Origin of the sequence: Corynebacterium sp. 045007 (genome assembly GCF_040743205.1) — a bacterium.
Taxonomy (GTDB): Bacteria; Actinomycetota; Actinomycetes; order Mycobacteriales; family Mycobacteriaceae; genus Corynebacterium; species Corynebacterium jeikeium_D.
Genome location: NZ_JBFLKW010000010.1, coordinates 1 through 57,671, shown reverse-complemented (window position 1 = coordinate 57,671; position 57,671 = coordinate 1). Strand labels below are relative to the sequence as shown.

Genomic DNA, 57,671 nt, shown 5'->3' with positions numbered 1-57,671 from the left:
GTCGCCACCATTCGGACTGCTTGCACTTTTTCGACCTGCATAAGCTCCGCATACTTCGTCAGCGCCTCCCGCACGCGCTCCAGCGCCTCTGGAGCCAGCATGCCAGTGGCGTCCACGCCCTGGCCAAGGCGGACGATTTCCATCAGTCGGTGCAGTTCTGTGATTTCGAGAACTCCATCGACGACCTCGACCCGGCTGATAAGCAGGCGAAGCGAGTTAGTGCCGCAGTCGACGGCAGCGAGGGTCGTCATTTATCCCTCCACCCCCGGATACGCAATACCGAGCTCGGCAATCGTGGGCCAATCTGCGGGAATCGCGGTGCCGCGCAGCTTCTCGTTCTCCGCCGCCAGCGCCACCGACTCAGTACCCAGTCGGAAGTGATTCGGCCCCTTGGCCAGGGCGTAGGCAATAAGAACGTGGAGGCACTTCACGCGCGTCGGCATGCCGCCACCGGAGAAGTCCGTGCCCAGGTCTTCCATCTCATTGCGCTCTGCCAGAAACGCCTCATGTGCACGCTGGTAATCGGCGGCGAGCTCTTCGTCGCTTTCCAGACGCGCGGTCATTTCCTTCATCACGCCAGTCGTCTCCAACCGGGAGGCCTCCGCGGTGAGTCGCGGATCAGTTAGGTAAAAGAGCGTGGGAAACGGAGTGCCATCGTCCAAGCGCGGCTTCGTCTTGACCACACCAGGAGTGCCGTCGGGGCTGCGGTAAGAGATGTCCACTACACCCCGCGGTTCACGTCCGAGCTGCTCCGCTATCACTTCCAAATCTGCGGTATCCACAGACATCGGTCACACTCCTTTTGCTTCCGTTTTACTGACACATAATCTCACAGTCGCCTTACAAGCGCGTTGTTTCGCTTTACGACGGCACACTCCGCCGCGCATGCAACCTCACCGAGAGGCTCAGGTAGCCGTATGGAGGTTTAGGACTCCGGTACCGTCGGCAAGCTCTCTGGCCTCGTTGCCTGATCGCGCCCCGGATTCGGGCGAGTCTCTTCGGGTTCGGGCGGGATGGAAATGGAATCCCACAGCGTCTCGTACCACTTCTTAGCCTGGTGCTGCGGAATTTCCTCCGGCTGCGTCACAGACTGTTCGCCCACGGCCGGATCGAGGATACGGAATGGGGTCTCCCCCGGCTCTACCAGCCCCAGGCGCAGACGTGCCTGCTCCTTAACGTAGGCGGGGTTGGAGTAAAGCTCCTTTTCATCCTCTAACTGCTTAATTCGCTGTTCCATGCGAGCAATATTGTCCTGCGTTGCGGCTACATCCGCCTGTTGTTGTGCAAAAGTCCGCAGCGGAATTGCGAGAACAGATACTAAGAAAAGCACCAGCAGACCAATGCCGATCTTCTGTGCTGTGCTCAGCGAGCGCATTCCCGATGCGATTGCCGCTGCCGAACGCTGCCCCGCCCCTGCAGGGCGCGACTGTGTTCCGCGGCGAGATCGGTCCGATGCACTCATGCCCCACACTCTACCCGACCGCCAGCCGATGAAATAACAAAAACCCGCCCACAACCACGTGCGTGGTGCGGACGGGCAGTGCTAGACGCAGCTTTCGCAGCGCCTCAGCTCTTTACTTGAAGCGCGGGAATGCGCTGCGGCCAGCGTAGACAGCAGCGTCACCCAGGTACTCCTCGATGCGCAGCAGCTGGTTGTACTTAGCAACGCGCTCGGAGCGAGCCGGAGCACCGGTCTTGATCTGACCACAGTTCAGGCCGACAGCCAGGTCAGCGATGGTGGTGTCCTCGGTCTCACCAGAGCGGTGGGACATCATGGACTTGTAGCCGGCGTTGTGAGCCATTGCGACGGCCTCGAAGGTCTCGGACAGGGTACCAATCTGGTTGACCTTGACCAGCAGAGCATTAGCGGCCTTCTTCTCAATGCCCTCTGCCAGACGCTTCGGGTTGGTGACGAAGAAGTCGTCGCCGACAATCTGGACCTTGTCACCAAGCTGAGCGGTCAGGGTGGTGTAACCCTCCCAGTCATCTTCCTGCAGCGGATCCTCGATGGAGACGATGGCGTAGTTCTCAACCAGGTCAGCGTAGACAGCTGCCATCTCCTCAGCGGTGTGCTCGCCGCCCTCGAAGTGGTACTTGCCGTCCTTGAAGAACTCGGAAGAAGCAACGTCGAGAGCCAGAGCGACATCGTCGCCCAGCTTGTAGCCTGCAGCCTCAATTGCCTCAACAATCAGGTCAAGAGCAGCCTTGGTGGAGTCAACCGACGGAGCAAAGCCACCCTCATCGCCGAGGCCAGTGGACAGGCCCTTATCCTTAATGACCTTCTTGAGTGCGTGGTAGACCTCAGCACCGACGCGCAGTGCTTCCTTGAAGGTCGGGGCGCCAATCGGAGCAATCATGAACTCCTGGACGTCAACGCCGGAGTCAGCGTGTGCGCCACCGTTGAGGATGTTCATCATCGGAACCGGCAGAACGTGACCGTTCGGGCCGCCGACGTAGCGGAACAGATCCAGGCCAGCGGACTCAGCAGCAGCCTTGGCAACAGCCATGGAAACACCCAGGATTGCGTTAGCACCCAGGCGGGACTTGTTGTCGGTGCCGTCCAGCTCAATCATGGTCTTGTCAACCAGACGCTGGTCCTCAGCCTCGAGGCCAATAATTGCGTCCTCAATCTCCTCGAGCACAGCGCGGACAGCCTTCTCGACACCCTTGCCCAGGTAACGGTCTCCGCCATCGCGGAGCTCGTGTGCCTCATGAACGCCGGTGGAGGCACCGGACGGAACCGCAGCGCGGCCCACAGCGCCGTCTTCCAACAGCACCTCAACCTCAACGGTCGGGTTACCACGGGAGTCCAGAATTTCGCGTGCGTTCAACTCGATGATTGCAGCCATAGGTCACCTTTCCGCCGGAACCGTTCCGGCACATGACTCCAATTGTGGCACGGTTTGCCAACCTTCGCCTTAAATCCTTTTCACCCTATGCGGGCTGATTCAGCGCATAGTTCGCCGCAGCATCCCGAACATCGCGAAGATACTGCTCAGACTGGTTATACGAGCGAATTGCAGATGCCCACCCTTCCGGGGTGGCGAGGTCGCGTTCCCCACTGCAGAGCATCCGTGCCGTGGTCGCAGTTGCGTCGTCGATGTTGTTGGGGTCGGCGACACCATCACCAGAGGCATCCATCGCAAAACGATGCCAGGTCTCGGGAATAAACTGCATCGGCCCCACAGCGCGGTCATACTCTGTGTCACCGTCGAGTTCGCCGTTGTCAGTATCGAGAACCTCAGCAAACCCACTCGTGCCGTCCAGCGGCGGACCGATAATCGTCGGACTGACTACCCCATCGGCGCCGATATGAGCCGGCTTGAGCCAATTGCCCGAGTACGTGCCGTGATTAGTCTCCACTTTGCCCAGTCCTGCAAGCGTGTTCCACTCCAGGTGGCAGTTCGGGAACTGTTCTGCCGCAATCACATATGCGTTGCCGTAGGCGCGGAGAGCGTCCTCAGAAATACCCGTCTTCGGGGAAATCTGCTGCGCCCACTGTCGGAGCTGTTCCGAGGTGCGCCCGGGCGCGTTGACATCAATCATCGGCGGTGGCTCAGCCGCAGCAGGCGGCACATTATCCGGAATCGGCTTCTTGGTCAACGACGGGATTACGGGTCCAGTGAACATAGCCAACGCCCCAACCGTGCCAATGATGATCAGCACCGCCAGGGAGGTTAGACCGAGGCAGCCACAGCCTCTCGAGGACTTCTTTTTCCCCTTACTGCGGCCACGCGGCTTCGCCCCGCGGGGTGCGGGGTGCGCGTATTCATCAAAGGGAGAATTAGAAGGCATGGGGAATTACTCTACGGGGTAGACCGTAAAAATCACTCAAACTCGAGGACAGAAATCACTTTTGCTGGAAACTAGCTGTCGCTTTCCGACGGGCCGAAGTCCTCAGCCTCTTCGTTATCTTCGCTGCCCGCTGCCCACTGCTCAGCACTGCCGGCCTGCTGATTCTCCATCTGGGCCAGCTCAGTCAGGAATGTGCGTGAAGCCTGTCGGGTCCGTTCTTCCGCACCGGACTCAGTCTCCAGCCCCGGGGTCGGGACCAGAATCTCCACTGGAATGTCTGCATCGGACAGTCCCAGTGCACGTGCGCGGCGGATGGCTTCCTCAGCCAAAGTCAGAGCTGGCAGCTGTGTGGCCGGGTTCGAGCGCGGACGTCCGCGGCCGTAAGCCCACAGTCGCTCCTGTTCTTCCTCCGACACCATCTCTCCCTCGGCCACAGTGCCGTCGAAGAGGTACGGCTGACGAGCGCGCATCTTCAAAATAAAGTCGGTCGCCACATCGTCGAAGTCGAAGTCCTCCGCGATTTCAGCGTGGAAGAGGATCTGCAGCAGCAGATCCGACAGCTCGCTACGAATGTCACCGCCCTCGTTGACTGCGTCGACAAACTCGTAGGCCTCTTCAATGAGATACGGCAGCAGGCTCTTGTGCGTCTGGCGAGCTTCCCACTGCCCCGTGCGCCGTGCTGCCGCCATGATGTCCACGGCCTCGACGACGTGGGGCAGACGAGCTGCGGCAAGCTGTTCCTGCGGAGTCAGCGGTTCTGCAACAGGCTCTGCCCCTGGCTCTGCAACCGGTTCTGGCTCAGGTTCTTTCACCGAGTCCTGCTGGGGAGCCGCCGCAACCTGAGCTGCCGGAGCTGCTGGGTCCGGCGCATCATCCAGCTCGACCGAGTAGACCTTCTCGCCCGCATCGAGGCGATCGAGTACCTCGTCGTTTTCCATATCGGTGGTGACCAGAATCTCCGCCTGGGACACCGAGTGCCCACCGGCGTCGGCGATTGCCCAGCGCACACGGATCGGGACTTCTTCGGTGTAGCTGACTTCACCGGTCAGCAGGCTAGCGGCTTCCAGCGGAATCGCTGTTGGAAAGCGGCTATCGAGCTTGATGATAGTCATACGGTTTCTAGTCCTTTCCCATGTGCGAGATATCCATACGTGGAATTCCCGCCATCGATGTCAAGAAGTCTGCTACCCACTGCACCAATGCAATATCGCGGACAGGTTTTGCCCGCAACCCTCGCCCTTCCTTCGGCATTCCGACGGAAACCGTGCGCGTTGCCGCACGATAGGTCGCCTGTGGATACAGGCGCTTGAGACGCACCTGCTTGGAGTCAGCAAGCTCCATAGGGGTTATTCTAATGTGCGCACCCATGGCTTGAACTTCATGCACGCCGAATTCCCGGCAAATAATTCGAAGTCGTGAAATAACCGCCAGTCTCTCCACCTCAATGGGTGGGGTTCCGTAACGGTCAACGAGCTCTTCGAGCACTACGTCGATATCGTCCAGCGCACTGGCAGCAGCAAATTTGCGGTACGCCTCTAGACGTAGGCGTTCCGACGACACATATTCGGCCGGAATATTCGCATCGACCGGCAAATCGATCCGAACTTCCTTCGGTTCGTTATCGGAAGCATCCGGAGTTTCACCATCGGCCACTGCCTTCAGTGCGGCCACGGCCTCGCCAACCAGTCGGACGTACATGTCGAAGCCGACGCCGGCAATGTGACCGGACTGCTCCGCACCGAGGATATTTCCGGCGCCACGCATTTCCAGGTCCTTCATGGCCACAGCCATGCCGGCACCCAAGTCATTGTTCTGCGCGATCGTGGACAGACGGTCGTAGGAAGTCTCCGTCAGCGTCTGATTTTCCGGGTAGAGGAAGTAGGCATAGGCGCGCTCGCGGGAACGGCCCACACGACCACGCAGCTGGTGCAGCTGGGAAAGACCCATATGGTGGGCGTTTTCCACAATCAACGTATTGGCGTTGGCAATATCCAGGCCGGTCTCCACGATGGTGGTACACACCAGCACGTCGTACTCGCGCTGCCAGAAGCCATCGACCGTGCGCTCCAGCTGCTCCTCCCCCATCTGACCGTGGGCCACTACCACGCGGGCCTCGGGCACCAAATTGCGGATATTCTGGGCGACCTTGTCAATGGTTTCCACCTTATTATGCAGGTAGAACACCTGGCCGTCGCGAAGCAGCTCTCGCCTGATAGCAGCGGCGACCTGCTTGTCGGACTGCGCACCGACGTATGTCAGCACCGGGTGACGATCCTGCGGCGGGGTGAGAATCTGGCTCATCTCGCGGATGCCAGCAATCGACATTTCGAGCGTGCGCGGAATTGGCGTTGCGGACATGGTGAGCACGTCGACGTGGTGCCGTAGCGCCTTGATGTGTTCCTTGTGTTCGACGCCGAAACGCTGCTCCTCGTCAACGATGACCAGGCCGAGTTCTTTCCACTGCACGCCGGTCTGCAGGAGACGATGCGTGCCGATAACAATGTCGACCGTCCCGTTCTTCAACCCTTCGAGGACCTCCTTGGAGTCCTTCGGCGAGGTGAAGCGGGACAGTCCACGGATGGTGACCGGGAAGCCCTCCATACGTTGGGTGAAAGTGGTCAAGTGCTGCTGCGCCAGAAGTGTGGTCGGCACCAACACTGCCACCTGACGGCCATCTTGAACAGCCTTGAAGGCAGCACGCAGTGCCACCTCGGTCTTGCCGTAGCCGACATCGCCGATGAGCACGCGATCCATCGGCACCGGCTTTTCCATGTCGGACTTAATTTCGTCGATGGCCTGCAGTTGATCTTCGGTCTCGGTGAAGGGGAAGTTATCCTCCATCTCCTGCTGCCATGGCGTATCCGGCGCGAACGCGTGGCCCGGCGCGGCTTGGCGCTCGGCGTAGAGCTTGACCAGCTCTTCCGCAATCTCGCGGACGGCACCACGGGCCTTGCGCTTGGTGGACTTCCAGTCCGACCCGCCCATCTTCGACAGGGTGGGCTTTTCGCCGCCGACATAGCGCGACAGCAAATCCAGGCTCTCCATCGGCACGTAGAGCTGGTCCGAGGGACCTCCGCGCTTGCTCGGTGCGTACTCGAGCACCACGTACTCGCGGCGTGCCTGATCCTCGCCCGTGCCGATGGTGCGCTCAGTGAGCTTCACAAACCGACCAATGCCATGCGTGTCGTGCACGACATAGTCACCGGCCTTCAGCGCCAGCGGGTCCACCCGACCACGGCGCTTCGCCGGCTTGCGGCGCCCACCAAGCGCGCCTTCCGCGATGCGGTTACCTGTGATGTCCTGCTCGGTAATCAGAGTCAGCGCGCCACCGGGGATTCGCGGGAACACCAGGCCACCGTGCAAAACACCCTGGTAAACCGTAATTCTTCCGGACTCGGGATACTCCGGGCCCGCCGCCATGCGCGTCGCAATTCCGGCTTCCCTAAACTTTTCCGCTTGCCGACGCGCCCCCGCGGGCGTCGCCGCCACGTACGCCACTCGCTCCCCCGCGACCGTGGCATCGCGCAGCTGCTTCATCAGGTGACCAATTTCCTTTAAGTCGCCGCGTGGCGCGGGCCCAGGCTCAAAGGTCAGCGGCAGCACATCATCTTCGGTGACTCCCGCCTCCAACATGCCGGGCGGGGAAATATGCCACGAAGTGGGCATCGGGATAGAGGCCAAGCTGCGGTACGCGCTGGGCTCCAACCCATCGGTGGCGATTGGCGCCGAGCCGCCCATCGCAGCAGTTTCCCACGCTGCGGCCATAAACTCCTCGCCTGCACTGATAAGGTCCTGTGCGCGAGAGCGAATGCGCTCCGGCCCGCACATGAGCACATGAGTTTTCTCCGGCATGACCTCGGTGAGCATCTTCATCGGATGCTGACTAATCAGTGGAATCAGCGATTCCATGCCCTCCGCCCACTGGCCGTCGCCGATGCGGGTGAGCATTTCTTGGACCTGGCCAGAGCGCGTGGTGGCGAGTTTCTCCGCGGCGGCCTTAACGTCGTCGTCGATAAGCAGTGCACGACACGGGAAGATATCCAGCTGGTCGACCTCTACCTCAGAGATCGTGCGCTGGTCAGCGACGGAAAAGGCGCGCAGGTCGGTGACCTCGTCACCCCAGAGCTCGATACGTACCGGCAGCTCTTCGGTCGCTGGGAAGACGTCGACGATGCCGCCACGCACGGCAAACTGGCCACGCCTGCCGACCATGTCCACATGCGAATAGCCGTGATGCACCAGCCGCTCAACCAGGTTCTCGCAGTCCCGGTCCAGTTGGACGTGAATGGGGGCGCTGGCTTCAGCCTCGAGGTCGTCCACAATCGGCTGCACCAACGAGCGCACCGCCGCAATCAGAACGTCGACTTTGCCCCGGCGAACGTCGTAAAGCGCCTTACGACGCTGCGCCACAGTATCCACGGCCGGCGAAAGCTTCTCATGCGGGAGCGTCTCCCACGAGGGGAACATAGCTACACGGTCGCCGATCATAGACTTGACCTCGGCAGTCAGGTCCTCCGCCTCACGGCCGGTAGCCGTGACGACCAGCACCGGCACCTTCGTGGACATGGCGTAAATAAGGTGCGAACGCACCGCGTCCGCACCCGTGAGCGCCAGCTCGTCTTCGCCGATGCGCCCGAGCACGCCGACAAATTGAGGATCCGTGACAACGAGGCTTTCCAGCCCCGACAGCGGGTTCGGCAGAATGCTGGGTGTGGCTTTCGCCGAGGAAGACGCAGAAGTTGGCATAGCCCCAATATAACCATGCACCCCGGATCCACCCTGCGTGCTGGTTAGCCGTTCTCCGCCACCTGCATCGGGTCTGCTGCGGCACCTGCGCCGAACTTCGCGCCCTCAGCGGCCGCTGGCACATCAGCGGAGCCATGCAGAGTCGGAGAACCCTCCATGCCGGCCAGCCCGTTCCAACACAGGTTCACGATGTGCGCCGCCACTGTCTCCTTATCCGGACTGCGCTTCTCCATCCACCAGCGAGCGGTCTGCGAAACCATACCGACCATGCAGTTTCCGTAGAGCACCGACATGGCCGGGTCGAAGCCGGCGCGTTTGAAAGCCTCGGCAAGGATAGGCGTAATCGACTCAGTGGCATTATTCAGCAGCGTCTCATAGCCACCCGCCACGCCGGGGTCGCGAGAAATAATGGAGAATCCCTCCGGGTTTTCCTCCACATAAGTCAGCAGTGCCAACACCGCCTGTTCGATGCGGTAACGCGAGCGTCCCAGGGACAACGCTTCCCTAATCGTGGCCTCCAGGGTCTTCATCTCCTGGTCGACAACTGCCTGGTAGAGCCGCTCTTTGGTACCGAAATGCTCGTAGACAACCGGCTTTGATACCCCAGCTGCGGCAGCGATCTCCTCCATTGAGGCGGCATCAAGCCCCTTGGCGGCAAAGATTCCACGGCTGACTTCTGTCAGCTGAGCTTTGCGCTGTGGACCGGTCATACGTCGTCTCGGAGAATTGGAGGCCATGCTTTTAGATTAGTGGCTAAAGTCTTGCTATCGTATATCGCAGGCGCAAGCGAGTTGGCTGAGTCGAATCAGCCATGCAATTTTTCGCGTTTGCCCCATTCTCCCATGGTGTAATGGCAACACTCCGGTTTTTGGTACCGGCATTCTAGGTTCGAGTCCTGGTGGGAGAGCAAGCGGGGGGCCGGCCCCTTAATTAAGAAGTGACTTTTCGCCCCGCCGTGACCGTGATGCACCCTGACCGAGGAGTAGCAAGTTTCATGTCGAACGGTTCGGCCACCGCTGTGGTCATTCTCGCCGCGGGTCAAGGCACCCGAATGAAATCCGATACGCCGAAAATGCTGCACGCTATCGGCGGTCGTACCATGTTGGAGCACGCGCTCTATGCCGCCAAGGGCATTAATCCGGATGAGATTGCTGTTGTCGTTGGCCACCAGCGCGAAAAGGTAATCGACGCCATCGGGACTTGGGCTTCGGATACCGAGCACTCCAACGGTGTCGCCATTGCCCACCAGGACGAGCAAAACGGTACCGGCCACGCTGTTCAGTGCGCGCTGGAACACCCCGAGCTGCAGAACTTCGATGGCACCATCCTGGTGACCACTTCCGATGTTCCGCTGCTGGATTCCGAAGCGCTCCAGGCGCTGCTCGAAGAGCACAACCGCAAGCCACGCGCAGCTGTGACTGTGCTGACCTCCACTGCTGACAACCCGCACGGCTACGGCCGCATCGTTCGCAACGCCGACGGCGAAGTTCTGCGCATCGTGGAGGAAAAGGACGCCTCCGACGAGGAACGCGAGATCACCGAGGTCAACTCCGGTGTCTACGCATTCGATGCCGAGACCCTGGCAAACGCTCTCAAGCAGCTGGACACCAACAATGCCCAGGGCGAACTCTACCTCACCGATGTCATTGGCATCGCCCGTGAGGCCGACCGCTCAGTGCGCGGTCACCGCCTCGCCGACGCCACCGTCGTCGCCGGTGTCAATGACCGCGTCCAGCTGGCTACCCTTGGCCGTGAGCTCAACCGTCGCACCTGCGAGGCAGCTATGCGCGGGGGCGCCACTATCGTCGATCCGGACACCACGTGGATTGACGTTGAGGTGGAAATCGGCCGCGACGTCACGATTCTGCCGGGCACGCAGCTGCACGGCAAGACCGTGATTGGCGACGGGGCCACCGTGGGACCGGACACGACGCTGACCAACATGGTCGTCGGCAAGCGCGCCAGCGTCGTACGTACACACGGTTCCGATTCGGAGATCGGCGAGGATGCGACGGTCGGACCGTTCACCTACATTCGCCCGAACACCAAACTCGGTGTCGGCGCGAAGCTCGGCGGCTTCGTAGAAGCGAAGAACGCGCAGATTGGAAACGGTTCGAAGGTTCCGCACCTGACCTACGTCGGCGATGCGGAGATTGGCGAGCACTCCAACATTGGTGCCTCCAGCGTGTTCGTGAACTACGACGGCGTCAACAAGCACCGCACCGTTATCGGCTCGCATGTTCGCACCGGCTCCGACACCATGTTCATCGCTCCGGTGACCGTGGGTGATGGTGCGTACTCAGGTGCAGGTACTGTTATTAAGGACGACGTTCCTCCGGGAGCATTGGCGGTCAGTGGTGGCCGTCAGCGCAACATCGAGGGATGGGTCGAGCGGAAGCGTCCAGGTACCGCTGCTGCTGAGGCAGCGCAGGCGGCGCAGGTAGCTGACAACGCTGACAACAACAAGGAAGACCAGGAAGGCTAGACGGCAGATGACCGGCCAGTGGATCGATAACCAAAAGAACCTCATGCTCTTCTCCGGAAGGGCACACCCGGAATTGGGCGAGGCAGTTGCCAAGGAGCTCGGCACAGAGCTGACTCCGATGACCGCTCGTGATTTTGCCAACGGTGAAATCTTCGTGCGCTACGAGGAATCCGTCCGCGGTTCCGATGCCTTCGTACTGCAGGCGCACCCGGCACCGCTGAACAAGTGGCTCATCGAGCAGCTGATTATGATTGACGCGCTCAAGCGCGGTTCGGCCAAGCGCATCACCGCTATCCTGCCGTTCTTCCCATACGCCCGCCAAGACAAGAAGCACCGTGGCCGTGAGCCGATTTCCGCTCGCCTGGTCGCAGACCTGCTCAAGACCGCCGGCGCTGACCGCATCGTCTCCGTGGACCTCCACACCGACCAGATCCAGGGCTTCTTCGACGGCCCGGTCGATCACATGCACGCCATGCCGATTCTGTCGGAGTACATCAAGAAGAACTACTCCCTGGACAACCTGGTCGTGGTCTCCCCTGACGCCGGCCGTGTGAAGGTTTCCGAGAAGTGGGCCAACACCCTGGGCGACGCCCCGCTGGCCTTCATTCACAAGACCCGTTCCGTCGATGTCGCGAACCAGGTTGTCGCCAACCGCGTGGTCGGCGAGGTCTCCGGTAAGACCTGTCTGCTCATCGACGACATGATTGACACCGGCGGCACCATCGCCGGCGCTGTCAAGGTGCTGCGTGAGGCTGGCGCTGAGGATGTCATCATCGCTACCACGCACGGCGTCTTCTCCGACCCAGCTCGCGAGCGCCTGTCGAAGTGCGGTGCCCGCGAGGTCATCACCACCGATACCTTGCCGCAGTCCACCGAGGGCTGGGACAACCTGACCGTCCTGCCAATCGCACCGCTGCTGGCTAAGACGATCCACGAGATCTTCGAAAACGGTTCCGTCACCACCCTCTTCGAGGGTCAGGCATAAGTTCTTTCCGCTTGCCGACGGGCACCCCGCCGCGACCAGCAACCTAGTTTTGCTGGTGGTGGCGGGGTTTGCTGTTTGACCTGTTAGTCCACTACAATTTCTCCGGTAAGTCTCGGCGAGGGCGGCCACAGTAGGTGGTTGCCGTTATCGACGCGACGCTCGCAGCCCAACTTTTGCGCCCACGGTGGCATGGATGCGGCACGTGCTCGACTCGACGACTCAGTATCGAATCGTTTAGGAGTCCATTTTCATGGCAAAGCCCAACATCATCAAGATTGATGCTCGTAACCGCACCGAGTTCGGCAAGGGTGCCGCTCGCCGTGCCCGCGTTGCTGGCGACATCCCGGTTGTCATCTACGGCGCTGACCTGGATGCCCCGAAGCACATCCTCGTTGACACTCTGGATTTCCACGCTGTCATCCGTAACCACGGTGTCAACGCTGTTCTGGACGTCAACATCGAGGGCGAGTCCCAGCTGTCCATGGTCAAGGCTGTTGACCAGAACCCGCTGACCCTCGACATCGACCACGCTGACCTGCTCGCCATTCACCGTGACGAGAAGGTTGAGGTTGAGGTTCCGGTCGTTCCGACTGGCGAGCTCGCTCCGGGCGCCCTGCTCATGCAGGATGCCGAAACCATTCTGGTCAACGCACCGGTTCTGGCTATTCCGGAAGAGATCGAGGTCTCCGTCGAGGGTGCAGAGGTCGGCACCATGGTTCACGCCGGCGACGTTACCCTGCCGGAGGGCCTGGTCCTCACCGACGACGCTGACCTGCTCATCTTCAACATTGTCGAGCCGGAGGAAGAGCCGGCTGGTGACGTCGATGCCGATATCGAGGGCATGGGCGAGGCTGAGACCCCGGATGAGCCGGCTGAGGAAGAGGCTGAGTAATTCAAACGCTGAATGGCTCTATCTGACTGAACCAGTACAGGCTTTCACGTTTAGCTAAAAAGGGACGGACACTCTGGTCCGTCCCTTTTTTGTTCTTGAAACTCCCCGAAGCCAACAGACCGCGCACCGTGTGCCAAGATTGAATTCATGAACGCCTCCACCACACCTCTGCTTGTCGTGGGGCTCGGCAACCCTGGGCCCAAATATGAACTCACCCGCCATAACGTCGGGCATCTGGTGCTAGATGAACTAGCCAGCCGCACTTCTCCGATGCCTTCGTCGTTTAGCGTGCATAAGAAGTCCAACGCTGAGATTGTGCAGACTCGGTTTAAGACCTCCGATGGCGGCGAGCGACAGGTGATTCTGGCTAAGCCCCGGACCTACATGAATCTGTCGGGTGGTCCGATTGCGGCGCTGGCCAAGTTCTTCAACGTCGCGCCTACCGACGTCGTGGTAGTCCACGATGAGCTGGACCTGGACCCGGGCGTGGTACGGCTTAAGCGCGGCGGGGGCGAGAATGGCCACAATGGCCTGCGCTCGACCACGAAGTCGTTGGGCACGAAGGACTACATGCGGGTGCGCATTGGTATTGGCCGTCCTCCGGGCCGCCAGGATCCCGCTGACTACGTTCTGCGTAACTTCAATGCCAACGAGCGTGAGGAGCTCGCTTTCACTCTGCCCACCGCGGCGGAGGCAGTGGAGCTAATTGCCAGCCACGGGCTGGAGATTGCGCAGAACCAGATTCACGGGCGGTAGCAGAAGCGGCAAGGCAGCAATTAGCCCCCTTCCCCTCAGTTTTCACTGAGGGGAAGGGGGGGCTAATTTCACGTTCCCGGGAGCTTCAGTCTTTAGAGCTCGTCGGTGTTCGTGCTGCTCGGCGTTTTCGTCGGCGTTTTCGCTCTGTCCACCGAGCGCCTGGCGGTGGGATTCGGGAAGCTGCGGCAGGGCGCCCGTGAGGGCATCGACCAGGTGATGAGGATCAGGCGCCCGAGGAGCTCCCCGTCCGGCACGCCCACGACTCGGCGTAGCGGCCGCCCTTCGCCAGCAATTCATCGTGCGTGCCCCGTTCTGCGACCGTCCCGTCCTCCGAAAGCACGACGATGAGGTCGGCATCGCGAACGGTGTGCAGGCGATGGGCGACGACAATCACGGTGCGATCGCCGCGCAACGCCTCCATCGTGCCGACGATCGCCCGCTCAGTGGCCGCATCCAGCGAGGACGTCGGCTCGTCGAGAAGCACCACCGGGGAATCCTTCAGAAGCGCCCGGGCAATGGCGAGGCGCTGCCGCTCGCCTCCCGACAGCAGCGTCCCCTCCTCCCCCACCGGGGTATCCCACCCGGAAGGCAGCAGCTCCACGATGCGGTCCACCCCGGAACGCCGGGCGGCCTCGCGCAAGCGGTCCCCGTCACCGGGCTCGGAACCGAATCCGGGATCGGCGAAGACCACGTTGTCCCGCACGGACGCGTCGAAAAGGAACGTCTCTTGGAACACCGGGGTCACCAGCGAGTTCACGCCGTCGGTGCCAATCCGAGGCAAGGGTACCCCGCCGATGAGGACCTCCCCCGAGTCCGGATCATGAAAACGCGACAGCAGCCGCATGACCGTCGTCTTGCCCGCCCCCGACGGTCCCACTACGGCAACCAGCGCTCCCTGAGGGGCACGGAAGCTGACGCCGTCGAGAACCTTCTTATCCCCGTACCCGAAGCTCACGTCGCGGAACTCCACGTCATGCCCGTCGGGCAGCTCCGGTGCGGCAGGTTCGGGAAGGGCGGGGATTGCCCGCAGGTCACGCAACGCAGCCAACGTGTTGCGGCCCGCACCGAAACCGCCGGACAACGCTCCCGCCGTGGTGATCGGTCCGGTGAACTGGACGACCACGATGAGCATCGGCGCCAAATGCGCCGGCGCCATCCCGCCCGTCGCGGCGACTGCCACGGCGACTATCACCGCCGCCGTGAACACCGCATGGACGACCGAACCCAGTCGTCCGATGGCCGCCCCCTGCGTCGACGTCGCCTTCGCGAACGCATCGTGTTGGGCCCGGATTGCCTCATCCACCATCGCGTCCGCCGCCGAACCGTCGCCCGCGGCGCGAATCGCCTGCTGGCAGCGGGTGAACTCGATCAGCCTGCCGGAGACGGCAGCGACGGCGTCAGCATGCGCTTCGTCCGACTCCCCGCCGACCCGACCAATGGCCCGGTAGGCGAAGAAGATCACCGGCGCCGACGCGACGAGAACCAAACCGACGCGCCAATCCACCGCCAGAATTCCGAAGGCGATGACGGTCGGCGCAACCGCCGCGGCGATGACAGGCCGCAGGATCACGTGCGGCACGGACGCCGCGAACGCGATACCCGACGATGCCATCTCCGAAAAGCGGCCGGCCGTGGACTTGGTGACGTACCCGAGTGGCAACGTCAGCACGCGTTCGCCCAGGGAACGCAGCAGGGACGACAGCACCGCTGCGGAATTCGCCCTGCCGACCGTCCCCGCGGCGAGAGACAGCACCGCATGGGCGGCCGCGAGGCCGGCGATGACGCCGGTGAAACGCCACGCCGTCGCATCATCTCCCTCGGCCAGAGCCGACAGCAGCGGCAGCAGCGCGACGAACGCCGCTCCCTGAGCCAGCGCGGCAAGCGCGGCCAACGCAATGAGCCACGCCAGCGTCATTCTCGAGCGCCGATCCGTCATCGACCACAAGTCCCGAATCATCGGTTCCCCGCCTTTTCATCGTCTAATTCAGTGCCCCGCGGGGCGGATGGTTCGTCGTCGAGTGCGAACGCGCGCCACAAATCCCGGTAGCGGCCACCGCGCGCAAGCAACTCGTCGTGGGTACCCGCCTCCGCGACCGCTCCCCCATCGAGAACGAGGATGCGGTCGGCGTTTCGGATCGTGCTCAACCTGTGCGCGATCACAATCACCGTCCGTGAACGGGCCAAACGCTCGATTGCGGACTGGATGAGGGCCTCGGAAGCCGGATCCGCGTAAGCGGTTGCCTCGTCGAAGATGAGCACCGGCGCGTCCGTGACGATCGACCTCGCGATGGCCACGCGCTGCGCCTCACCACCGGAAAAGGTCACGTCGACGTTGACCACCGAATCCAGGCCCTTCGGCAGCGCCGCGATGACCGCATCGAGGTTCGCGAGCTTCGCGGCCGCCATGATTTCGCCGTCGGTGGCGTCTCTCCTGGCCAGCCGGATGTTCTCCCGCAACGGCAGCGTGAGCAACTGCGGATCTTGGAACACCACCGACACCGAGCGGTGCACGTCGCGCACGGCGATGTCGCGAAGATCGGCGCCGCCCAGCAGCACCGAGCCTTCAACGGGGTCGTAGAAACGCGCCAACAGCCGGGCGACGGTGGACTTTCCGGAACCGGAGGACCCCACCAGCGCAGTGAGGGTCCCCGGTTCGAACGTCGCGGACATCCCGTCGAGGACCCGCGGCCCATCGCCGTAGGCGAAGACCAGGTTCCGGGCCTCGAGCGCGCCTCCGCGCACGGGCACCGGATCGGCGGGCTCGACGATCGGCGGCGTGCCCAGCACCTCCGCGATGGACTTCAGGGCAGCGATCCCCGCGATGATGGGTTCGGAGTTCATGGCCACCCGCACGATCGCCGCGGAGAGTCCAAGGCCGAGAACCAGCCCGGCGACGAGCCCCTCCGGTAGGCCGCCCGCGGCGTCCCTCAGAGCGAGGCCGGCCCCGCACACCACTGCGAGGACTGTAATCGGGGACGTCACCACGTCGATGACCCCGAGATAGATGTTCGACTGCCGGGACCAGGCAGACCACGCACGGACGAACGACAGCGCCGCGGCATCGTAGCGACCCGCGCCCTGGTTGGCGCGTCCGAAGGACTTCATCACTGAGATACCTCGCACCAACTCGATGACCGCGGCCGTCACTCCTTCGGAGGCTCGCTCGTAGTCGCGCTGAAGACCGGCTCCGCGCGAAATCATCACACCCATCAGGGCGAAGGTGACCAGCACCGGGACGACCGCCACCGCCGCGATCCGCCAATCCACCGCGACGAGCGCGATGAGGGAAAGCAGGGGAACCAGCACCGCCACCACGGTCTCACCGACGGTGTGGCCCATGAGCTGGTGGACAGCCGCGACGTCCTTCTCAACCGACCCGATGATTCCCGACGAGCGCCGGGCGTCCAGCCAGCCCAGCGGCAACTTCCGGATTTGGGCGACCAGCCGGCGCCGAAGGTGGAGCTGCAGGTCGTTATCCGCCCGGTGCGAGAGCATGCCGGCGGCGCCGTCCGCGGCCATGCGCACCGTTGCGGCGACGACAATGACAGCCACGGCCAACCACGTCCGATGCTCCGGGGCCTCCGGGTACGTCATCGCGATGTCGATGATGCCGACCAGCGAAGCGACGGTAGCCACCGACGACAGGACGGATAACGCGACCACCGCACGCATCCGGGTCCGGATCGGGGCGAGCAGCGACCACGGGCCTACAGTCCCGTCCACGGCGCTCACTTGCCCGCCTCCCCGATTGCGCTTTTCTTCGTGAGAGTACAGAAGTACACCATGCCGGCGTGTGAGGCTCCGCCCAGCTTCAGCCCGTTGGCTTCGGCGAGGTCCTCGAGCTCGCTGTCCCGGAACACCCGGTGGCCCATCTTCGCCATGATGGCCATGTCGACCCGCTCGTTCACGTCGGGATCCTCGGCGAACGTCTGCACGTAAGCGATGCCGTCGTCGGCGAGCAGCCCGGCGACCCTGCCGAGCGCGGCACCCGCATCCTTCATTTGGTGGAGCGCGCCGCACACCCAGATTTCATCGGCCCCGCCGGTCTCTCCCGCGAGCGGCGCGAGGACGTCGGCGACGTGGAATTCCGTCCGGGCCCCGAGCCCTTCGACGGCGGCGCGTTCGCGGGCGATGCGGATCGCATTGGGCGACAGGTCGTAGCCGACGATGTTCGCCCTGCGATAGCGAGGCTCGGCGGCAAGCATGCGGGCGAGCCACCCGGTTCCGCAACCGAGGTCGAGAACCCGGGCTGGCGCATCCGGCCCGGGATCCAGCGCACGGAGCTTCCGATACACGGCGGCGACGTCCATCGGTTCACGCGCATAGCGGCTGAGGAACCTCGGCTGGACCTTGTCCTCGTAGGCCGCGAGGAGTCTGCGGTTGTTCTGGACGATCTGGGCAATCGACTTCATCTGGTTCTGTCTCCGGGTGTGTGGGCCGCGTCCACGCGGCGGTTTCGGGTTAGGTGCTCGGGTTCGCGGGCCGTCGTCGGCGGCGCCGCCCCCGTGGACGTGCCCGTCATGCAGCCTCCCCCGGCCTCGTTTTCACGGCGATGCCCCACGCCGCGAGCACGGCGATGCCTAAGAACCAGGCCGCGCAGACCACCAGACCCGCAGCCCCGGTGCCGTTGACGGCCTCGCCGGCCGCGGATACGGGGGTGTGCCCGGCGATTCCGCGCAGGAGAGGACGGAAGTGGTCGGCGGGCATGAGCACCGTGTTGACGAACATCGCAACGATGATTAACGGGATGAGGGCCACGGAACCCTGGGGGCTGGTGATGGAGAACGCGATGTACGTGCCGGTGCATGCGGCCGCCGCGGCAACCATCGCGCCGGTCACCGCGATCCTCCACCACCAGGACACCTCCGGGAGGCCGTCGGACAGCAAGGCGGCCACCGCCGCGACGACGACCGTCATCGCCATGATCCGGATGAACTCGGCAATAATCCGTGCGGCCGGCACGGCCGCGTACGGTGACGGCATGGTGATTAACCGCTCGTGGAAGCCATTGCTGCGTTCAACGAACACGGTGGACGATCCCGTGATGGCCAGGATGAACGCCCACGCCGTCACGACCAGGATGACCGCGTTCCGGAGTTCGAACTCTCCGGTGAGCTGCCTGACCAGGCCACCGAACATGCGGTTGACGATGAACAGGTACACGAGCGGAGCAATGAACGTCATGAACCAGAAGTCGGGGCGCCGCAGCCAAATGTGGGCGATGCGCCGCAAATGCACGAAGATGGCGTCGATCATGATTCGCTCCTCGAGGTGAACCGGCGGATGAACAGGACGATTCCGGCGACCACCGCGACGCCGAGCCACAGGGCTGCCTCTTCCCCGGCGCTATCCGGGAAGGCGTCCGGGGACGCCGCCCTGATCACCTCGATCATCGGCGAAAACGGCATGTGACGTACGACGTCGCGCAGGGAGCCGTCCAAAGCGGTCGCCGGAATGAACGCGGTGGAGAACATAAGCAGCAGCATTTCCAGCGCCTGGATCGATGAGGCCGTCGACACCGGGGCGGGCACCATCAGGATCACCCCGTCCGTGACCAGGGACAGGACCGCCGCGGCGAGCAGCGACCACAGGACAGTCCACGCGACGTCACCGACAGCCATGTCGAGTCCACAGGCCCACGCGACGACCAGCAGCGCCGCGATCGACGCGGACATCCGCAGCAAATCGGTGGCGAGCCTGCCGGCGACATAGCCGCCTGTGGCCCCGGGCAACACGCGCACGCGGTCAACAAGCCCGGATTCGACGTCCTGTCCCACCGCCATCGCCGACGCCGCGGCGGTGAACATCGCCGCCTGGAACAGGCAGCCGCCGAGCACGAAACGCAGGTACCCGAAGCCGGATTGCCCCGCCGAGTACCCAAACACCGCGTACAGGCACAGCAGGAAGAGGGGCGGAACTACGAACATGGAGATCAGCGACGCGGTGTTGCGTCGCAACAGCAGCAGATCCCGACGGAGAAACGCCGCGACCGACGTCGCACTCATCGTGCCGCACCCCCTGCGTTCATCGATATGAACACCTCGTTGAGGGTGGGCGGCGACACGCTCAGCGAATCCGGCAACGCTTCCGAGGCCTCCATCGCCCGCGCCACCGCCTCGAGGATCCGTGGCCCGGGGTCGACGTCGAGGGACACCGACTTCCCCGCGACGCGGGCGCGGTCCAGGCACGTTCCCCCGAGGCAGCGGGCGAACGCCTCCGCCCCGGCGGCGGTGGCGAAGGACACGCGGAGCACGTGCGACCCGAAGTCGCGGCGCAATTCCTCCGGCGTTCCGCTGGCGACGATGCGTCGGTCCTTGAGCAGATGGACGTGGTCTGCCAGCGCCTCCGCCTCTTCCAGGTACTGGGTGGTCAGCACCAGGGTCATTCCGTCGTCCCGCAGCTGCCGGATGAAGCCCCACAGCTCTTCGCGGCTGACCGGGTCCAACCCCGTCGTGGGTTCGTCGAGGAACAGCAGCCTGGGCACGACGCACAGCGACGCGGCGATGTCGAGGCGCCGCCGCATGCCACCCGAATAGGCCGACACCAACGTCGAGGCACTGTCTGCGAGCGAGAATTGCGCGAGTAGTTCCGTCGCGCGGGCGGCCGCGTCGGCGCGGTCGAGTCCGCGCAGCCGCCCGAAGAACTCCAGGTTCTCCCGGCCGGTGAGGTTCTCGTCGATCGCCGCGAATTGGCCGGTGGTGGCAATGTCGGCGCGCACGCCCGCCGGATCCTCTTTCACATCGCGCGAGAAGATGCTCACCTCGCCGGAGTCTGCGGTGATGAGCGTCGACAGGATTCGGATGAGAGTGGTCTTGCCTGCGCCGTTGTGGCCGAGGAACGACACGATCGCCCCGGCGGGCACGGTGAAACTCACGCCGTCGAGCACATGCTTGCGCATCCGGGCACCGCGCTTTCCCTTACGCCCGCCGTCCGGCGGGGCACCTGCACCGCCTTCGGGCGCGGTGCCCGCTTTGCCCGCAATCGGGTAGCTCTTCGTGAGGTTGCGGACGACGATCGCCGCACCTCGTTCAGCTTTCTCCGTCATCGTTTCCCCTTTTCTTTGGTATCGCAGTGGGCCGCTGTCGGCAGCGGCCCCGTGGTCGGGTTGTCATGCGGCACCTCGATATGGATGCCCGCATCGCGGGCGAAGGCGAGGACCGGTTCGAGGAGCCGGGGGTGGCCGACGAGATCCCGGCACCCCGGCGTGACCGGCTTCCCCGCCACCGCCACAACGGTGGCGGCAGCAATCGCCGCGGTCATTTTGTAGGAACCTGGGCCGGTCGCCCGGACGACGGTCGTCTCGGCCGACGGCCCCGCATCGCCCGCGCCGGCGGACGACAGTACGACGACCAGCTCGGCGGGTTGCGGAGTGCCCTTCGCCCGCGCCTTCCGCGATGTCACGGCCGCCCCGAGACGGGCGAGCAGACCGGAGACAACGGGCATCGCGTACAGTCTCGACGTGCAGATCTTCTCCACCAACGCATCGGGGAGGGCATCGAAGGCGACGTGGTAGGAATATCCACGGATCGAGGGGCACACCTCGCGTACGACGTCGACGTCCGGGCATTCGTAGCCGATTCCGCTTTGCGACGACACCGGGTTGCGCCGCACTTCGACAATGGCGCCGCCGAGCATCGCGCGGTATCCGCCGCGAATGGTCCGGAACATCGACTCGACCGACGCGGCCCCGGATTCCTGGTCGGCGCCGATTCGCAGATCGACCCGCACATCGCGGACCTCTTCGGCCCCCGCAGCGCGGGCCCCGAGAATCAACAGTGCCGTCGACAAGCCCGGGCACAGGCCGAACCCGGTGAGCACGGTAACCCCCTCCCGCCGGGCATCCCCGTCGAGGGCCATGATTGCGCGGCGGGCGTCGATCGAATCGTTGACGTCGATGTATCCGGTGCCTGAGTCAATGCAAGCACGGGCGAGTGAGTCTGCGTGCACCTCGAACGGGCCGGTGCAGTTGACCACCCAATCGTGTTTGCGGAATACCCTGCAGATCTCGTTGTGGCCGGCGGCGATCCTCAGCGGGAAGTGCCGCCCCGGGCCATCGTCCGGTTTCTTTCGGGAAGTGTAGGCCAGCTCGATCCCGTCGACGGCGCCGAGCATCCCCCGGACGAGCCGTCCGGTGACGCCGGTACCTCCGGCCACCAGCACTTTCACAGGTTCGCCCGCGTCGCGGTCCCGTGCTTCCCCGCCGTTTCGTCGATCAGTCACTTTCCATCTCGTTTCCCCGGTCCCGCGACCGGTCGATTCCATCGGACGACGGGTCCACTGCCCTGTCGTCCGTTTCCGGCGCCCGGCGCCGGTGTTCGATGTACTCCCCGATGAGAGCCCCAGTCAGCGCGGCATCCTCTCCGAGGACGAACGAATAGTGGTTTCCCGCGACGCCGGCGACGCAGAGGTCATCGACGAGGTGGTCCCGCCACTGGTCGTGGTTGTGAGCCTCGCCGTCATCGGGGAAAACGAACAGCGCCTCCCTCACCCGCCCCTCGGGCCGGTACCGGGTGCGGGCATCGATGAGCGAGCGCAGCGAGTTGAACTCCGTCGCTGTCACCCGGTCGCCGGAAAGCCCAAGGTCCTCCAGGAGCGTCGGTGCGACCGCTGCGGCCAGGGCACGCAGGCGGGCCCCTCGTTCCTCATCGGTCTCGTCGACCCCGCCGAACTCCGCCCAGAGGCGGGCAACCGGCGTTCCGTGCGGGAGATCGGCGATCGAGGGCATCACCCGGGACAGCAGCCCCTTTTCGGATTCCGCGTCGAAATCCCCGACGTCGACCGCGATCCCCGGAGCCAGGCTGTCGAGAAACACCAGCGCAGGATCGAGATCGGCCAAACGGAGCGCCATCTCGGCCGCGATGGTGCCGCCGAGGCTCCATCCAACGATCGCAGGGGCGGCACCGTCGACGAGCACCTCGCGGACCCGGCCCGAATAGTGGGCCGCGATATCGCCGATGCCGATAGCGTGGGGGAATGGTCTCTCGAACTCCGCGAAGCCGACGCCCCACACCTGCCCGCCACCGGGGATCGCGAGTGCCAGGTCTCGGTAGATGTCGACGGTGCCGAATCCGCCGTGGACGAGGAAGATCGGGCGCGCCTCATCACCGCTGCGCAATAGGACCAGCGAACGGTCCGCGGCCGACGCGCCGGGATCATCCGCGTCCCGCCGGTCGGTCGGCGTGGTCGTCGACTGGCCGACGAGCTCTGCCACGCCACGTGGCGTCGGCTTGGCCAGCGCTTCCGCGAGCGGCACCGACGCCCCGGTGATGTCCTGGATCCGCTGCATCAGTTTCACGAATCCCAGGGAGTCGTAGCCGAGGAGGAACAGGTCGTCGTCCGCGCCGGCTTCGGCGCCGCCGAGGTCGGCCCGGACTATCCCAGTGATGACCGTCAGGTATCCGCGAACTCGGCCCATCAGGTCCCCGGATGCGATCCTCGAGATCGCGCCCGCCCTGTCGCGCTCTGCCGATAACACGCCCGCGACGCCGTCGTCGATCACCCCACCGCCGGAAGAAGTGCCCCCGACCGCCAGGCGCAGGTGCCGAACCTGGCCGACGCTCAGCGGCGCCGCTTCGGGGCAGCCCCCGGCGAAGCCCGACACCGACCTGATGTAATGGTCGAAGATGTCCTCCACCAGTTCCGGTTTCAGGATCTGCTCGACGAAATCCCAGGCGACGTTGATACGCCCGTCGACCTCCATCACCTGGTTGTCCAACAGCACCTGCGGAGTCTGGGAGATGGCGTAATCGACGTCTCCCAGGACGTGGGCATCCTTGCCCGAGCCATCGCCTGCCGCGGCCCCCTCGCCGAACAGCAACGAGGTGTACACGAACGGCGCTATGGCCTGTCCGACGGGCAGACCCCGGTGGCGCGCGATGGTGCCGAGCAACGACACCCCGGAGTACCCGGCCGCCATGTGCCCGAGCAGCCGGTTGCGCAGTTCCGCCGTCCACCAACGGAGATCATGGTCGGCGGCCGCTTTTACAGGCATCAGAATGACGCCGGTGAAATCACCGAAGACGCCGGCGACGTCGGCGATTTCGGAATCACGGTTGTACGTGGTGATGTTGATGCCGACCGAATCCCCCTTCGACCACAGCGACAGGCTCGTCGCATAGCAGGCGAGAAGCAGTGCGGACACGCTGCCGTCGGCGGCGCTGGCCCTTTCCCGCAACAGTGCGGTTTCCTCAGCGGTGAACGTGTACGACAGGCGACGCATCCGCGGCACATCCACGTCCGCGGCCGCACCGCTTGATGGAAGGGTGTTGCCGGGCGGGAATTCCTCGACCACCGTCCGAGTCAACGTCTCTTCGCCCCGCCCGACCGCCGAAGCTTCCCGACGCTTCATCTCCAAGACGTACGTGCGGTAGTCGCCAGTGACGGGCGGAAGCTCCGTTCCTCGGTACAGCTTGTCCAGGTCGTCGATGAAAATCCGCTGGCTCGCCCCGTCTCCGATGATCATGTCCACGCTGAAGAACAGGCGGTGCCGCCCGTCCGGGAGCGCGAACGCCGACAGATGGAACAAGGGCCAGCTGCCCAGATCGAATACCTGGTGGCTCAGCTCATCGCGCTTGCGCCGCACCGCCTCGACCACGGTCGCCTCATCGGCGGTCCGGTAGTCGGCGACATCAATACGGTAGCGCGGAACCTCCGGCAGGATCCGCTGCGTGGCTTGTGCGGTGAACACGACGCGCAGCATCGGATGCCTGCGGATTAGCTTGTCGAGGGCGTCTTCCAGGCGATCGATGTCGGTGCCGGGTTCGGTGACGGATTCGATGTAGTAGTGCTCGGTGACGCCGCCCAGCTCGAACCCAGAGTTCCGGCCAACGTAGTAGGCCTTCTGCATGTCAGTCAAGGGGAACGGCGCGTGGGGGTCATCCCCGAATTGTTCCACCGGATCCTTTCCGTGGGCACTCGCGGAGCATTCTCGGGCGCCTCCTGCGGCTGAACCGGCACCGACGGCACAATCGGGGGAAGGCACTGCCTCGGCGACGGCTTCAGACTCGGCCCCGGATTCCCGCATGGCCTCCGATACAAGGCCGGCGATGTGCGCGATGGTCGGGTCGACGATGACGTCGCGGAAACGGAGCCGGACTCCCGTCTTCTGCCGGATTGCGCGAATCATAACCTGGAATTGCAGGGAATCGCCGCCGCGGCGGAAGAAGGACTCTCCCGCGCCGCACGCCGAATCCGCGGCACCCGTCGACGGGGCTTCCCCGAGAATCTCGTCGAAGACTCCGGACACCAACTCGATCGCCCCGGGGTCGGCGACGGAACCAGCCGAGCCCACGGCTCCGGCCCCCGCCCCGGCGACCTCGCCATCGGCCGTTGCCCCGCCGCCCGCGGCGCCGACGTGCCTACGAATTTCCTCCTGGTCCAGTTTCCCGTTGACGGTAACGGGCAGGTGCGCCACCGGCAGCAGGACCGTCGGTACCATGTACGCTGGCAAGCATCGGGCAAGCTCGGCCCGGACGGCATCCCGCGAGCCGGTCATATCGTCCACCGGAACGTAGAGGCACGCCAGTAGTCCCCGATCGCCCGATTCGACGACCGCCGCCATCGACGCGGTCACCAGGCCGGACCGCTCGAGGACCGATTCGATTTCTCCGAGTTCGACGCGGAAGCCCGCGATTTTCACCTGACGATCGCGGCGGCCGAGAAATTCCACAAAACCCTCCGCGTTGAACATGCCCACGTCTCCGGTCCGGTAGCAGCGACCGATGCCTGGGACATACCCGAAGGCGGCAGCGGTCCGCTCCGGATCGGCCGCATACCCCTGCGCGACGCCGAGGCCGCTGATGTGGATTTCCCCCGGCACCCCGACGGGGCAATGCACCCCGTCGGGAGCGAGCACGTGGATGCCCTGGTTCGCCAGCGGGTACCCGTAGGGAATGCGGTTTTCCAGGCTGTCGCGTTGCAGCGGGTACTGGATGGACCAAATGCTTCCTTCGGTCGCACCGCCCAGGCTATTGATCGACGCGTTCGGGAACATGTCCATGGCGCGCGCCGGAAGCCCCGCTGCGATGCGATCGCCGCTGAGCAATACGGTGCGCACATCCGGGAACACGTCGTCGTCCGTCGCCCGGACCAGGGCGAGCTCCAACAGGGCGGGCGCGGAGTTCCACAGCGTGACCCGCTCTTCCCGCAAGACGTCGAGGATTTCATCGGCGTTGCGTTCGTCTCCGACCATCGTCACCGTCGCTCCTGCCGCGAACGCACCGAACACGTCGTAGACCGACAGGTCGAATCCCAGCGACGACAATCCGATAATGCAATCAGCGGAGGTGACCCCATACCGCCGGTTCACGTCGAGGATGGTGTTGATACAGTTGCGATGACTGATCCGCACACCCTTTGGCCGGCCCGTGGTCCCCGAGGTGAAGATGACGTAGGCAAGGTCGTCAGGGGCAGTGCCGGGCGAAGAGTGCGCACCCGCGCTGCCCGCGCGGTCGCAGACTTCCGCGGCTGCGGGCTTGCCGACGCCCTCTACTCCGCTTTGGTCCAGTTCATCGATCACGCCGGTGTCCAGAATCGGGCCCGCCGCACCTGAGGCTTCCACTACGTATTCTTGTCGCTGGGCCGGCATGCCCGCGTCGACAGGCACGAATGCGGCTCCCGCACGCAATGCGCCGACCATGTTGACGATGTCGTCGGGATGCTTGGTGTAGCGCACGATCACCGCATCCCCCGCCCCGACGCCGGAATCCGAGAGTTGGCGGGCGATGCGTCCGGCCCTGGCCCAGACCTCGGCGTAGGTGTACGAGATGCCCCGGGCGGCGAGGCGCACGGCCGGCGCATCCGGAGTCGCCGCGCATGCGGCTTCGACAAGCGAAACCAGGGTGTCATCGTGGATCGGGCCCGCAGCGTCGTTGTAGCGGGCGACGGCCCCCTCCGTCTCCGCATGACGGATGGGCAGAGCCTCTCCCCCGTCCGCCACCACGTCCAGGGCCTCCGCAACGGCTCCGAACATCGCATCTACCGCAGGGAAGTAATCGTCGACCACGTCCCACGACAACGCCATCCCGCCCGATGCCGGCATCACCTGGATGTCGAGGCACACCTGCGCGGTTTGCGTGTAGATGCATTCGATGACCGGGCTGCGCCCGCTTCCCCGCTCGCCGCCGAGGTAGCTGGTGAACACCACCGGAGCGGTGGCCTGGGACTGATTGGCCGCGTCCCGGAGGAATCGCTGTAGCACCTCCACACCGGAAACGCAGCGGTGGGACAGCCCTTCGCGGATGTCCAGGTCGATCGCCTCCGCCAACCCGTCGATGGTCGCGGCTCTCCCGGCGTCGACGCCGACAAGCATCGATGAAGTGAAATCTCCCATCACCCTCGTGCCCGCGGCGAGGCCGCTGCGTTCGCTGACAGTCACGTTGACCGTCAACGCGGATTCAGGCAGCCACCTGCAGACGACGGCGGCGTTGACGGCCATCACCAGCGACGACAGGGTAACTCCAATGCGGTGGGCACGTTCGCTGAGCTTGGCGGTGACCTCCGCGTCAAGCACCGTGCCCAAGCGCCGGGTCGACCAATCGTCGCCACCCCCCACGGCCGCCGGGAACTCCGGACGCCGCGGCAGATCTGCGGCCTTCTTCTCCCAGTAGGCGAGGTCCTCGGCCCGTTTCCCGTCGCGCCGGCGCGCAGAGATTGCCGCCAGGGCATCCCCATATCTGGAAGCCGGAGCCGGCGGCTCCCCGGCCAGCAGGGATTCGAGCTCGTCGAAGAATAGGTACACCGAACCCGCATCCATGACGATCATGTTGAAGTAGATGAACATCCTGCACCCGCCCGCATCTGCGAGCAGCCTCGCGGCGACCATGGGACCGTCCTCGTTCGACGATCGCGCCGCGGTTCGCATGTCCCGACGGATCTCCCCCACCGCCGCGTCGATATCGTCGCCGGACCCGACTACCTCGACGGTGGCGAGGCACGCGCCGGTCGGGCTCAAGACCCCGGCATCGACGTCGAGCCGATGGAACAGCACGTCGTGACGCCCGAAGACCGCCCGCACGGCCTCCTCCACCTGCGGCAACGAATAGTCGTGCCGGGATTCCGCGTAGATGTACGTCGCTTGGCCGCCAAGCTCGATGTCCTCGTCCGCGCCGAGCAGGTAGGCGGTCTGGATTGGATTGAGCGGGACCGCATCCGCGGAACCAGCCCCATTTTTGCCGGCACAGCCGTCATCCGACTCACCCGTCGCTACAGCGGGATCGGCCCCGGCAGCGGCGCCTGCGGCAGATCCGGCATCAGCGCCACCCCGGGCGGCGTCGATGACGGCCGCCAAATCAGCGACCGTGACCCCGGGGTCCATCGCCGCGTAATCGATGGTGACCCCGTACTCGTCCTCCAGCGCCAGCAGCATCTGGAGGAAAGTCAGGGAGTTCGGGATGTGGTCGCGGAGTTTCACGTCCGCCGAATCCAGGTGCACGCCGATGGCGTCGGCGATGGACTCCGACAGCCGTTCGGGGGCGACTCGGGCCCCGGTGCGGGCTCTTCCCACGGCGGTAGATGCGACGGCCGGCGCGATCGTTTCATTGGTCATCGTCATCGCCTCAGAGCAGAGCCTCGAGCTTGCGGCGGAGCTTCTTGCCGTTCGACGCGACGGGCAGCTCGTCGACCCACAGAACCCTGGAGACGGGCACCCCGGCGACGCGCATCAGCTCCGTCGTCGCGGACCGGGCCACCGCCTGTTCATCGATCGGAGGTTCATCCCCGTCCGATTGCCCGGCACCGGTCGCATCGTCGGCCTTACGATCGGTCGGGGTCCGCCTGGCCAAGAACACGGCGATCTCCTCTTCGCCCGTGGCTGGGTTGCTCCGGCCGAGAACGGCAACATCGCGGTCAAGCACATTCTCCAGCACGGCTTCCAAATCAGCCGAATAGTAATTCCGGCCGTTGACGAAGATGATGTCCTTCTTCCGGCCGAGGACGAACAACTCGCCGTCGCGGAGAATGCCCATGTCCCCCGTTGCGAACGCCCCATCATCGGTGAGCTCGTGCTCCACGATCCCCTCTGCTGTGATCGCGGCGCGGGTCATCGGAGCGCCGGCGATGTGGATTTCACCGACGGTGCCGTCGCCGAGGACCCCGCCCCCGTCATCGCGGATGGTCAAGGAAATCCCCGGGACGGCCTTGCCCAAGGCGACGAACTCAGCTCCGGACTCGCTCTCGATGTCCTCGAAACGCTGCCCCGTGGCGATGCCCGTCCGGTCAAGTCGCACCGTGGACAGACCCGAGTAGATATCCCGGGTCGTGACCAGCAGGCAAGCTTCGGACATTCCGTAGGCGGAGGTCAGGGCATCCTCCCGGAGGCCCATGGCGGACATCGCCGCGAGGAACTTCCGGGCCAATGGAGCGTCGATGGGCTCAGAACCGCTCATCAGCTTCTGGACGTTGGAGAAGTCGTAACCGTGGTCATCCCCGAGGGGCCGGCGCTCGAGATGGCGCAGGAAATGCTTGAACGCGAAGTTCGGGCACACTGTCACCGTCGGCCGGTGCCTGGTCACGGCCTCGAACCACCTCGGGGGATCGGCGACCACCTCGGAAACCGGCAGCAACACCTGGTCGTACCCACGAAAAAGGGCGTAGACGTGGAAGCCGATCAGCGAAAGGTTGTGGGTCAAAGGCAGCCACGTGAGCATCTTGTTCTCGTACCGGTGCGCGTGGCGTGGGATCGTCGCGCGCAGACCGTTCAGCACGGACTCGTTGGTTACGATGACGCCCTTTGGCGATCCCGTGGAGCCGGACGAAAACTGGATGAGGGCTTCGCCTGCCGTCCCACCTCGCACCGGGAACGCGGGGACCGCCCCGGCGCCATCCCCGGAATCCACGTCACCCGCCTGAGAGAAGTCCGATTCAGCATCACCCGGCATCGCCGCAACCGGTTCCGCGGCAGCGTCATTGACGATGGACACGTCGAGCAGCCGGTCCTCGCCCACGACCACGGCACCGTTTGCGCCGGTGAGCAGCGTGTAACTGCGTTCGTCGACCAGGATCGGGGCCCCGGGCATCATGTCCGAGAGCGTCCGCACCCTGTCGACGTCAACCGGGCCCGACACCGGCGGCGCAAGCGCCGGAACCGCGCCGGCGTAGACGCAGCCCCAGAACGCCCGGATGAGCCCGCGGTTCTCCGAAACCTGGAAGATCACGCGATCGCCGGGGCCGATGCCGGCTTCGGCCAACCGAGTCGCAGCCGCCACCGCCTCCGCATGGACCCGGCCATACGGGACGAAGACGTCCCGCCGATTCTCGACGAAGGTGATCCCCTTTTTCGTCTCATCGGCCTTGTCCCGAAGCACGTCGCTGATGGTCCGGATCGTGTTCATTGGTACCTCTTTCGGTTGTCGGCGCCATGCCGGTGCCGGGCGGACCGGGCCCGCATGGCGTGACCCGGAGGATGTGTCTGAAGGGTTGAAAGGGTGAAGCAACTGGGTGGGGCGCGTCTCCGCACAAGCTCAGAAACGCTCGCGGGCCCGGGACCCGCCGGTTCCAGGCGCCCGTCAAGTCACTGCGGACACCAGGGCGGCGACGAAGACCGCGGCGGACGCTGCGGCCGCGAACCCGTCACGCACTCGCCAGGGGTGATCGGTGCGGAAGGTACGCCGCGGATAGAGGCCGAAGTTGCGCATCGCCAGGGTCAGGGACAGCTTTTCGGCGCAGCGCACGGCGCTGACGAACAACGGGAAAGCGATGCGCGCGGGCGTCGTCGCGCGAATGAAACCGGAGCGGAAAGACTGCTCCGGTCGCATCGAGCGCAATCTAATCGCCCATGTCAGCTGGGGGATTTCACTGCGCAGGAACGCTGCGATGCTCACCCCGGAAATCGCTATGGTGCACCATGTGTAGGGCACCCGGAGGCGTTGCACCATGGCGTCGAAAAGCTCCTCGACGCGCATGCACGCGGAGACCAGGACCGTCCCCGCGAACACGGCCATCAACAGCAGTCCGTGATGGATGCCGTGGCGGACGGCTTCCGACGCATCCCCATCTCCGTAGAACTCGGAGCGCCACCCGAGCAGGCCGAAGAACACCCCGATTAACAGGACAAGAAGGACCTTCCCCGCCGTCGCCCGAACGTCGCGTTCCGCGATCGCAGCGAGTGCGAGGAACGCGACCACCGTCAGGGCGAGAACGGCGTCTCCGCCGGAGAGCAGCGCGGCGACGAGGACGAACATCACCGCCGCGACAATCGTGATGGCGTTCAACCCCGCGCGCCTTCGAGCGGCGGATTCACTGGTCCAGGGGCTTTCGTCCAAGGACGTCCGTGCGCCGGCCGCGGGCAGTGGGCGATCCCGCCGGGACGACTCCGGGGAAGTCGGCAGGTCGGCTGCGGGACCGGACCAGGCGACCTTCCCTTCGGCGACGATGCTCGCCCTATCTGCCCACGTTCGCGCGACACGGCGGTCGTGGCACGTGAACACAACGGTTCCGCCGGCCCCGGCGTATTCCGCTAGCGCATCCAGTACGATGCGCGAGCTCGGCGAATCCAGGTGCGCCAACGGCTCGTCGAGAAGCAGCAAACGGCGATTGGCCGCCACCGCCAGGAAGATGCCCAACCGTCTTTTCTGTCCGCCCGACAGGACGAACGGCGAGACGGGGTCAAGTGCCCTGGGGCACAGGGCTTCCCGCAGTTTCCGCAGCTCATCGGCGCCGAGTGGTCCGTGCGGGTCCGTGCCGGCCAGCGCGGAGTCGATTTCCGCGGCGACGGTCGCGCGGGTGAACTGGTGCTCGGGGTTCTGGAACGCCCACGACGCGAAGGCGTCGGGGACGCGCCGGGCGGACGCGCCGTCGATCCGGAAGTTCGCTCCCGCCTTCATCTGGCCTGACAGCACCGCCAGCAAGGTGGACTTACCGGCTCCGTTGGCGCCGACTAGGGCATGAATCTCGCCCCGTTCCAGTGTCAGATCGGCCCCGTCCAGAATCCTCTCCCCGCCTCGGGCCACGTGGGTTCCGGTCAAGGCCAGCAGTGGAACGGCATCCGCCTCCGATTCCAAATCGGGACGGTCCGGCGCCCCCGTGCCCGGCGTACTGGCGTCCGGCGCTCCGGCGGGCGCGGCCGACGTCGCAATGCCCTTCACCGCGATGCCCTCCGGTGCTCCGTGCGCGGCGACGCTCCCGTCCGCATCGAGGATTGTCACCGTGTCGACCCACCCGTCGAACGGGCGGAGGTCGTGCTCGATGAGCAGGATAACGCGCCCCGGGGCCCGCAAATCACGGATGGCGGCGAACAGCGACCGACGACCGTCCTCGTCAACGTGGGCCGCGGGCTCGTCAAAGATCATGACCTCCGGCGCCCTGGCCACAGCACCGGCGATGGCCATCCGCTGGCGTTGCCCACCCGACAAAGCCCACGGATCCTTCTCCGCGAGCTCTGACAGCCCGAGCTCCGATAGGGCCTCGGCTGATTGCTTGGCGACGATGCCGGCTTCCACGAGGGAAAACTCGAGGGCCATCGACACGTCATCGACGACTCGGAGCGTGAGCACCTGCGTCGACGGGTCTTGCCCGACGAAGGTGACCCGGTCCCCGTCCACGGGGCGTTCGGTGCCGTCGGCATCGACGATGTGCACGAATCCGGCATGGTCGATGGGGATGTGCGAGGGGATCAGTCCAGCGATGAGGTGGGCCAGGCTCGTCTTTCCGCATCCCACGGGTCCCGTGATGGCGTTAATCGTGCCGAAATCGAAGGAGAGATCCACCATGTCGGGTGCCCATCGCCCATCGGCGTGCCGGACGCCCGCGCCACTAACCCGTAACCGGGCCGGGGCCGTCCCGCGTGTCGCACCGGCGCACGCGGGTGCTCCGCCGGTCACCGGGTGACTCCGCGGCTGCGAAGCCCCTTTGCGACGGCAAAGCCCAGGACCAAAAACACCAGGCTCGATGCCAAGGCTACGGCGAAGCTAATCAGGGTCATGGGCGTGGTCGGCGAGTCGACGCCGACTGCGCGCGGGGCCATCGTTCCCATCAGCGCGGAGAACAACATCGCCGACGCCACGAACTGGGGACGCGTCCACCGCCGGTACAGGGTGACCATGAACGGAAGCTCGATGAGCAATCCTTCCATAGTCAGCGCCCCGATTGCGGCGACGCCGAACGGGGTGGTCGCCGCGGACACGACGCCCATGGCAAGGCACGCGATAAGGCTCGCGCCAGGCTTGCGGACGACGATGAGGGGAACAACGCACTGCAGGAACCACAGCCCGAGCGTCGCCGCGACGAGATAAACGTGGGCGATGCCGGCGAACACCTGCAGGTAGGTCAGGGGCACGATGATGAGAGACCCCGCGACGCCGATCGCGGCGGCGACGAGCATGTCGCGGGTGGATGGTCGGCCACCAGCTGCGACCGGTGCGACGTGCACCAACCGCCCGTCATCCGTCTGCGACGCCACCGCGTCCCCGGCTCCCCCTCCGGAGAGGGGTTCTCCGGTCGATCCACGTTTTCCGTTCATCGTCGCCGCCTCGCTTCCGTTGCCGATTCCCGATCGCGAACACCACCTGAAACAGTATTAGGTTAGGCAATGCTTATCGGATTACGCCAGGCTCAATTTACTGAAGTTACCCCCGCCCCCCCCCCGAACGAAAAACCGCCTTCCCAGCGTGCTCACAGAGATTCGCCCCGTACTCGAGCGCGTCTTTGCAGGCGAGATTCTCTCCCGCACGCTGGTGCTGGACGCGCTCATCCACTACGAAGGTCCGACAAAACTGGCCGCCGCAGGTCGAGGCCGGGTCCTGAAGTGGATGCGCAACCGCGCCAAGAAGGACCCTGCTGCCCTGGTTGACGCAATTTTCGCCGCCCTTGCCGAGCGAACTGTCACGGTACCCGGCACTGCGGCAGCAGAATTGGTCATTCCCCAGCTGGCGGCGAACATCAAAGCGCTTCAAGCACAGCGCGACACGATTGCCGGACAAGTCGAGGAGATGCTCGAATCGTTCCCTATTGCCCAGGTCTTGATGTCGATGCCCGGCGTAGGCATCAAGACCGCCTCTAACATCGTGTTGTCCATCGGCGATTGCCAGGACTTCGCCGACGCCGCACACTTAGCCGCTTACGCCGACCACCCGGCAGTCGGGTACGTCGGTCCGCGGCGAGTTTCCCACCAGGGCCGGCAAAAAACAGTTGAAAAACGCGATGTTTCGATCGGCGTGGATCGCGTCGCACTGCCATCCCGCATCGCGCGACTACTACCTGCGTAAACGGGCTGAAGGACAGAAGCACAATGCCGCGGTGATGTGGCTTGCCCGAAGCCGCTGCAACGTCATCTATGCCCTGTTGACTCGGCGTGAGTTCTTCCGAGAAATCCCTGCTAGAACCATCGCCACGGCTGCGTAGGCCGCTGCGCTGATCACCGCCGGCCCGCACGATGCGGCCCGGCGATCAGTCATGGCTACACCCCTCCCATACGATGTACGTGAAAGTCTCGCCTGACTATTGACAATCCACATAGGGCCCCACGCGGATTGGAACCGAGTGGCGGCCGGACACCGCCACCTAGGCGCCGAACAGGGCCACTTCCGCCGAGCCGTATTCGACGATCCCGAAATCACTTTCCCGAATCTTCATCCCCCGCCCGTGCTCGATGTCGCCGGAGGCCCGGAATTGGAGGCCGAAAACCAGATCCTCGTCGCTCAGTTCCGGCAGGATCACAATCCTCACCAACTCGAACGGCTCATACGCGGAATCCAGGTCGTCGTCGATGGACAGGAAAATCTTCCCGTCCCCCTCCCCTGCCCTCCCCATCGCCGCAACCCCCGTGGCTTAGGAGGGGGAAGAGGGCCTTCGAGGGCTCAGCAGCTCGAGCCCAGGACCGCCGACTTACAGCTCGTCGATGTGCTTGCGCTTCGGGTAGACCCGCGGACGAGCGCCTGCGATCTCCTCAGCAATGCGGATGACCTGGTTGGAGTAACCGAACTCGTTGTCGTACCAGACGTAGAGCACCAGGTGCTTACCGTTGGCGATGGTAGCCAGACCATCGACGATGCCAGCATGGGTGGAGCCGACGAAGTCGGTGGAAACCACTTCTGGGGAGTGGATGTAGTCAATCTGCTGGCGCAGGACGGACTTGAGGGAAACCTCACGCAGGTAGTTGTTGACTTCGTCGCGGTCGACCTCAGTGTCCAGGGTCAGGTTCAGCACCGCCATGGAAACGTCCGGGGTGGGAACGCGGATGGCGTTACCGGTCAGCTTGCCCTCGAACTCCGGCAGAGCCTTGGCGACGGCCTTTGCGGCACCGGTCTCAGTGAGAACCATGTTCAGGGTGGCTGCGCGGCCACGGCGAGAACCCTTGTGGAAGTTGTCGATCAAGTTCTGGTCGTTGGTGAAGGAGTGAACAGTCTCGACGTGACCGAACTCGACACCCCACTTGTCATTGACGACCTTCAGCACCGGGGTGATGCCGTTGGTAGTACAGGAAGCTGCCGACAAAATGTTGTCAGATTCCTCGATGATGTTGTGGTTGATTCCGTAGACGATGTTCTTCACATCGCCCTTGCCCGGCGCGGTAAGCAGAACCTTGGAAACACCCTTGGACTGAAGGTGCTGTGACAGTCCCTCGCGGTCACGCCAACGACCGGTGTTGTCGATGACAATCGCATCGTTAATGTCGTAGGCGGTGTAGTCAACAGTTGCCGGGTCATTGGAGTAAATGACCTGAATCGGGGTGCCATTTGCCCAAATAATGTTGTTTTCGCGGTCAACCGAGATGGTGCCGTCGAATGCACCGTGGACGGAGTCACGGCGCAGCAGCGAAGCACGCTTGACAATGTCGTCCTCACCATTCTGGCGAACCACAATAGCGCGCAGGCGCGGGCCGTTGAACAGTGCCTCACGAGCCAGCAGAATGCGAGCCAGCAGACGGCCGATGCGGCCGAAACCGTAGAGGACAATGTCGGTCTTCGGGGTCTGTGTCCCGGCACCGATGACGTCGGCAAGCTCACGCTCGAGGAATGCGCGCAGCTCGCCGCCTTCCTCTTCGAAGCTGGTAGCCAGGGCACCCAGGTCGATGGAGGCGGTGCCGAGATCCATCTTCACCAGTTCCTGCAGAATCGGCAGGGTCTGACTCAGCGGCAGCTCCTGCGAGGTGATGCGACGGGCGTAGCGGTGCGACTTAATGATGCCGGTCTCGGTAACGTTTTCCAGTCGGCGGCCGAAGATTGAAGTCACGACATCGTTGTTGCGACGCAGTTGTCCCAGGAGGGGGATCATCTGCTCTGCAAGGCTGATGCGCTCATTCCAGTCATTGCGCTTGATGGGGGCCGAATCCGACATAAATCCTCCTGGCTTAAATGAGTATGAGTTCCCCCTCAAAATACCCCGCACACGCTATTCAACGGCTATCGTCCTCAACTGGGTACCCCGTATTGTGGCCCAGCTTTCACCCAATCGGGGGAGCCCCTGGGAGACACCCCAAGGAAGAAAAATGAACCCTACTTACCCGTTAGAATAAGAGCCATGACGGAACCCCTGGATATCCAGCAGCAATCTCCCGGCCAGCCGCCATACCGCCTTGTAGTCACGGATATGGACGGGACTCTATTAAATGAAGACAAGGAAATCCCGGAGTCCTTTTGGCCGGTAGTCACCGAGCTGCTCGACCGCGGTGTCCACTTCACTCCCGCGTCGGGCCGCCAGTACGCAACTCTGGCCGACCAGTTCGCCCCCATTGCACACCGCATCCCAATCATTGCGGAAAACGGCAACTACGTCGCGGATGCGGGCGAGGTGGTCTCGGTTACCAGTATCGACCACGACATCGTCACCCAGTTGGTGCACGCGATCCGCCAGTTCAACGACAACCGTGTGGCCGCGGGTCGCACTCCTCTGTCGGTTATTATCTGCGGCGCTGCCAGCGCATACGTGGAGTTTTTCCCGCCGCATTTCAATATTCCGGAGGAAGTTCAGCAGCTGCAGTTCGACGAGGCCGCCAAGTACTACTTGAAGCTGCAGAAGGTCGATGATGTCATCGCCGCTGCCGCCGAGGACGGCATCGTCAAAATTGCCGCCTTTGATCCTTACTCCGTCGAAGAGGAATCGGCCGATTACCTGCGTTCCCAAAGCTCGCACTTGCGCGCGGTAGTCTCCGGTGCCCACTGGGTCGACCTCATCGATGCCAACACCAACAAGGGCACGGCACTCGCCGCCCTGCAGGAGGCCCTAGGTGTCTCTCCTGCCGAAACTGTCTGCTTCGTTGACTACCTGAATGATCTCGAGCTCATCGACCACGCAGGCCGTTCGTTTGCCATGTCCAACGGTCACCCGGAAATCAAACGCCGCGCCACCGACATCGCACCGTCGAACGCGGAGGAAGGCGTCATCACGACGCTGCGCGAGCTGTTCAACCTCTAACTGCAATTGACCCCTTACCCCACTGGAGCGGTAAGTTAGAAAGGTTGAACCCGATTCCCTTATTCCGATTTTCTTTTTAAGGAAAGCGTAGTTTCCCTGTGACCACTCTCGCCGAAGAAGCCGCACGCCGCCGCACATTCGCCGTCATCGCACACCCGGATGCCGGTAAGTCCACGCTCACCGAGGCGCTGGCGCTGCATGCTCATGTCATTAACGAAGCCGGTGCTGTCCACGGCAAGGCCGGCCGCAAGTCGACTGTGTCCGACTGGATGGACATGGAGAAGGATCGCGGCATCTCGATTGCCTCTTCCGCGCTGCAGTTCGAGTACCAGCCAGAGGGGCACGACGGCGAGCCGTACATGATCAATCTCGTCGATACGCCTGGTCACGCTGATTTCTCCGAGGACACCTACCGTGTGCTCACCGCTGTCGACGCCGCTGTCATGCTTGTCGACGGTGCCAAGGGTCTCGAGCCTCAGACGTTGAAGCTGTTCCGGGTTTGTAAGTCCAACGGAATTCCCATCGTCACCGTCATCAACAAGTGGGACCGCCCGGGTAAGGCTCCCCTGGAGTTGATGGATGAGATTGTCGCGGAGATTGGACTGCAACCGACTCCGCTGTACTGGCCAGTTGGTGAGGCCGGCGACTTCCGCGGTCTGCTGGAGCGTGGTGAGGACGGCGAAGCCAAGCAGTTCATCGGCTTCGAGCGCACTGCCGGTGGCGCCACTATTGCCGCTGAGCGTCACCTCACCCCAGATGAGGCCGCCGCAGAGCAGGGCGACGCCTGGGAGACGGCAGCCGAGGAGTCCGAGCTGCTCTCCGCCGATAGCGCTGACCACGACCAGGAGATGTACCTCGCTGGCGACACCTCTCCGGTGATTTTCGCCTCCGCCATGCTGAACTGGGGTGTCCACCAGATCCTGGACACTCTCTGCGAGCTGGCTCCGGCACCTGGTGCCCGCGAGTCCGACCCGGCTGCCGTTGCCGCTGCAGCGGCTGGCGGCCAGGGGGCTATCGTCGAAAAGCGCGAACCGACGGATGATTTTTCGGGCGTCGTGTTCAAGGTGCAGGCGGGTATGGATACGCACCACCGCGACAAGCTGGCCTTCATGCGCGTTGTCTCTGGCGAGTTTGACCGCGGCATGCAGGTCACGCATGCGCAGTCGGGACGTACTTTCTCCACAAAGTATGCTTTGACCGTTTTCGGCCGGACACGTTCGACCGTGGAGACGGCTTACCCGGGCGACATTGTCGGCCTGGTCAATGCGGGTTCACTGGCGCCGGGTGACACGATCTACGAGGGCCGCAAGGTTCAATTCAAGCCGATGCCGCAGTTCGCGCCCGAGCACTTCCGCACTCTGCGCGCCAAGAGCCTGGGCAAGTACAAGCAGTTCCGCAAAGCTGTCGATCAGCTCGATGCCGAGGGCGTGGTGCAGATTCTGCGCAACGATGCCCGCGGCGATGCCGCCCCGGTGATGGCCGCGGTCGGCCCGATGCAGTTCGAGGTCATGATGGCACGCATGGAAAACGAGTACAACGTCGAGACCATCGCCGAGCCCATCCCCTACTCCGTCGCCCGCCGCACGGACGAAGAGACCGCGCCTGAGCTGGCAAAGCAGCGCGGCGTTGAGATCTTCACGCGTTCCGACGGCGCCCTCATCGCCCTCTTCGGCGACAAGTGGAAGCTGTCCTTCATTGAGAAGGAGCACCCGGAGTTCACGCTCGAGACGCTGGTCGCGGACTAGAGTTTTAAGGAGATTTCACCAACATTGAGCCAAACGGTTGAGCTTCCTCCACAACCAAGTGCATGGCAACTTTTTACTGCCTTCCACTCCCGTGCACAGAGATGGCCAGGCGCCCTCCGCGCAGCACTCGCGCTATTCCTGCCGGGTGCCGTGGCACTTCTCACCGGACATGGCTCGGAAATGCTCCTTATCGCCGCTGGTGGTTGCGTGGTCATCTATGGCGAGGGCCACCCCTACCGCAGTCGTCTGCGCGTGATGGCCACCGCCGGGTTCATTTTTTATTGTGATGGTCTCCGGCGGCACAACAATGGTCGCCCGCCTTGGCTTCAACCCGGTGGAAACCGCCATGTGGGCTACCGTTGGCGTGCTTTCCGCGATAGTCATCGGCATGGCACCGCGGTTGTGGAATCCGCATGGCCCCGAGATGGCGGCTGTCGAATCCCTTGAATCAGCCATCGACGCGATGGAAAAGTCAGACTCGACATCGTTCGCCGTTCATCACCAGGCGCAAACTGCACTGACCGACGCATGGGAATCGCTTGCCGACGCAGGCATCATCCGTGGCAGCAAAATCGTCAAGCCCTCCCACACGGAACTGGTCAACCGTGTCATTGCTGCTCATCAGCGTCTGATTGCTATCCGCACACGCTTGGGCGTGCACGGCAGCGCTGTGGACATCGTGGACACGCCTAACCTCTTCGACGAGACGCAGACAACCATTCCACTCGCGCGACCAAGCGTGAGTTACCGGATCTTCCGCTCTTTCGATCGCTATTCCCATGCGTCGATGACTGCGGCAAAGGTTGCTATTACCGGTGGCTTAGCTGGTCTCATTAGCGTGCTTGTCGGTCTCGACCGGCCTGACTGGGCGGTGGTCAGCGCATTGATGACTCTGCAGTGGGGTCCCGACCGCACCGCTGGTTCGATCCGAGGGATTCACCGCATGGTCGGCTCGATTATCGGCATTTTCCTTTATGCGCTGCTCTTTTCCTTTGGCCTGGACAGCTGGACGCTACTTATCGCGCTTGCAGCCTGCCAATTCGGCGCGGAGGTTCTCGTGGTGAAAAACTATGCGCTGACGACAATCGTCACCACTCCATTGGCGCTGCTGCTGGGCGGAAACGTCGCTGGCGAACTCGCACCGATTGTGACCGATCGTGTCTTGGAAGTCGGTATCGCCTGCGCGCTGGCTCTCGCTGTCCTGCACTTCTGGCCAACCGAGAGCATTGAAAAGCACTACCTGCGTCATATTCCGCGCTGCTATCGACAGATGGGCGCTCTTCTCGGCGCGCTGCTAACCGGTACTCCGAATCAGGCGCTCGATATTCGTCGGGATCTCCAGTACGAGCTGCTCAGTGAGCGCCAGGCCATCTCGTCTTTGGCCACCAACGACCCCGAAATCGCCACTCCACACTGGGATGGGCATCGTCGCATTCGCACAGCTGGCTATTTGTTGCTGGACTACTGTCGCACGCATCCGGATATCCGCCCCTCTCACGAGGAGATTTCCAAGCTCGCTGAGGTAGTCCAGGCAGCTAAAGCTGAGGAGCGCTAGTCCTCCGGCAGCGGGGGCTCCTTGCGCAGGTCGCGGGCTGTTGCCCGCCGTACCTCGCGCGGTTCCTCCTCCGAGCCCCGCGAACGGAACTTAGCCGCGATGTCCTTCAGCGAAGACGACAGCGGCGGCAGCTTCTCCAGCGCGTCACGGCCCGCGTCCCACGCGTCGGTAGCAATATTTTCCGCTTTCCGACGGAACTTGCGGACCTTCTCCTCACGCTGCCGCTTAGTCTCTGCCGCGTCATTTTGCCGCTCGCGCTCGCGTTCAAAGGCTGCGACATCGCGGGCCTCCGCGTCGGAAAGCCTCTTCGAGGCGTGTGCCGCGGCGTCCCACGACTCCTCCAGCGATTCCGCGAGGTGCAACATGGCATCGATGCGCTTTTCAACTTCGCGCAACTTCTCGCGGTAGCCCCGCTGAATGTCATAGCGGCGCATGATGCGGCGGGCACGAGTGGCCTCATTGCGCCAGGTGATGATTGCGCCCTCAGAAATCGACTCATCGACGACGAAGCGCATCGTCCACGGGTCGACATCAGCGCTGGCCAGATTGTTGCGTACCCGCTCCTCGCGGTCGAGGACGTCCTGCACGAGACTGCGGGCACGCTCTTCGGCTTGATGGGCGCGGTTGGTACGGGAGTTATCTGGTCGGAAGCTCACCTGGACTATCCTACCGCTCGGCTGCTGCCAAAGCCGGTACTTGGTCGGTCTCGGAGCTCTTCTGCTGGTCACTGTCGCTCTGGTGCTCGAGGCGAACCCAGGAGACAAAGCCCCAAATAACGAAGCATCCGTAGAAGAGGTACAGCGCCGCCGACGGGTAGTAGCCACCCTTGAGCAGCAACGGCACTCCCACGGCGTCAACGGCAATCCAAATTAGCCAGAATTCGTTCCACCCGCGGGCCATACCCCAGGTCGCCAACATCGAACCGACGAAAATCCAGGCATCGGCCCATGTCCCCCACGAGCCCAGCATCTCAAAGATATTGGCACAAATCACAGTGGCGAAGATAGCCACGGTAATCATCCCAATGCGTTCCGATGCCGTCGCCCACCGCGGCTCAATTGCGACCTCGTCACCGCTCTGATTGCGGCTCTTGACCCAGCTGAACCACCCGTAGAGACTGACGACGATAAACATGACCTGACGCCCAGCCTGGCCATAGAGATCAAGATTTTGTGGCGTGTGGAAAACTCCGCCGAGGAAGACGGTAAACAGCAAGGCATTTCCGATAATGCCGACCGGCCAAGCCCATACCTTCCGTTTCATACCTAGGAAGGCACACGCCAGGCCAAAGAGGTTACCGACAATTTCACGAATCAAGATTGGTGCTCCCGCCACACTGAGCTGTGCAGTGAGGAAACCCACCAAAAAATCCGACACGTATTCCACGAATTATTCAACTCCTTCTCTTTCATCCGGACTATGACCGTCGGTTTCGGATTCCAACCGAAATCTGCTTGTCCCCTACCTGACGACCCTTCTGGCCACAGGTAGGGCGCTCGTGGACTTGTCTGCGTCAGCCGCAGCATCACCACCGGTGAGGAATTTCACCTCGCCCTGAGAATGCGAGTTCAACGTTAGCACTGTCGCCTTGCGCGCATGTGCATTTTATTCAATGAGGTTTCAATATGAGGTTCTAATACAGCCCCGACATAATTACGCATCTACAATGCGTAGTATGAGCCAAAAGCCCCGCCAACCACGTCCTCCCCGCCCCGCCCGCCGCTCCCATCACAAGCGCTCCGCTGGCTGGGTTCCGGACCAGCACGGCGCCTGGTTCATGGTCACCATTCCCCCGCTGACCGCTCTCGCCCTCACCCCCACATGGACAGGCCTTGCCGTCACCGCGACCTGGCTGCTCGGCTACTTCGCATTCTTCGCCGTGAGCGTCTGGCTCCGCTCTCGTCGCCAACGCCGCCACCTCGCACCCGCCGCCACGTACACCGCGCTCACTGCCGTCGCCGGCTGCATCACACTGCTTGCCGACGTTTCCCTCCTCACCTGGGTCGCCCTCATTGCCCCTCTTGCCGCTATCGCTATTTGGGAGACCTACCGCCGCCGACCGCGCTCACTTCTCTCTGGTGTCTCCACCGTTCTGGCCGCTAGCCTCATGGTGCCTATCATCGCCGGACCAACCCCGAAAGCTTGGGCAATTGCGGCTATCTACGCTGGATATTTCGTCGGCACCGTGCCCTATGTAAAAACTATGATTCGCAAGCGCGGCAACCGCCAGTGGCTCATTGGCTCGGTCACGTATCACGTTCTCATTACCGCCGTGGCCATCATCGGGTGGCTCCTCCTCCACGACCGGAACCTCATCAGCATCGGTGTGCCCATCGTCGCAATTGGGCTTCTCATCAGGTCTTTTACCATGCCAATCTCCGGCGCTCGCCGCGCTCGGCCGTGGACTCCGAAACAGGTCGGAATTCTCGATGCCTTCTTTGGAGTCGCCGTCGTCCTGGCTGCGTGGTAAAAACGACGGCGGGGACATACTTTGGGGATTTTTGGGGAGGGGATGAAGTCTATGGCTTCCACCAAACACGCAGTCAATCACGCAGTTTCCGTCTCAGACTTGGCCGCTAGCCTGAACTCGCGGCAGGCACCACAGTCGGGCTGGCGCAGCTGGGTTCATAAGGCCACCTGGGGCGCAATTTCACCGCGGGAATCATCGTCGGCACGCAAGCAACGCGAGCTGATAGAGCGGGTGCGACAGCCTATCTACGGTGACTACAACATCGCTGTTATCAGCGTGAAGGGCGGCGTTGGCAAGACGTCGACAACCATGTGCCTGGGCGCCACGCTTGCAAGCCTGCGCAGTGACCGAATCGTCGCAATCGACGCGAATCCGGACTTTGGCACCCTCGGTGCACGCGTCACCGCAGCCAATCCCGCATCTATTCGCGATCTGCTCCGAGCCCCGGATACGGACAAATACGCGCAGGTCCGCGCATATACATCACACACGCCGTCACGGCTGGAGGTTGTCGGCAGCGACCAAAATCCGACATCGACGATCGCGCTTTCCGACGGCGAATACTGCGCGGCCCTCGACATCCTTCGGCGGCATTACAACGTGAGTCTGACTGACTGCGGTACCGGCCTGACGCAGCCCATCTCCGCTTCGATTCTGTCTGCGGCCAATTGTCTGGTGCTGGTCACCACGCCTGCACTGGACGGCGTGAAAAGTGCCTGGACGACATTGGATTGGCTTTCAGCGCACGGCTTCGAACGGCTGGTCTCTACCACTGTCGTGGTGGTCAACGAGCTAAATAAACAGGGACTGTCCACAGAGACCGTACACGAGTTATTTGCCCAGCGCTGCCGCGCAGTACAGGTCATCCCCTATGATCCGCATATCGCGAATGGTGCCAATATCGAGCTGGACAATCTCCAGCCCGCCACCACCCAGAGTTATCTCGAATTAGCGGCCATGATTGCCGATGATTTCGCGCCGACGACTGGCCGCCACAGCTTTGTCTAACGCATAGCCAGCTAACGAAGGTGCTGTCGAATCTCTTCGACATCAACTTCCTGCACGGTAGCGGGCTTAAAGGCGGCGTCGCGGTCCTTATCCACCAACACTGCCCGCACGCCTTCGGCAAAATTGGGGTGCTGACGCATGTAAGCGCCAAGCTTCATTTCCCGGTCTAGCGCCTCCTGCAAGGTGACCTCGTGGGCCGAGTTAGCCGCATAGAGTTCCACGGCCGCTACGAGACTTTCCGGGTTGGCGGGTGCCAGCAGGTCGCGAAAAGTCTCCACTGCTGACGATGCACAGGAGCCCGCCTCAGCGGCTTCGTTGAGAGCACGCTCAATCTCCAACCAGCTATCAGCGCCGAAGCAGGCCTCGATGCAATCGCTCCACTCGGCCAGCTGCGGCTCACCGAGCAGCTCACGAGCCTCAGCCGAGTCCACATCGAGCGCATACTCCGCAAGCGCCGAATCAATTCCGTCTCGGTCCAGTGCCGCGACGAACTCGTCCAGTTGCGCGGATGGCACCGCATGCGTTGCCCATCCAGCCCACAGCATGTCCGCCGCAGTTAGGCGGTAACCGGTCAGTCCTGCAAACCGAGCAATCGCGGGCGAGGGCCCTCCTAACCGCGTGTTCACATGCTGCGAAAAATAGGTAATGCCCACATCGGGAACAAAGCCGATTGCCATTTCTGGCATGGAGGCGCTGGCTCGCTCAGTCACGATTCGGTGGGAGCCGTGCATGGAAACTCCCAGGCCACCACCCATAGCGATGCCATCAATAATCGCGATATATGGTTTGGACTGCGCAAATTCCGCAATCATCGCGTTCATCTCGTACTCGTCCCGGAAGAACTTCTCCCCCTGCTCCGGAACACCATCGAGCACAGCCTGCCGAACTGCGCGCACATCACCACCGGCACAAAACGCCTTGGGGTGACCGGATGAAACAACAATGTGGTCCACCGAGTCGTCGTCACGCCATGCGCGGAGCCCCTCGACGACCTCGGTGACCATATCCAAATCGAGCGAATTAAGTGCCTTCGGCCTATTCAGCCGAAGGTGACCAGATCGCCCGTGGACTTCTCGCAGCACCTTTGGCTCATTGACCTCGGTGCGTGCAGTGCCAGAACCGTTATCAGTAGCAGTCATGTCACCCAGTGTGACACAGATAACTATCTATGGAAAGGCTCTGGCTTGATGGAACGACTGACCGCGGCGAGAACTGCCTAAACAAAGAAGCTACTTCTTCTTGCTCTTCTTGCCCTTCTTGTCCTTCTTGTGCTTCTTGCCCTTCTTATCGGACTTGCCTGCACCCTTCACACGGTCAGCTTCGAGCTTCGCGGCAACGTCCGGCACATAGCGGAATTCAGTACGCGGCGGACGCTCGTAGCTCCCCTCAGACTCCGGACGCTCCGGAATTTCCGGAACATCCCGCTGAATGTGCTCGTACGGAATGGTGGTCAGCAGGTGGTTGATGACATTGATACGCGAGCGCTTCTTGTCCTCGGACTCAACCGTGAACCACGGTGCGGACGGGATATCAGTGTGGATGAACATCTCATCCTTAGCGCGGGAGTAGTCCTCCCAGCGAGTGATGGACTCCAGGTCCATCGGCGAGAGCTTCCAGCGGCGCAGCGGATCTTCACGACGGGACTTGAAGCGAGCAACCTGCTCCTCGTCCGACACGGAGAACCAGTATTTGCGCAGGATAATGCCGTCTTCAACCAGCAGACGCTCGAAGATTGGAGCCTGGTGCAGGAAGCGACGGTACTCCTGCGAGGTACAGAAGCCCATGACGCGCTCAACGCCGGCGCGGTTGTACCAGGAGCGGTCGAAAATCACGATTTCGCCGGCAGTCGGCAGCTTTTCGACATAACGCTGGAAGTACCACTGACCCTGCTCACGGCTCGTCGGAGCCGGCAGAGCCTCAATGCGACAGGTACGGGGATTCAGGTACTGCGTGATGCGCTTAATGGCCGACCCCTTGCCGGCGGCGTCACGACCCTCCATCACGATGACAATTCGGGCACCGGTTTCTACCACCCACTGCTGCATTTCGACGAGCTCTGCCTGGAGCTTTTTGAGCTCGGCCTCATAAGCCTTCTTGTCGAGCTTCGGTGGGCGCTGGACGTCGTCATTATTCATAGTCCACAGTTTACCCGGCAGGGCGCGACGACCCTATTCGCCGGGTTTAACCGCGGGGCCTAATAGCTAACCTTTTGCAACCCTAGTCACGTGAGTAAAGACGCAGCGTGACCTGTGCAACAAGCCCAGCAAAGACCATACCGATAACCACCACAATCGGCGCCACTACGCCAATATCGCCGTTGGTCAGCGGCGCCAGGAGCTGTGCCTTGTACAGGTTGCTCAGCGCCGGATCGATGACCGTCGCCTTGCCCAGGAACAGCGCACCGATAGCCAGCACACCACCAATCAGCGACGCAATCACAGCCTCGAGGACGAACGGCGCCTGCGTGAACCAGCGGCTGGCACCGACCATGCGCATAATCTCAACTTCCTTACGACGCGAGAACGCCGCAATCTGCACCATGTTCGCAATCAGGAACACCGCGGCAACGGCCTGCACCGCCGCCAGCAGGAAGGTCGCATTTCGAACCGAGTCCAGGTTCTGAGCTGCAGTACCGATCTCTTCATGCTGGTCAGTAACGTGGTCGACCTGTGGCAGCTCCCGAATCGGATCGAGCGGGCTTACATCGGTCGGATCACTCAGACGCACCATCACGACAGCCGGCAGCGACTCCGGCGTCGCATTTTCCACGAGCACGGGGTCACTGTCCTTGAACATCTCCACGAAGTGGTCAAAGTTTTGCTGACGGTTTCGGAAGGTCACCGAATCAATGCCGTCAGCCTCTTCAAGCTTGCCGACGACCTCAGCACACTCCGGCGATGAGCAAGTTTGATCTTCGGCGGAGATTTGTTCATTCAGCTCAATCTGCACTTCTACGCGATCGAGATAGAGATCCTTCGTGCGGCTGGTCTGCTCAGTAACCAGGATGCCCGTCGCAAGCAGCGCCAACGACACCGCAGTCGTAATAATCATCGCGATGGTCATCGTGATGTTTCGGCCCAAGGAGGAGAAAGCCTCACCGAGGACAAAGCGAGTCTTCATAGGTCAGTAATACCTTTCGAATGAGTTCTTCTACCGATGGACTGTCTGCTAGTTGTTCAGGCCGTAAACACCCGTGGCGTCGTCACGCACGAGACGCCCCAGCTCCAGCTCCAGCACGCGGCGACGCATGGAGTCCACGGCATCGTTGTCGTGAGTCGACACAATAACGGTCGTGCCCATGCGATTGATGCGGTCAAGCAAGAGCATGATGTCACCGGAGGTGCTTGGGTCGAGGTTGCCGGTGGGCTCGTCGGCAAGCAAGATGAGCGGGCGGTTGACGAAGGCGCGAGCGATGGCGACGCGCTGCTGCTCACCACCCGACAACTCATGCGGGTAGCGGTTTTCCTTGCCCGAGAGCCCGACCATTTCGAGCGTTTCCGGAACTGCCTTGTCGATTTTCGCCTTCGGCTTGCCAATTACCTGCAATGCGAACGCGACATTTTCGTACACCGTCTTCTTTGGCAGCAGGCGGAAGTCCTGGAAGACGTACCCCACCTTTTGACGCAATTTCGGGATGTTGCGACGAGAAATCTTGGTTAGATCCTGGTCTGCAACTGTCAGTTTTCCTGAATCCACTTTCTCTTCACGCACCATAAGGCGCAGGAAGGTCGACTTACCAGAGCCCGACGGTCCAATGAGAAAGACAAACTCACCTTTATCTATGTGGACTGAAACGTCGTCGAGAGCTGGTCGGCTAGAAGTCGAATAGGACTTGGTAACCCCGTCGAAAGTGATCATAAGTAGACACTCTAATCACTTAAGCCACTCAAGTCACTCTGGAATGCGCGAAACTAGGCGCTGGGATGGCGGGATTGCGGGAACAGGCGGCGTCGAACGCTAACCCCAGAGCGCGACCGCACGAAAGCTCACGACATAGCGGCATTCGAAATTATTTTCCCTAAAAATCTTTAAATCACCCTTTACTTCGCTTATCTGTTCGATTAAAATGGGTCATGAAAGATTAAACACGAGGATTGAAAGCACCAAATAACGTCGCCGAGCTGCTTCAAGCTTGGAAAATTGACACCCAGAGTTAGTCGAAAATACTTTCCCTACCTCTTCCTTATTTCAACATTTCAACGTCCAGGCCTTATCTTTCAGGGGGATTCACCAATGGCCAGCGGGGAACATATACCACGCAAACGCACTTACACTGCGGCGATGGAAGCAACAGCGCCACGCTTTCACCATGAGATTTCTCAAACAGCACCAGCACGTCTTGGAATTGACCGCAATCGAGCTGACTTGAAGCTTGCCCTTGCTTGTGTTCCCTGTTCTTCAACAAAAGATGTCGAAGATTACATCGCCAAAATCGCTCCAGCTCTTGGCATGTCACGTGGGAGAACACTCCAGTACATCGATGTCGGGATGCAACTAGCGCGACTCCCGCGGTTAAAAGAGCTTCTGCTCAAACGCGCACAGCTACCGCTTCCCCACATGCGGGTCATTGCCACGGCCGTCCTCCCCTTGGATGACGCCTCGGCTGTGAGATATTTCGAAGACCATCTCCTTGAGCTGATCACGCCGAGAGTCAATGGTGAAGTTCTTCGCGGAGTTCGGAGCCTTCAACAGAATATTCAGCGACTTGTTGATGAAGTCAGCCCGCTATTGCGCCCGAAGAATGAGTACGACCCGCCGATCACTTCGTTTCAAAAAGGCATCGAGCAAAAAGCTGGCGAATCTATAACGTTCGAGTTAAAGGACAACCTCACTGAAGTCACCATGGAACTAATGCCTGAGCGGGCAATTGAGTTTCAGAAGGTCTTGGAAGAAATCACCGCTGATCAGGACTGCGACTTTGTCGAGGCCTTTTCACATCTTCTGCACGGGACTGCCCAGGTCACCGCCACACTGAATCTGTACTGCCCACTAACCCAAGACAAGCCCCAGGAAGCCTGGATCGGTGGCCTGGGGTGGATCAACAAAATCGCCACTGAATCCTGGCTCGATCGGGTCACTAGCATCCGGCTACTAGCAGACGAGAAAACGGAAAAGTACTCGCCAACAGAGCGACAGCGTACTTACATCCAAGGTAGAGACGGCACCTGTCGCTTTCCCGGATGCGATGTCGATGCGACGAAGTGCGACATCGACCACATTCAGCCGTATAACCACGAGAATCCCGACGAAGGTGGCCAAACCGAGACGCCCAACCTCCATTGCCTATGCCGTCGCCACCACAATCTAAAAACGGCCGGTCTTTGGAATGTCGTGCGCGATATCGACGGCGTGGAGTACTGGACCTCCGCCACTGATCAGAGCGCTGAAAAAGCTGCCCTAATCAGCACAGAATCAGGGCCGCTCTCCGGCCACGGTCGCTACTCCTTCGACCTGCGCAAGACAAAGAAAGCACAGACGCTCAAGGAGTACAACGAGCAGAGGTTGGAAAACCTCCGCGAATCACAGGAGCTGACAAATCAGGCTCGCGAAGAACTGGGAATGAACAAAAACGAGAGAAAATCAGAAGCCGACGAGCCCACCACACCGGAAGCACCGGAAACTCCCGAGACACCGGAAGCACCCGAAGACGAACCGCCCTTCTAGCGCTGCTCCCCTTCGGACTGCTGAGCCATGCGCCAGCGAATACCGGCCTCAATGAAACCGTCGAGGTCACCGTCGAGGACCGACTGCGGGTTGTTGACTTCGTATTCGGTACGCAGATCCTTCACCATCTGGTACGGGTGCAGCACATAGGAGCGCATCTGGTTACCCCACGAGGCATTGCCGCCTGCGCCGAGAGCGTCCAGCTCCGCGCGCTCTTCCTGGCGCTTCTTCTCCAGCAACTTCGCCTGCAGAACACGCATGGCAGATGCCTTGTTCTGGTGCTGCGACTTCTCGTTCTGACAGGTCACCACGATGCCGGTTGGGACGTGCGTAAGTCGGACCGCGGAGTCCGTGGTGTTCACCGACTGCCCACCTGGGCCGGAGGAGCGGTAGACGTCGATACGCAAATCTGACTCGGGGATGTCGATGTGATCCGTTTCCTCCACAACCGGCAGCACCTCAACCTCAGCGAAGGAAGTCTGGCGGCGCCCCTGGTTGTCGAAAGGACTAATACGAACCAGACGGTGCGCACCCTGCTCGACCGAGAGGGTGCCGTACATGTACTCGCCATGGACGACGAAAGTAGCGGACTTAATACCGGCCTCTTCAGCGTAGGACGTGTCGTAAACCTCGACCTTATGCCCATGCTTGTCGGCCCAGCGCAGGTACATGCGCATGAGCATCTCGGCCCAGTCAGCGGCATCCACGCCACCGGCACCGGAGCGGATGTTAATGACCGCCTCGCGCTCGTCGTAAGGCCCCGAAAGCATCGTCGTGACCTCGAGGGATTCGATGTCGGCACGCAGCTCAGCGCGTTCGGCATCGGCCATCTCGACGGCGTCGGGGTCGCCCTCCTCTTCCGCGAGTTCGTACATCACGGAGAGATCGTCGAGGCGCCCGCGCAGCGAGTCGATCTTTTTCTTCTTCGCCTGCGCCTGCGACAGTGCGCTGGTGACCTGCTGCGCGTAGTCGGGGTCGTCCCACAGCGACGGGTCGGCGGCCTGGGCTTCCAACTCCCTGATCCGGTCGGAAAGCTCGTCGACATCGACCACCTTCTCAATGGTGGTCAGCGTCGCGTCGAGTTCTTTGAGGTCAGCATTCAGATCCGGGTTCACGGGTACTACCTTAGCTATACCGCCTGTTTCGTTGCACAATAGGACGTATGTCTGAATCCACCGCCAGCCAAGATTCCAGCCAAGACCTAGAACTCTTTCTCTCCCAAGTATCCGAGTCGATTGTGGCATCGGATACCAGCGTTGCGGTTGCCATCGTGAAGCGTGCCGCTACCATTGCCGCTCGTATGCGCGACGAAGGCCTGGTCACGGAGTACAAGACATCGATTTCCGACGTCGTCACCGCGGCCGACCGCGCAGCGGAGAAATTCGTCGTCGAGGCTTTGGCCGCGCTCCGCCCGGAGGACGGCATTCTTGGCGAGGAAGGGTCAGCGAAGGAGTCCCAGTCTGGTCGCACGTGGGTGATCGATCCTGTCGATGGCACCTACAACTTCACCACTGGTTCGGACTACTGGTGCAGCGCATTGGCGCTGGTTATGGGCGATGCGAACAATCCGGATGAGGTCGTCCTCGGCGCGGTGCACCGCCCGGCAACGGGCGAGAGCTGGATTGGTGGCCCCAATCTCCCGACCACTCGCATCAACCTCGATGGCACTGTTGATGACCTCCGGGTCACTGACCGCCCCCTCTCGGAAGTCTGCGCAGCGACCTACCTCCACACCACGGTGGTGAGCTCGAGCGAGGAATCCGAGGTCACCGCCACAAAGTCCTGGTTGGATGCGGTGTCCCGCAGCGCTACCTGGCGCATGCTGGGCTCGGCGTCGGTAGATATGGCAGGCGTGGCCGACGGCCGCATCGGCGTGTGGTTCCAGCGCGACGTCGCAGCCTGGGACTGGCTGCCTGGGTATGCGCTTATCTCGGGCGCAGGCGGCGAATGCACGTCGGTGGGGCGCTGGAAGCTCGCGGGCTCGAGTGGCCAGGTCGCAGAGTTACGTGAGGTTCTGCGCTAGAATTTCGGCCATGACCACCTCTTACTCCGAAGATCTCGCCCTCGCACTCTCGCTTGCCGACGCAGCCGACGAGCTCACGATGTCCCGCTTCGAGGCGGCCAATCTAATCGTCGAGTCCAAGCCCGACCTGACACCGGTCTCCGATGCCGATATCGCGTGCGAAAAACTGCTCCGCGAGATTCTGTCGGACAAGCGCCCGAGCGATGAAGTTCTCGGCGAAGAATTCGGTGGCGAAGCTGTGTTTGAGGGGCGCCAGTGGGTCATCGACCCCATCGACGGCACTAAGAACTTCGTGCGTAATGTCCCGGTCTGGGCCACCTTGATTGCCCTGCTGGAGGACGGCAAGCCGGTTGTCGGCGTAGTCTCTGCCCCAGCACTGGGCCGTCGCTGGTGGGCATCCGAGGGCGACGGCGCATTCAAGCGCACCCACGTCGATGGCCGGGAAGCCACCGAGCGCCGCATTGAGGTCTCGAAGGTGGCAGACATCGCGGACTGCTCAATTTCCAACTCTTCGCTCACCGGCTGGGCTGAGCGCGACCTACGCGACAACTTCATCGGGCTTACCGATGACGCCTGGCGACTGCGTGGCTATGGCGACTTCTTCTCCTACTGCCTGGTAGCCGAGGGTGCGGTCGATGTCGCCGCAGAGCCGGAGGTTTCCCTGTGGGACCTGGCAGCGCTTGCGATCCTGGTGGAGGAAGCTGGCGGCCACTTCACTTCCCTAGTGGGAGTCGACGGGCCGCACGGCGGGGACGCAGTTGCGACGAATGGGGTGCTTCACGACGCCGTCGTCAAGCGCCTGGGCGGGTAAACAGGGTTTTCCAACCTATCGCAATTTGCGACGAGCGGCTCACTATCTCCCGTCCGCGTGACCGATATCCAGGATACGTCGCAGCTCAGCAAATACCTCAGGGCGTACCTCATGGGTTACCACCCGTCCACTCTTAGACCTAGTTAGCAGCCCGGCATCCGCCATGGTCTTTAAATGATGCGACACCGTCGGCTGACTAAGCCCAGAAACAGCGGCCAGCTCCCCTACGGTCATCGGACTACAGCCAGCGGCAGCGAGCTGAGACAAAATTTGCAGGCGCGCCGGTTGCGCCAGCGCTTTGAAGAGCGTTGCCGCAGCCTGCGCTTCCGCCGCGTCGAGAGGCCGACCGCCAAGTGCACAGCATTCTGAGATTTCGTCCATACCCGTTGAGGCTACACGGCCTCCCCTCTAAATATATTGACAATCATCGATATATTGATTACACCGGAAACTATGACACAGACTACAAAGTCACTCAGCTTCCTAGACCGCTTCTTGCCGCTATGGATTGCAGCTGCAATGGCAATTGGCCTCATTCTGGGCAAAATTGCACCGTCACTTGTGAACTGGCTGGCAGAGGCAAAAATTACGACAATTTCCGTACCAATCGCCATCGGATTGCTGGTCATGATGTACCCACCGCTCGCAAAGGTTCGATACGACAAAACGGGCAAAATTTTGACATCAAGGAAGCTGATGGGCATCACAGTCTTCCTCAATTGGATTCTCGGCCCCGCACTGATGTTCACCCTTGCCTGGATATTCCTCAGTGATAGTCCAGAACTGCGCACTGGCGTGATCATCGTCGGTCTCGCCCGCTGCATTGCAATGGTTTTGGTCTGGAACGACCTATCTTGCGGCGATACTGAAGTCGCTGCCGTATTGGTGGCCGTCAACTCGCTATTTCAAATTTTCATGTTCGGCGCTCTAGGGTGGTTCTACCTGCAGATTCTGCCCTCCTGGTTGGGACTGGAAACCACTTCCGCCACCTTTTCTTTTTGGGCAATCGCACTATCTGTAGTGGTATTCCTCGGTATTCCGCTTCTGGCTGGCGCGGCATCACGCATAATTGGTGAACGCACCCGTGGTCGCGACTGGTATGAAAATGAGTACTTGCCCAAAATCTCACCATTGGCACTTGCCGGCCTTCTATACACAATCGTGTTGCTCTTTGCGCTTCAGTCACAGCAGATTCTTGAGAATCCCTGGACCGTTGCGAAAGTGGCACTACCACTAGTGATCTACTTCCTCGCCATGTTCGCGATCGCTCTCACTTCGGCCAAGGCCGCGGGCATGAACTACGCAACCTCCGCATCGATTGCCTTTACGGCCGCCGGAAATAACTTCGAGTTGGCAATTGCGGTTGCGATTGGCACCTTCGGCCCATTGTCCCAGCAAGCACTTGCGGGAACGATTGGACCACTTATTGAAGTACCCGTACTCGTTGCACTTGTCTACGTCACCCGCTGGCTCGGGCCGCGCCTTTTCCCTAATGACCTTTCCGTACCGGACAAACTATAGAAAAAGGATTCTGAAATGAAGGAAATCCCGAAGGTACTTTTCATCTGCGTGGCAAATGCCGGTAAATCCCAGATGGCCGAGGCCATTGCGCGTGCAAAATATGCCACGCAGTTCATCGCCCTTTCAGCAGGAACGAACCCCAAAACTACTACCAATGCGCTTGCAGCCAAATCAGTTGCAGAAATCGGCACCTCTATGGACAGTGCATCACCAAAGCCCATTGCCCCCACGATTCTCCGGACTGCAGATCGTGTTGTCATCATCGGCGATGCCGCTCATGTAGAGCTCCCCTCGGACGCTCAAGGCTCACTCGAGCGTTGGCTTACTGACGAGCCCTCAAAACGAGGCATCGACGGAAAAGAACGCATGGACCTGATTCGCGATGACCTCGAGCGCCGTATCGACGAGTTAGCTGTCGAACTCCGTTCCACTAAGAATCCCTAAGCGGCAGAATCCAACAAAAGCCGCCTTATCGCCAGCGTAAGCCACACGACTGCGCCGACGCCTGCGATGAGACCGAGGAGCAGGAACATCAGGCCGACTGCCCAGAGCCCGGTGGTGTCGTCGGTGCCGGCAATGATGCTCCAGCACAGGGCGTAGCCGGCGACGGCAGCCCACCAGGTGGGCAGCAGGTTCAGAGTTGGGGCGGGCACGCGCATCATGGCAGAGGCAGTGAGGATGACCATCGCAAAGCCGCTGCAGAAAACCTGCCACGGCGAGTAGTCGTATTCGCCCTCAAGTGTCCACGCGAGCGTACAAAAGCAGATTAGGAATGCTGCGACAAAGACGAAAATCGTGTGCCCAAATGCGATACGCTCGCCGTATTTTTTGGCCAACCATGCGGCACCCACCCATGCGAGAGCGGTGGGGATGGCAATGATTAATAGGTACGCGAGGAAGACGCCTGGCACCTCTGCCCAGGTGAAACTCGTCAGCATCGATGTCATGCCACCAGGTTACGCCTGCCTCTTAGCTTTTTGAGCGCGCTAGTTTCCCAGTAAAAACACAGACGAAACACCATGATTTACACATAGTCACTTAATGTATTGTCAGGTTCGGTTGCTACAACTAAAAAGTCGTTTTCAATACGCCGTTTGTAGAGAGTGCTTTTTACCAAAGAGCACCTCCCTATAAGTTGTAGTAAAGGAGAAATCCGGGGTGAATAAACCTACCCGAATTGTGGGGCTCGATATAGCGCGCTCACTCGCCATCATCGGCATGATCATTGTCCATATGGCCTCACTACTTTGGAGCACAAAGGTTGTGCTCTCTGGCCTACCCTCATCACTGTTCGCCATTATCGCCGGCGCCACAATGATGATTATCGGCCGCAATTACAGCAGCACTACCTTCTTGCGCCTGATCACTCGCGGTGCCCTGATCATTCTCATCGGCCTGGCGCTATTGCCGGTGGGTGGAGAAATTCAGGTGGTCCTCGTCATCATGGGCCTGGTCATGATGCTGGTTTCCTGGATGCCAGCGCTCGGAACCTGGTGGCGAGTCGGCTTCTTCATCGCCGCCACCATCGCCGCCACAATTAAGTACGCGCCTATGACGCTGCCGCAGATCTATCCGCTACTCGCGTGGATCGCATATTTCATCGGCGGCATGCTGCTTTACGACGTCTACCTACGCCGTCGCCTGCAAGACACTTCCACCTCTGAGAACAGCGCCAATGCTCGGTTGAGCTGGATTGTCACCGCTGTCAGTGCTGTCATCACGGCCGTCGGCATGTACTTCCGATTTGATCCCGAGATTGCTGGCTGGCTCCGTTTTACCGGACACACTGGCGTCTTCGGAGAAATCATTCTCTCCGTCGCAGTTGCCGCCATTGTCCTGCACTTGTGCCTTTTCATAGGCGATCGCTTCCCAGCTGTGGTTTACCCATTCGCGGCTATGGGAACAATGTCGCTGACAATCTACATCCTGCACGTTCTCACCGCGTTTTATTGGCAGCAGAATGTTGCATTGCATTCCACGTTGTCTGCAGCAGGTTTCATCGTATTCTTCCTCGTCATCGCTAGCCTCTGGAAGAAATTTGTCGGACAGGGCCCTGCCGAAAAACTCGTTGCCACCGCAATCAAGGGCATTGTTCCTTCTGGGAAAGGGAAATAACCGTGAAGAAAACATCTTTTTCCATCGCAGCAATTGTTAGCAGCACCCTGCTTCTATCTGCGACTCCAGCTCTTGCATTGGAAAACGGCGAACCCGCACCCGCCAATGCTGAAAGCAGTTCTGTGGCCGCGCTAAAGATTGGCAAAATCGGTAATTTCGGTGACTGCACCGGCACGCTGGTTGCCGACCAGTGGGTGCTCACCGCACGCCACTGCCTGGAGTCTGTGAACAACGAAGGGACCCAGGCCCGCATCGGTGGAAAGGTCTACGATGCCGATTCTTGGGCGCTTTCTCCAATGTCTGATGCGGGATTGCTTCACCTGACCGAAAAGGTCACCGACGCAACCCCGGCGAAGGTCTCCCGCGATATCCCCACACCTGGACAGACGGGAACTCTCTACGGCTGGAGCAGCAGCTCGTCCATGGCACGATCCGGGCAGCTTCCGATGACCAAGATGGTCGTCAATGAGCTGCTGGGAGGAGGCCCCACTGAAGGAACCCCAGGTGAGGCTGCGCCTGGTGGTGCTGTTCCGGGTGACGCTACTCCAGGCGAAGCTGTTCCGGGCGATGCCATGGAATCAATGGAGATGCAGCCAGGCGGAGCAATGCCGGGTGCAGTTAAGCCGGATGTAGTAAAGCCAGATGACTCCAAAACCGAGTCGATCCCCGCAGGAACGGAAAGCATCCCAGCCGACGCTGCCATGATGCCAATGATTCAAAGCGCCATCCTGGACGCACATTCCGTCTCTGGCGCGGGTATGCAGGGCGGTGACTCCGGCGGCCCGTTCTTCGTCGACGGCAAGCTCGCGGGCCTGGCTACTGCCGGAACCTCCAATGGCGATCCTGACCTACCCTCCCCCAGCGCAGCTATCACCACCCTCGCTGGCACGGCTGACTGGATCGATGACATCACCTCTGGCCGAGACACAGAAAGCGTGCTGACCGCGGAGAACACTCCTGCTCCGCCAAAGACCATTCAGACCAGCGCCGATCACATGTGGGGTTACCTCGCCATCGCGTGCGTTGGCCTGGTTGTCGCAGCAGCCTGGCCGCGCATTAGGAATGGCCGACAGTAGAACCGTCTAACCACAACCACAAGCCGCCTCCCCGGAAAGTACTGGGTAGGCGGCTTTTATCGTGCATGCGAGGAACTTAATCGTGACCGAAGCCACAAAATCTCTCGGTAACTGACGTACAATCGTGAGGTAATCCTATGGTTTTATTCCAATTTTTCTAAGAATCGACGATTCGGTGGGGTCGCACCTATCGGTGGCCTGGCTCTGTTGATTCCGCCAATGATCTGGCTGAAAAAATCGAAAGCCAAGACTTCGTAGAGTTCTTTATGAAGGGGCGAAAAAAGGAACGAGTCACTCCACATCCGCCCACATTTCGAGCCCACCGTGGGAGTCCAAGCCTGTCTGGCAGCTGTCTGCCAGCTGTCTGCCCACCGTTTTGCCAGTATTGCGCTCACTTATCGATGCATGATTCACCCATCGATGCGCTCCAGCGTATCCATAAGTGAATAACTCATCGATATGTGAAACCGAAAGCTAGCAGCGCGTACATGAGCTGAGGCAAATCGACCAGAATCAACCCAGCAACTCCTCAAGCTAAGTACCTTCAGGCCGACTAATCGAGCAGCGCCTCACGCTGCATTTTGGGGTTAAGGGTCAAAAAGTGTGTCCGGAATCGCGGATTTTCACGGATTGACCTGTAGGTTTCCGGAAAGTATATGCTCCGGAAGCATATATCTA

Annotated in this window: 47 protein-coding genes, 1 tRNA gene, 1 pseudogene and 1 riboswitch (1 of these 50 running past the window's edge); of the genes and pseudogenes, 18 read left to right on the top strand and 31 right to left on the bottom strand. The window is 61.9% G+C overall.

Annotation, left to right across the window (positions count from 1 at the left end; translation table 11 throughout):
• The 8 genes from AB1Z34_RS06620 to AB1Z34_RS06585 all read right to left on the bottom strand — a co-directional run.
• Positions 1 to 251: the start of an exopolyphosphatase gene (locus tag AB1Z34_RS06620; protein WP_367158098.1), read on the bottom strand. 739 nt of this gene lie to the left of the window's left edge; only the first 251 of its 990 coding nucleotides appear in the window; it begins with the start codon at positions 249 to 251; its stop codon lies off the left edge, out of view.
• Positions 252 to 788, bottom strand: coding sequence for a DUF501 domain-containing protein (locus AB1Z34_RS06615; RefSeq protein WP_048733959.1), 537 nt, complete (start codon positions 786 to 788; stop codon positions 252 to 254). It abuts the gene before it with no gap.
• Positions 789 to 925: 137 nt separating this feature from the next.
• Entirely contained in the window at positions 926 to 1,462 is a 537-nt protein-coding gene (locus tag AB1Z34_RS06610) for a septum formation initiator family protein (RefSeq protein WP_367158097.1), read from the bottom strand.
• 112 nt (positions 1,463 to 1,574) lie between these two features.
• Positions 1,575 to 2,849, bottom strand: coding sequence for a phosphopyruvate hydratase (gene eno, locus AB1Z34_RS06605; protein WP_048733955.1), 1,275 nt, complete (start codon positions 2,847 to 2,849; stop codon positions 1,575 to 1,577).
• Positions 2,850 to 2,934: 85 nt separating this feature from the next.
• Complete coding sequence (locus tag AB1Z34_RS06600; RefSeq protein WP_049172246.1) at positions 2,935 to 3,795, bottom strand: lytic transglycosylase domain-containing protein; 861 nt, start codon at positions 3,793 to 3,795, stop codon at positions 2,935 to 2,937.
• Positions 3,796 to 3,866: 71 nt separating this feature from the next.
• Positions 3,867 to 4,907 carry a MazG nucleotide pyrophosphohydrolase domain-containing protein gene (locus AB1Z34_RS06595; protein WP_049172244.1) on the bottom strand — a complete coding sequence of 347 codons (1,041 nt, stop codon included), beginning with the start codon at positions 4,905 to 4,907 and terminating at the stop codon, positions 3,867 to 3,869.
• Positions 4,908 to 4,914: 7 nt separating this feature from the next.
• Entirely contained in the window at positions 4,915 to 8,541 is a 3,627-nt protein-coding gene (mfd, locus tag AB1Z34_RS06590) for a transcription-repair coupling factor (RefSeq protein ID WP_367158096.1), read from the bottom strand.
• 44 nt (positions 8,542 to 8,585) lie between these two features.
• A complete protein-coding gene (locus tag AB1Z34_RS06585; RefSeq protein ID WP_101687444.1) occupies positions 8,586 to 9,278 on the bottom strand; it encodes a TetR/AcrR family transcriptional regulator in 693 nt (230 codons plus the stop codon).
• A 99-nt stretch (positions 9,279 to 9,377) separates the two neighbouring features.
• On the opposite strand from AB1Z34_RS06585, the gene AB1Z34_RS06580 reads away from it, so the two are divergent.
• From AB1Z34_RS06580 to pth, 5 genes are all read left to right on the top strand, one after another.
• Positions 9,378 to 9,448 (top strand) — tRNA-Gln (locus AB1Z34_RS06580).
• 87 nt (positions 9,449 to 9,535) lie between these two features.
• Positions 9,536 to 11,026 (top strand): bifunctional UDP-N-acetylglucosamine diphosphorylase/glucosamine-1-phosphate N-acetyltransferase GlmU, encoded by a 1,491-nt coding sequence (gene glmU / locus AB1Z34_RS06575; RefSeq protein WP_367158095.1) that lies wholly within the window; start codon positions 9,536 to 9,538, stop codon positions 11,024 to 11,026.
• A gap of 7 nt (positions 11,027 to 11,033) precedes the next feature.
• Positions 11,034 to 12,011, top strand: a complete 978-nt coding sequence (locus AB1Z34_RS06570; protein WP_016423206.1) for a ribose-phosphate diphosphokinase — start codon at positions 11,034 to 11,036, stop codon at positions 12,009 to 12,011.
• Between the two features lie 250 nt (positions 12,012 to 12,261).
• Complete coding sequence (locus tag AB1Z34_RS06565; RefSeq protein ID WP_016423207.1) at positions 12,262 to 12,903, top strand: 50S ribosomal protein L25/general stress protein Ctc; 642 nt, start codon at positions 12,262 to 12,264, stop codon at positions 12,901 to 12,903.
• 147 nt (positions 12,904 to 13,050) lie between these two features.
• Positions 13,051 to 13,659 carry an aminoacyl-tRNA hydrolase gene (gene pth, locus AB1Z34_RS06560; RefSeq protein WP_367158094.1) on the top strand — a complete coding sequence of 203 codons (609 nt, stop codon included), beginning with the start codon at positions 13,051 to 13,053 and terminating at the stop codon, positions 13,657 to 13,659.
• A gap of 223 nt (positions 13,660 to 13,882) precedes the next feature.
• Here pth and AB1Z34_RS06555 read toward each other — a convergent pair whose 3' ends face one another.
• The 11 genes from AB1Z34_RS06555 to AB1Z34_RS06505 form a co-directional block, all read right to left on the bottom strand.
• Positions 13,883 to 15,616 carry an ABC transporter ATP-binding protein gene (locus AB1Z34_RS06555; protein ID WP_016423209.1) on the bottom strand — a complete coding sequence of 578 codons (1,734 nt, stop codon included), beginning with the start codon at positions 15,614 to 15,616 and terminating at the stop codon, positions 13,883 to 13,885.
• Positions 15,613 to 17,391 (bottom strand): ABC transporter ATP-binding protein, encoded by a 1,779-nt coding sequence (locus tag AB1Z34_RS06550; RefSeq protein WP_016423210.1) that lies wholly within the window; start codon positions 17,389 to 17,391, stop codon positions 15,613 to 15,615. The genes AB1Z34_RS06555 and AB1Z34_RS06550 overlap by 4 nt, the downstream gene beginning before the upstream one ends.
• Positions 17,388 to 18,071 carry a cyclopropane-fatty-acyl-phospholipid synthase family protein gene (locus tag AB1Z34_RS06545; RefSeq protein ID WP_016423211.1) on the bottom strand — a complete coding sequence of 228 codons (684 nt, stop codon included), beginning with the start codon at positions 18,069 to 18,071 and terminating at the stop codon, positions 17,388 to 17,390. The genes AB1Z34_RS06550 and AB1Z34_RS06545 overlap by 4 nt, the downstream gene beginning before the upstream one ends.
• Positions 18,072 to 18,177: 106 nt before the next feature.
• Complete coding sequence (locus AB1Z34_RS06540) at positions 18,178 to 18,915, bottom strand: ABC transporter permease (protein WP_016423212.1); 738 nt, start codon at positions 18,913 to 18,915, stop codon at positions 18,178 to 18,180.
• Positions 18,912 to 19,664: an ABC transporter permease gene (locus AB1Z34_RS06535; protein WP_016423213.1), complete on the bottom strand. Its 753-nt coding sequence runs from the start codon at positions 19,662 to 19,664 to the stop codon at positions 18,912 to 18,914. Before AB1Z34_RS06535 ends, AB1Z34_RS06540 begins: the two co-directional genes overlap by 4 nt.
• Positions 19,661 to 20,704 (bottom strand): ATP-binding cassette domain-containing protein, encoded by a 1,044-nt coding sequence (locus tag AB1Z34_RS06530; RefSeq protein WP_016423214.1) that lies wholly within the window; start codon positions 20,702 to 20,704, stop codon positions 19,661 to 19,663. The genes AB1Z34_RS06535 and AB1Z34_RS06530 overlap by 4 nt, the downstream gene beginning before the upstream one ends.
• A complete protein-coding gene (locus AB1Z34_RS06525) occupies positions 20,701 to 21,879 on the bottom strand; it encodes a hypothetical protein (RefSeq protein WP_016423215.1) in 1,179 nt (392 codons plus the stop codon). Before AB1Z34_RS06525 ends, AB1Z34_RS06530 begins: the two co-directional genes overlap by 4 nt.
• Positions 21,872 to 28,204, bottom strand: a complete 6,333-nt coding sequence (locus AB1Z34_RS06520; protein ID WP_016423216.1) for a non-ribosomal peptide synthetase — start codon at positions 28,202 to 28,204, stop codon at positions 21,872 to 21,874. Before AB1Z34_RS06520 ends, AB1Z34_RS06525 begins: the two co-directional genes overlap by 8 nt.
• Positions 28,205 to 28,214: 10 nt before the next feature.
• Positions 28,215 to 29,987, bottom strand: a complete 1,773-nt coding sequence (locus tag AB1Z34_RS06515) for an AMP-binding protein (protein WP_070429370.1) — start codon at positions 29,985 to 29,987, stop codon at positions 28,215 to 28,217.
• A gap of 174 nt (positions 29,988 to 30,161) precedes the next feature.
• Positions 30,162 to 32,363 (bottom strand): ATP-binding cassette domain-containing protein, encoded by a 2,202-nt coding sequence (locus AB1Z34_RS06510; RefSeq protein WP_367158093.1) that lies wholly within the window; start codon positions 32,361 to 32,363, stop codon positions 30,162 to 30,164.
• Positions 32,364 to 32,470: 107 nt separating this feature from the next.
• Entirely contained in the window at positions 32,471 to 33,052 is a 582-nt protein-coding gene (locus AB1Z34_RS06505) for an ECF transporter S component (RefSeq protein ID WP_187400548.1), read from the bottom strand.
• Between the two features lie 184 nt (positions 33,053 to 33,236).
• Between AB1Z34_RS06505 and AB1Z34_RS06500 the strand changes: the two are divergent.
• A pseudogene (locus tag AB1Z34_RS06500) lies at positions 33,237 to 33,993 on the top strand (transposase); the annotation flags it as partial.
• Positions 33,994 to 34,152: 159 nt separating this feature from the next.
• On the opposite strand, the gene AB1Z34_RS06495 reads toward AB1Z34_RS06500, so the two are convergent.
• The gene (locus AB1Z34_RS06495) at positions 34,153 to 34,401 is read right to left on the bottom strand and encodes a hypothetical protein (protein ID WP_367158091.1); all 249 of its coding nucleotides are present in this window, start codon (positions 34,399 to 34,401) and stop codon (positions 34,153 to 34,155) included.
• A gap of 75 nt (positions 34,402 to 34,476) precedes the next feature.
• Entirely contained in the window at positions 34,477 to 35,928 is a 1,452-nt protein-coding gene (locus AB1Z34_RS06490; protein WP_016423222.1) for a glyceraldehyde-3-phosphate dehydrogenase, read from the bottom strand.
• Positions 35,929 to 36,111: 183 nt separating this feature from the next.
• Between AB1Z34_RS06490 and AB1Z34_RS06485 the strand changes: the two genes are divergently transcribed.
• Both AB1Z34_RS06485 and AB1Z34_RS06480 read left to right on the top strand, forming a co-directional pair.
• The gene (locus AB1Z34_RS06485; protein ID WP_367158090.1) at positions 36,112 to 37,005 is read left to right on the top strand and encodes a Cof-type HAD-IIB family hydrolase; all 894 of its coding nucleotides are present in this window, start codon (positions 36,112 to 36,114) and stop codon (positions 37,003 to 37,005) included.
• Positions 37,006 to 37,103: 98 nt separating this feature from the next.
• Positions 37,104 to 38,750, top strand: coding sequence for a peptide chain release factor 3 (locus tag AB1Z34_RS06480; protein ID WP_048733924.1), 1,647 nt, complete (start codon positions 37,104 to 37,106; stop codon positions 38,748 to 38,750).
• 132 nt (positions 38,751 to 38,882) lie between these two features.
• On the opposite strand, the gene AB1Z34_RS06475 is transcribed toward AB1Z34_RS06480, so the two are convergent.
• Positions 38,883 to 39,098, bottom strand: a complete 216-nt coding sequence (locus tag AB1Z34_RS06475) for a hypothetical protein (protein WP_258225383.1) — start codon at positions 39,096 to 39,098, stop codon at positions 38,883 to 38,885.
• Between AB1Z34_RS06475 and AB1Z34_RS06470 the strand changes: the two genes are divergently transcribed.
• A complete protein-coding gene (locus AB1Z34_RS06470) occupies positions 39,097 to 40,305 on the top strand; it encodes an FUSC family protein (RefSeq protein ID WP_258225384.1) in 1,209 nt (402 codons plus the stop codon). The genes AB1Z34_RS06475 and AB1Z34_RS06470 overlap by 2 nt on opposite strands.
• Here the strand turns inward: AB1Z34_RS06470 and AB1Z34_RS06465 are convergent.
• Complete coding sequence (locus tag AB1Z34_RS06465; protein ID WP_016423226.1) at positions 40,302 to 40,961, bottom strand: hypothetical protein; 660 nt, start codon at positions 40,959 to 40,961, stop codon at positions 40,302 to 40,304. The genes AB1Z34_RS06470 and AB1Z34_RS06465 overlap by 4 nt on opposite strands.
• A 10-nt stretch (positions 40,962 to 40,971) precedes the next feature.
• Positions 40,972 to 41,682 carry a nicotinamide riboside transporter PnuC gene (gene pnuC / locus AB1Z34_RS06460; protein WP_367158117.1) on the bottom strand — a complete coding sequence of 237 codons (711 nt, stop codon included), beginning with the start codon at positions 41,680 to 41,682 and terminating at the stop codon, positions 40,972 to 40,974.
• A gap of 19 nt (positions 41,683 to 41,701) precedes the next feature.
• Positions 41,702 to 41,871: riboswitch (FMN riboswitch) on the bottom strand.
• A gap of 109 nt (positions 41,872 to 41,980) precedes the next feature.
• Here pnuC and AB1Z34_RS06455 point away from each other — a divergent pair.
• Positions 41,981 to 42,775 (top strand): YwiC-like family protein, encoded by a 795-nt coding sequence (locus AB1Z34_RS06455; protein ID WP_065419938.1) that lies wholly within the window; start codon positions 41,981 to 41,983, stop codon positions 42,773 to 42,775.
• 51 nt (positions 42,776 to 42,826) lie between these two features.
• Positions 42,827 to 43,783 carry a MinD/ParA family protein gene (locus AB1Z34_RS06450; RefSeq protein WP_246817603.1) on the top strand — a complete coding sequence of 319 codons (957 nt, stop codon included), beginning with the start codon at positions 42,827 to 42,829 and terminating at the stop codon, positions 43,781 to 43,783.
• Between the two features lie 11 nt (positions 43,784 to 43,794).
• Here the strand turns inward: AB1Z34_RS06450 and AB1Z34_RS06445 are convergent, their stop codons facing one another.
• From AB1Z34_RS06445 to ftsE, 4 genes are all read right to left on the bottom strand, one after another.
• Positions 43,795 to 44,922: an enoyl-CoA hydratase/isomerase family protein gene (locus AB1Z34_RS06445; protein ID WP_258225385.1), complete on the bottom strand. Its 1,128-nt coding sequence runs from the start codon at positions 44,920 to 44,922 to the stop codon at positions 43,795 to 43,797.
• A gap of 90 nt (positions 44,923 to 45,012) precedes the next feature.
• The gene (ppk2, locus tag AB1Z34_RS06440; RefSeq protein ID WP_070855939.1) at positions 45,013 to 45,918 is read right to left on the bottom strand and encodes a polyphosphate kinase 2; all 906 of its coding nucleotides are present in this window, start codon (positions 45,916 to 45,918) and stop codon (positions 45,013 to 45,015) included.
• 82 nt (positions 45,919 to 46,000) lie between these two features.
• Entirely contained in the window at positions 46,001 to 46,903 is a 903-nt protein-coding gene (gene ftsX, locus AB1Z34_RS06435) for a permease-like cell division protein FtsX (protein ID WP_048733903.1), read from the bottom strand.
• A 48-nt stretch (positions 46,904 to 46,951) separates the two neighbouring features.
• Positions 46,952 to 47,641 (bottom strand): cell division ATP-binding protein FtsE, encoded by a 690-nt coding sequence (gene ftsE, locus AB1Z34_RS06430; RefSeq protein ID WP_016423233.1) that lies wholly within the window; start codon positions 47,639 to 47,641, stop codon positions 46,952 to 46,954.
• A gap of 423 nt (positions 47,642 to 48,064) precedes the next feature.
• On the opposite strand from ftsE, the gene AB1Z34_RS06425 reads away from it, so the two are divergent.
• Positions 48,065 to 49,447 carry an HNH endonuclease signature motif containing protein gene (locus tag AB1Z34_RS06425; protein WP_367158089.1) on the top strand — a complete coding sequence of 461 codons (1,383 nt, stop codon included), beginning with the start codon at positions 48,065 to 48,067 and terminating at the stop codon, positions 49,445 to 49,447.
• On the opposite strand, the gene prfB is transcribed toward AB1Z34_RS06425, so the two are convergent.
• Positions 49,444 to 50,562 carry a peptide chain release factor 2 gene (gene prfB, locus AB1Z34_RS06420; protein ID WP_076773196.1) on the bottom strand — a complete coding sequence of 373 codons (1,119 nt, stop codon included), beginning with the start codon at positions 50,560 to 50,562 and terminating at the stop codon, positions 49,444 to 49,446. The genes AB1Z34_RS06425 and prfB overlap by 4 nt on opposite strands.
• Before the next feature lie 47 nt (positions 50,563 to 50,609).
• On the opposite strand from prfB, the gene AB1Z34_RS06415 reads away from it, so the two are divergent.
• Both AB1Z34_RS06415 and hisN read left to right on the top strand, forming a co-directional pair.
• Positions 50,610 to 51,470: an inositol monophosphatase gene (locus tag AB1Z34_RS06415; RefSeq protein ID WP_016423236.1), complete on the top strand. Its 861-nt coding sequence runs from the start codon at positions 50,610 to 50,612 to the stop codon at positions 51,468 to 51,470.
• Between the two features lie 10 nt (positions 51,471 to 51,480).
• On the top strand, positions 51,481 to 52,281 hold the full coding sequence (gene hisN / locus AB1Z34_RS06410) for a histidinol-phosphatase (protein ID WP_187400397.1): 801 nt from the start codon (positions 51,481 to 51,483) through the stop codon (positions 52,279 to 52,281).
• A 42-nt stretch (positions 52,282 to 52,323) separates the two neighbouring features.
• Here the strand turns inward: hisN and AB1Z34_RS06405 are convergent, their stop codons facing one another.
• Positions 52,324 to 52,662 carry a helix-turn-helix transcriptional regulator gene (locus tag AB1Z34_RS06405; protein ID WP_016423238.1) on the bottom strand — a complete coding sequence of 113 codons (339 nt, stop codon included), beginning with the start codon at positions 52,660 to 52,662 and terminating at the stop codon, positions 52,324 to 52,326.
• Positions 52,663 to 52,734: 72 nt separating this feature from the next.
• On the opposite strand from AB1Z34_RS06405, the gene arsB reads away from it, so the two are divergent.
• Together arsB and AB1Z34_RS06395 are read left to right on the top strand one after the other, a co-directional pair.
• Positions 52,735 to 53,802 carry an ACR3 family arsenite efflux transporter gene (gene arsB / locus AB1Z34_RS06400; protein ID WP_049172185.1) on the top strand — a complete coding sequence of 356 codons (1,068 nt, stop codon included), beginning with the start codon at positions 52,735 to 52,737 and terminating at the stop codon, positions 53,800 to 53,802.
• A 15-nt stretch (positions 53,803 to 53,817) separates the two neighbouring features.
• The gene (locus AB1Z34_RS06395) at positions 53,818 to 54,246 is read left to right on the top strand and encodes a low molecular weight phosphatase family protein (protein ID WP_367158088.1); all 429 of its coding nucleotides are present in this window, start codon (positions 53,818 to 53,820) and stop codon (positions 54,244 to 54,246) included.
• Here AB1Z34_RS06395 and AB1Z34_RS06390 read toward each other — a convergent pair.
• On the bottom strand, positions 54,243 to 54,749 hold the full coding sequence (locus tag AB1Z34_RS06390) for a hypothetical protein (protein ID WP_048733884.1): 507 nt from the start codon (positions 54,747 to 54,749) through the stop codon (positions 54,243 to 54,245). The two genes, AB1Z34_RS06395 and AB1Z34_RS06390, sit on opposite strands and share 4 nt — an antisense overlap.
• Positions 54,750 to 54,960: 211 nt before the next feature.
• Between AB1Z34_RS06390 and AB1Z34_RS06385 the strand changes: the two genes are divergently transcribed.
• On the top strand, positions 54,961 to 55,917 hold the full coding sequence (locus tag AB1Z34_RS06385; RefSeq protein ID WP_069359292.1) for a DUF418 domain-containing protein: 957 nt from the start codon (positions 54,961 to 54,963) through the stop codon (positions 55,915 to 55,917).
• Between the two features lie 2 nt (positions 55,918 to 55,919).
• Positions 55,920 to 56,993 carry a trypsin-like serine protease gene (locus tag AB1Z34_RS06380; protein ID WP_101687433.1) on the top strand — a complete coding sequence of 358 codons (1,074 nt, stop codon included), beginning with the start codon at positions 55,920 to 55,922 and terminating at the stop codon, positions 56,991 to 56,993.
• Positions 56,994 to 57,671 lie beyond the last annotated feature (678 nt).

Coding starts and splice junctions, on each gene's coding strand:
- AB1Z34_RS06615 (WP_048733959.1), bottom strand. CDS start 788: ATGTCTGTGGATACCGCAGATTTGGAAGTGATAGCGGAGCAGCTCGGA.
- AB1Z34_RS06610 (WP_367158097.1), bottom strand. CDS start 1,462: ATGAGTGCATCGGACCGATCTCGCCGCGGAACACAGTCGCGCCCTGCA.
- eno (WP_048733955.1), bottom strand. CDS start 2,849: ATGGCTGCAATCATCGAGTTGAACGCACGCGAAATTCTGGACTCCCGT.
- AB1Z34_RS06600 (WP_049172246.1), bottom strand. CDS start 3,795: ATGCCTTCTAATTCTCCCTTTGATGAATACGCGCACCCCGCACCCCGC.
- AB1Z34_RS06595 (WP_049172244.1), bottom strand. CDS start 4,907: ATGACTATCATCAAGCTCGATAGCCGCTTTCCAACAGCGATTCCGCTG.
- mfd (WP_367158096.1), bottom strand. CDS start 8,541: ATGCCAACTTCTGCGTCTTCCTCGGCGAAAGCCACACCCAGCATTCTG.
- AB1Z34_RS06585 (WP_101687444.1), bottom strand. CDS start 9,278: ATGGCCTCCAATTCTCCGAGACGACGTATGACCGGTCCACAGCGCAAA.
- glmU (WP_367158095.1), top strand. CDS start 9,536: ATGTCGAACGGTTCGGCCACCGCTGTGGTCATTCTCGCCGCGGGTCAA.
- AB1Z34_RS06570 (WP_016423206.1), top strand. CDS start 11,034: ATGACCGGCCAGTGGATCGATAACCAAAAGAACCTCATGCTCTTCTCC.
- AB1Z34_RS06565 (WP_016423207.1), top strand. CDS start 12,262: ATGGCAAAGCCCAACATCATCAAGATTGATGCTCGTAACCGCACCGAG.
- pth (WP_367158094.1), top strand. CDS start 13,051: ATGAACGCCTCCACCACACCTCTGCTTGTCGTGGGGCTCGGCAACCCT.
- AB1Z34_RS06555 (WP_016423209.1), bottom strand. CDS start 15,616: ATGATTCGGGACTTGTGGTCGATGACGGATCGGCGCTCGAGAATGACG.
- AB1Z34_RS06545 (WP_016423211.1), bottom strand. CDS start 18,071: ATGAAGTCGATTGCCCAGATCGTCCAGAACAACCGCAGACTCCTCGCG.
- AB1Z34_RS06540 (WP_016423212.1), bottom strand. CDS start 18,915: ATGATCGACGCCATCTTCGTGCATTTGCGGCGCATCGCCCACATTTGG.
- AB1Z34_RS06535 (WP_016423213.1), bottom strand. CDS start 19,664: ATGAGTGCGACGTCGGTCGCGGCGTTTCTCCGTCGGGATCTGCTGCTG.
- AB1Z34_RS06530 (WP_016423214.1), bottom strand. CDS start 20,704: ATGACGGAGAAAGCTGAACGAGGTGCGGCGATCGTCGTCCGCAACCTC.
- AB1Z34_RS06520 (WP_016423216.1), bottom strand. CDS start 28,204: ATGACCAATGAAACGATCGCGCCGGCCGTCGCATCTACCGCCGTGGGA.
- AB1Z34_RS06515 (WP_070429370.1), bottom strand. CDS start 29,987: ATGAACACGATCCGGACCATCAGCGACGTGCTTCGGGACAAGGCCGAT.
- AB1Z34_RS06510 (WP_367158093.1), bottom strand. CDS start 32,363: ATGGTGGATCTCTCCTTCGATTTCGGCACGATTAACGCCATCACGGGA.
- AB1Z34_RS06495 (WP_367158091.1), bottom strand. CDS start 34,401: ATGGGGAGGGCAGGGGAGGGGGACGGGAAGATTTTCCTGTCCATCGAC.
- AB1Z34_RS06490 (WP_016423222.1), bottom strand. CDS start 35,928: ATGTCGGATTCGGCCCCCATCAAGCGCAATGACTGGAATGAGCGCATC.
- AB1Z34_RS06485 (WP_367158090.1), top strand. CDS start 36,112: ATGACGGAACCCCTGGATATCCAGCAGCAATCTCCCGGCCAGCCGCCA.
- AB1Z34_RS06470 (WP_258225384.1), top strand. CDS start 39,097: ATGTGGGCTACCGTTGGCGTGCTTTCCGCGATAGTCATCGGCATGGCA.
- AB1Z34_RS06475 (WP_258225383.1), bottom strand. CDS start 39,098: ATGGCGGTTTCCACCGGGTTGAAGCCAAGGCGGGCGACCATTGTTGTG.
- AB1Z34_RS06455 (WP_065419938.1), top strand. CDS start 41,981: ATGAGCCAAAAGCCCCGCCAACCACGTCCTCCCCGCCCCGCCCGCCGC.
- AB1Z34_RS06450 (WP_246817603.1), top strand. CDS start 42,827: ATGGCTTCCACCAAACACGCAGTCAATCACGCAGTTTCCGTCTCAGAC.
- AB1Z34_RS06445 (WP_258225385.1), bottom strand. CDS start 44,922: ATGACTGCTACTGATAACGGTTCTGGCACTGCACGCACCGAGGTCAAT.
- ppk2 (WP_070855939.1), bottom strand. CDS start 45,918: ATGAATAATGACGACGTCCAGCGCCCACCGAAGCTCGACAAGAAGGCT.
- ftsX (WP_048733903.1), bottom strand. CDS start 46,903: ATGAAGACTCGCTTTGTCCTCGGTGAGGCTTTCTCCTCCTTGGGCCGA.
- ftsE (WP_016423233.1), bottom strand. CDS start 47,641: ATGATCACTTTCGACGGGGTTACCAAGTCCTATTCGACTTCTAGCCGA.
- AB1Z34_RS06425 (WP_367158089.1), top strand. CDS start 48,065: ATGGAAGCAACAGCGCCACGCTTTCACCATGAGATTTCTCAAACAGCA.
- AB1Z34_RS06415 (WP_016423236.1), top strand. CDS start 50,610: ATGTCTGAATCCACCGCCAGCCAAGATTCCAGCCAAGACCTAGAACTC.
- hisN (WP_187400397.1), top strand. CDS start 51,481: ATGACCACCTCTTACTCCGAAGATCTCGCCCTCGCACTCTCGCTTGCC.
- AB1Z34_RS06405 (WP_016423238.1), bottom strand. CDS start 52,662: ATGGACGAAATCTCAGAATGCTGTGCACTTGGCGGTCGGCCTCTCGAC.
- arsB (WP_049172185.1), top strand. CDS start 52,735: ATGACACAGACTACAAAGTCACTCAGCTTCCTAGACCGCTTCTTGCCG.
- AB1Z34_RS06395 (WP_367158088.1), top strand. CDS start 53,818: ATGAAGGAAATCCCGAAGGTACTTTTCATCTGCGTGGCAAATGCCGGT.
- AB1Z34_RS06390 (WP_048733884.1), bottom strand. CDS start 54,749: ATGACATCGATGCTGACGAGTTTCACCTGGGCAGAGGTGCCAGGCGTC.